Genomic DNA, 57,671 nt, shown 5'->3' with positions numbered 1-57,671 from the left:
GACATCAATCAAAGGAGAGACAATGCCTCAGGTATTTGCTTATGCGTGCGACGATAAGACCTCGGTTTTCCATCGCACCACCATTGAAATCCGCGAACCAGCGGACAACGAAATCTACTTCGACATTCAGTACGCCGGCATCTGCCACAGCGATATTCACACAGCACGCGGCGAGTGGGGTCCTGTGCACTACCCTCTTGTACCTGGTCATGAACTGGTGGGCGTTGTTCAAAAAGTGGGCACTAACGTCACGAAGTTTAAGGGGGGAGACAAGGTAGGCGTTGGATGCATGTTCGCCTCCTGTAAGGAATGCGAATATTGCAAGGCTGGAGAGGAACAGTTCTGCAACAATCCTCACGCATACTTTACCTACGGCACCGATCAGAACGGCAACCCAACAACCGGCGGATATGCTCAGGGCTTTACCGTGCGCGAAGATTTCGCATGCCGTATTCCTGATGCTATTCCATTCGAAACCTCTGCACCTCTTTTGTGCGCAGGCATTACCACCTACTCCCCTCTTAAGTGTTGGCAGGCTGGCCCTGGCAAGAAGGTAGCTGTGCTCGGTATGGGCGGTTTGGGTCATATGGGCGTGCAGATTGCCGCGGCTATGGGTGCAGAAGTGCACGTAATTTCTCATAGCCGTTCGAAAGAAGAGGACGGTAAGCGTTTAGGAGCTTCCTATTATCACGCCACGAGCGAGCCAGGAACTTTAGAAGCTTTGCGCGATACCTTCGATATTATTTTGTGTACGGTGAGCGCCAGCGATTTGGACTACACCGCATACCTCAACACGTTGAAGCCATATGGCGTTTTCGTCGATGTTGGTTTGCCAGAAGAGCCCGCTTCGATTAATTTGAGCGCTTTGGTTCACGGCAACCGCGTTATGGCAGGCAGCATGATTGGCGGCATCGACGAGACTCAGGAGATGCTCGACTTCTGTGCTGAGCACGGTATTCATCCGGTTATTGAGATGATTGGCGGCGAGGATATTACTGAGGCCTACGATAAGGTAACCGCTTCTCAGGTACGTTACCGCTACGTTATCGATACCGCAACGTTTAACGATTAAAAGAAAATGGCGAGGATTTTCATCCTCGCCATTTTCTTATTCAGCTTGATTTTTGACTGCTACAGCAATAGAAGGCGCTGGATCATGCACTGGAATCATCATAGATTGAACAGCGTGATACAAATCTGCTTTACCCGGCCATACAGTATCTACAATCTTGTTTTCGCGGTCAAGCTGATGGAACCATGATCCGTTTTCGCGGTCAATCAAATATTCATCAACATATTGCAAAACTGTTGCGTACCAGTTCTTATATTCTTCTTTTCCTGTTACGCGTGCTAATACTGCAGACGTATTAATAGCTTCTGCCAGCGTCCAATGCATACGGTCATGCACCACTGGCTTACCCTGCCAATCCGTGGTATACACAATGCCTTCTGCACCATCAGCATTCCACGCATCAGCCATAGCACGGGTGAAAAGCTGTTCAGCAGCTTCAATCAGCTTCTGCTTCTCCTGCTCATTCAAACCAGCGCTCAAAACATACTGCGTAATTAATCGTGCCCATTCAATACCATGACCAGGAGTAGCGCCGTATGGCTTAAACTGATCGTCTGGACGGTCGCTGTTATACTCCAAATCAGCCACCCACTGCTCACTAAAATGCTCTGGAATGCGCCATTCGTTAGCCTCAGCCCATTCAATAACGTGAGAAATAATGGAACCTGCACGCTTACGCCAGCTCTCATCTCCCGTCACATCGCTGACGGCGAGGAATGCTTCTACAGAATGCATGTTTGCATTCAAACCGCGGTAAGAGTCTAACTGAGTGAAAGCTGTATTCCAAGTATCTACAGATAATCCTGCTTCATCATCCCAGAAACGCTCTAAAAAGACGTTCTGCGCCTTCTCCAACAGTTCCTTTGCCCCTGGACGTCCGAGCGCAAGTGCTGAGGATGCTGCTAACAGGACGAAAGCATGTGCGTAGCATTGCTTGTCTTCAGCAGGTTCTCCCTGTGCCGACACAGCAGGATACCAGCCATCATTGTCGTCATCATGAAGCTGACCAAGCAGACCTTTCAAACCTGCATCTACTAACTTTTCAGCGCCTTCAAAACCAGTAAAAGCAGCCAGAGCGTAGACGTGAGTCATGCGGCATGTAATCCATGTTGCACGGTCTCGTCCCACCCATGGAGTGCCATCATCACCTAACCAATAGGAAGAGCCTTCCTCAGATGGAAAACGTGTACCAAAGTTAAAGAGCGCGTCGCGTTGCTCTGCTAAGAATTGAGCATTTTCTGCTGTTCCATATGTATAGATTGCCTCAGTCATCCACAAGCCTCCGTTAGCTATCGTGTTGTGTTATTCATTCACCTGCACAAGCTTTGCTAGCACAGATTAAGCACATTCTTCGTAAATCCCCTTAGACCTACCTGACGATTTTTATTTAATCACAGATTTACTTAACCGTTTAAGTGATTGTAAATACTAGGTTAACCCCAAACGCACGATTATGTAAGTAACATGTTCATTGTGTATGTTTTGCACATAATCACCCGATAGCTCATACAATGCCTACAGCGTTCCTTGCGACTGACAGTGCAGAACGTTTATAACGTTCAAAACTGTTTCTACACTCTCTCAAGCGCATGAACTCGATACGCGCATGAAAACAAAACCACATTCACACCGAAACAACGTCTTAACACATGACTGCCAGAGGAATCAACTAGAACCTACTAGACAACATCTTCCCCTAAACCCCGCTAAAAACCGAAGACCGTTTTAGCAGAACTTGGCTCGAATTCATGTTCGCCTGTGATTGAGCTTTATTCCGAGGATTATTGCGCTAGGTAGAGCTTGATACGGTTCGTGAATCGTGCTTAAGCATAGCATTCCATGATTAACGAATATGAGCTTCTACTCCCCTACTATTTTCGGAGCACCCGTAGAACCGCGCTGAACGAGTTTATACGGCGATTCCATAGCATTTTCCACCGTATTTCCCTCAATCAAATCCATCAGCATAGGCACAGCTTTAGCGCCTAAACGAGGAATATCTCTCCACAGAGCCGTAATACCTGGAGTTGTGGCAGTGCACGCGAAGGAATCGTCCCACGACATAATCGAAATATCATCAGGCACACTCAGTCCACGTTCAGCAGCTACATGTAAGGCCTCAATAGCCATAACATCGTTATCGTAAACAATAGCTGTTGGCGAGTCGCTAAAAGCAAAAAGCCTGTTCGTCATATCGCGACCCTGCTCAGGAGAATAATCAGAGTGTAAACAGTCGCAGGTCATACCCAAAGACGCAGACTCTTCCATAAATGCTCGATCACGAATAAATGTGTGCGCATATCGCTCAGGACCTGCTACACGAGCAATATGGGTATGTCCCAGCTCATGCAAATAATTTACTATCATGCGCGCGCCTTCAGCGTCATCACTGGTCATCGATGGCAAACCGTGTGTAACCGAAGGATCAGCAATAGCTAAAACAGGCATTGCTGAGTGTTCTTTGTAGAAGTCAATACGCGGATCTCCCACTTCTACGTTCATCACCAGCATGGCATCTACACTTCCGGTAGCAATCCAATTGCGGTGAATACGCATAGCGTTTGGGGAATCTGAAACAATACGCACCAAAAGTGAGTAATCGTAATCTTCTAGAGCATCGCCCAGACCGGCAATCAACTCCATAAAGTAAGATTCCACAGACAGCACTTCAGAATCGACTTCAATGGCTAATCCTACTGTGCGTGTACTGGCATCCGATAAGGCTTTCGCAGCCATATTCGGCTTCCAACCCATCTGCTCAGCAACTTTAAGCACTTTTTCGCGCGTATCTTCTGATACACCCGGCTTACCATTGAGGGCGTAAGATACAGCACTGTTAGATACGCCCGCAGTGCGAGCAACATCAGAGATGGTTACTTTTGTTTTTCCAGCCATACCGTCCTCGCTCGTTTCCTCTACATCTTGGCAGAAAATAAATACTTACTGAATACTACTGTACCGTTTAAGGCAGAATACTGACAACGTATACAATAAGGAGGCTCTTCATATAGCGATACGAAGAACCTCCTTATGGTGCTTCTACGATTTTACTTTAAATCATTAGCAGTGCGCAGAACAGAGGCAACTTTTCGAACCGAAAGCGTGTGAACGTTCGCAAAGAGGGAGAAATACCGCGTTTTCGCGCTAAAAATCTCTTGATTCGCAACTTAAGCGCTTTAGTTAATTCCTGTACATATTAATTCACCTCGTACTACAATTTTACGCCAAAAGTTTTGGCTTGTTTATGTAGTGTGAGGTGAATTGTTGAATCGCGAATAAAAAATCGCCCACCCGAGCATTCACACTCGGATGGGCGATTGGTTTTACACTACCTTATTTTTGCCAACCAACGTTTTCTGGTAAAACGGTCTGGAATCCAGATGGACCCCAGTTAGCCAATCCCTTGGTTACCGCATAGAAGCTTGGTGGAGTATCCAATGGAACAGTGCCGAACAGCTTAAGAGCTGCCTTCTCAGCCTTGTTTGCAGCTTTCACTGCCTCCAACTGATCCTCGATCGTTCCTGGAACCTTAGCAAGCTTATCTACTTCTTCACTACCCACGAAGGTGTAGTTAGATTCAGACTTAGAACCATACAGCTGGCTAATGTTCAACTGGCCGTATGGAGAAGAAGACTGCCAAGCCATTGGAAGAATCTCGAAATCACCCTTGGCTACGGTATCTGCGAACTTAGCATCATCGCGATTATCAAGCTTAATCTTAATACCAGCAGCCTTCATCATCTGGCTAATAGCCTTAGCCATGTTGGTTACCATAGCAGCATCACCAAAGTAGGTGTAACGAATCTGGAGGGTCTTGCCATCCTTCTCGTAGTAGCCGTCCTTGCCCATCTTGTAGCCAGCCTTCTCCAAGGTTGCCTTGGCACCCTTTACATCCACTTTCTTGGATTCTGCTGGCAAGTTGTTCTCGTAGCCTTCCTGATACACAACACGCGTTCTATTACCGAGCGTTTTACGCGCACACACAGTTTTACGTACGACCAGCAAAATTTCGAGGACTATATGCTCGACCTGTTTACGCACTTGTATGAGCATCGCGAGTTCGGTCGCGTTCTGCTCGACAATCACCTGCTCTACATCGTCGAGGACGTGTTCGACGAGAATTTTCTCAATGCCTCTCCCAGCGACCGCAACTTGTACCAGCAGATGTTTATTGCGGGTGGTTTCTTTAGTGTGTATCGCATGTGACTCAAAAATGGGCGTACCGAAACCCCGCAAGACATTGCGCGCACGTTTAGAGATTTTCGGATCGAGCGCGGGTAGGACGCGGGTAGATTTCGGTAGCTCTAACAACCGGCGCTTTTGATATAATTTTGCGAAGGCTAAAAGTCTAAGTATTGTCTATTGTCCGTTACGACCAACGAGAGGCGTGTATGAAGCGTTCCGCACAGCAGCATCGGTTCTTGTGGGGGCGTTTCTTTACCAGCGCAGCATCGTGGACGCTTGCAGCCGTGGCGAGCGCGTGGATTGCTTTGTGTGTGAGCGTGGGGTCACTGTATCGCGCAAACTCGTCGATTGTGCATTACGACGTGGTGAATACTGTTCTTTTCGCGGCAACCTGGGCTGTGTGCATGGGCATTATATGGTGTTTGGTGCGGTTTAGCGAGCCTCACTCAGGAGTTTTGCATCCGTGGACGCGATGGTGGAAGCGTTTTAAGAACCGTACTGCGCCACGTGTGAGCGCTTTCGTTGCGCGTCATAAAAAACTGAGCAAGCTGTGCGTGACCATGTCGCGTGGTTGGAGCGCTACGAGGCGTCATATTGTTTTCCTTACCGACCGTTGGTGGAAAATCGCGCTGATTCTTTTAACCTGCTGGGGTCTTCAGTTTATTTTTGTGCCCACCGTGTTCGCGGCCGATCTTATGAGTCAGTACGCGGAAATGATCCGCTGGCTCAGCGCGCTCAGCGGCGTGCATGTCTCCTACGCCGACAGTTTTAATGTGGTGGATGTCTATCCGATTGCTCATTATATGTGGCCGGATACGCCCACGTATTTGACGAATCAGCACAATGTTGTCTTAACGCTTTTCTATGGCGGCGTGCTCTACTGGTCGGATTCGTGGACCGGTACGATTGATTTAGGTCTCGTTTTTCTTTCGGCCGCGCAAATGCTTTTCGCGATTTTTGTGGTGAGCGTAACGGTTGACCGTTTCTTTAACTTGGCTCACCCTACCCGCGTGTACGCACGCTCGGTTTTGTGCACAAGTCCGGCACAGCTTATTACGGTGGGTTCGCGCTGGCGAACCGTCGTAATGTCCTTCTTTATTCTTAACCCGCAGGCTTTGTTTTCGGCTACGGCGCTTACGAAGTCGCCACTGTTTGCCTATGCGTTCCTGTGGTGGTTTGGCCAATGGTACGAGGTCTTTAACCGCCGCGACCGCACGCATATTCCTCGCACTCTGGTGGTCGGCATTGCGCTAAGCACCGCGATTATGCTCGTCTCCGCAAAATACGCCACGTATATTATTGCCGTGCAGATTGTGCTTATTTTTATCGTTGACCGCAACCGTTGGCGCTCATACCTGGTTGCCCTTGTTTTACCGTTCCTCGTTTTCCAGACCGCGCTGACTGTTGCGGTAAATACGGGCACGATTATTTCGGGTGATTCTATTGAAAGCCGCGGTGTGCAAGTTCAGCAGATTGCCCGCGTTATGCGCTACGATCCGCTGAGCGTTTCGCCCGACGTACGCAAGAAACTACAGCCGATTTTTAACCTCTACGCTATGGGTTCTAACTACTTCCCTAACGATGCAGACCGTGTTAAATCCTCGGGTGGCGACGGCAAGATCGAAACCTATAAGTGGGAAACGGTGACACAAGAGGATATGGATAAGTTTACGCAAACTTGGCTTGAGCTGGGTAAGCAGCATCCGATTATCTATACTGACGCGTTCTTAGCGAAGGTGTACGGCTATTTTGACGTGAACGATCAGCCGTATGTATCGACCACGTATTACCTCGATAATTCGCGATTAAGCGCGGCCCCGATTTTGAACGATTGGGCACCGCAAGTGCGCAGCTTCGAAAGCTTCCTTGCCTTCGTATGGGGTTCTGTTCCTGTGATTGGTTGGATTACGCACGGTAACTTCTATGTTGTGGGGGCGATTTTGCTCGGCTGTGCGGTGATTATTTTGCGCCGTTGGATGGATCTGTTGCGTTACATTCCGCTTATTTTGCTGATGGGCGTGATGATTATGGCTCCAGCCAACAATTTCGAGCGTCACATGCTGCCGCTGTGCTTCGTTGGCTGGCTGATGCTCATGCATTTCGCGCACCTCGCTCGCCGCGCTTACGCGCAGCATAGGATTGCAAAGGTAATGTAATACTAAGGCTCTCCCCCGCTTAAAACAGGGAGAGCCTTAGTTAGTTATAAAATCAGCTTTTTAGAAGTGCTCATTCAAACGGTAGTACACGTCGTTTACGTGCAGGTTGGTTTCGAACTGAGCTGGAGTGGTATTCTCGTCAATAATGGCAAGTTCAACGCCGGCAATGCGAGCGAAGTCTTCCCATGCCTCACGATCAACCGTGGTAGTCATGCAAGTGTGATGTGCAGCACCAGCAAGCAGCCAGCACTGAGTTGCATCCTTCATATTTGGACGAGGCTGCCACAAAGCGCGGGCAGTTGGTAATGCTGGCAGTTCCTCATCTGGTTCGACAACATCAACAACGTTCATAACCAAACGGAAACGTTCACGCACATCGCTCATAGCCACTACTACTGCATCCTTTGCAGGAGTTGCAGTAAAGACCAAACGCACAGGATCTTCTTTACCGCCAATACCCAGCGGATGAACCTCAAGCTTAGCCTTGCCATCAGTCTTTAACGTTGGCGAAACCTCGAGCATGTGTGCACCCAAAATCTTTTCCTTACCAGGAACAAGGTTATAGGTGTAGTCCTCCATCAAAGAGCAACCGCCTTCAAGACCATAGCCCATCACATTTCCAATGCGAATGAGCATAGCGGTCTTCCAATCGCCTTCTGCAGAGAAGCCGTAACCATCAGCCATCAAACGCTGAGCAGCTACACCTGGCAGCTGACGTAAAGCTCCCAAATCCTCGAAGTTATCTACAGCTACTGTTGCCCCTACTTCTTCAAGCATGTCGCGCATACCCAGCTCTTCCTGAGCAGCAACGTACAAGGATTCGTAACGCTCGCCAAGCAGTTCTGGAGCAACGTCATATTCCTTCTTGTACTCTTCAATAAGAGCTTCTACACGCTCCTTAGACACAGCATTCACATGCTCTACAAGCTCATTAACTGGCCATGTGTTAATGGATGCACCGAATATGCGCTCTGCCTCGGTCTTATCGCCCTCAGTTACAGCTACGTTGCGCATGTTATCGCCCCAACGCATAACCTTCATTGTGTTGGCAGCTTCCCAACCTGCACATGCGCGAGTCCATACGCCAATACGCTCTGCTACGTCTGGATCAGTGTAGTGACCTACAACAATCTTGCGAGGAATGCCCAAACGGGTGACAATGTAGCCGAACTCGCGGTCGCCATGAGCAGCCTGGTTCAGGTTCATGAAGTCCATATCCATGGTCTTCCAAGGAATTTCCTCATGATGCTGTGTGTTCAGCTGCAACAAAGGCTTCTTCAGCTCGTTCAGACCACGAATCCACATCTTTGCTGGGCTGAAGGTGTGCATCCATGCAATCACACCAATGCATTCAGGTGAAGCAGTGGCTGCCTGCATAAATTCCTTAATGGAGTCTGAGTCCTTAAGTGTTGGCTTCAAAACAAGCTTCACAGGAATGGCTGGACTTGCATCGAGAGCATTGACGATGTCGCGAGACTGCTCAGCTACCTGCTTGAGCGTTTCTTCGCCGTAAAGATCCTGAGAGCCAACAGCGAACCAGATTTCCTTACCTTCAAATGGATTCTTCATTGAATTACCTTTCTTTTATGAAAATTTATTGTTTTGTGGGGGTGATTTTTTGGGTGGGTATTTTTGTGGGGCGCGAGGGTGCGGGGGGGGGAGTGTGCAAGGGAAAGATGAGAGCGCGTCGAATCAAGGCACTCTCCCAAAGCAATCCTTCGCAGCTTTAGTGCTGACCGTACACGTTCTGATAACGGTCGTTAAGCTTATCAATATCTGCCTGAGGAATTGGAATAACGCCTCCCAGCATTTGAGCAGCCCATACAGTATGTGCCACTTCCTCAGTCATTGCCGCAGCCTTCACAGCAGATTCAGCATCCTTGCCAATAGTGAAAGGACCATGATTTTGCATAAGAACTGCAGGAGACTTTGGATACTTCTTGAGAGTTTCTACAACGCCTTCGCCAATAGCTTCGGAACCGATAAGACGGAAAGGACCAACCGGCACTTCCCCACCAAATTCGTCGCCCATCATGGTGAGAGCGCAAGGAATATTCTTACCTGTTGCCGCCCATGCTGTGGCATAGGTGGAATGCGTGTGTACAATGCCATATACATCTGGCATATTACGGTAAATATAGCAATGCGATGCAGTATCTGAAGATGGCGATGCTACTCCATCAACCACGTTGCCATCTAAATCGCATACCACCATGCTTGCTGGGGTAAGATATTCGTAGCGCAGACCAGAAGGCTTAATAACCATTAAATCTGCTGTTTTCAACCGCTGAGAAACATTACCTGCAGTCCATACAACCAAATTCCATTTAAGAAGTTGATCGTGCAAGCTTGCAACAATTTCGCGTACTTGCTTGACTTCAGCACGGGTTTCTTCTGAGTAATCTGCCAAAGTTGCCATTGTATATCTCCTTATGTTGTGTGTCTTATAAAGTTTTCTGCTGATTTGGCGCTAGTTTTTGCGCGGGTTTTTGTACTAGTTTTTCGCGGCCTTTTATCGCGTTTATTAGCGCGGTATTTCTACCGTGATTCCAAATCAATACTTTCTACCGCAGCCTGTTCAATCGCTAATCCGGTCCTAAAGCGCTCAAAGAAGTCTTCGAAACCGTCAACGTCTGCAGGCTGCGGTTCTTCTGTAGAATACTGCGCGCCAGCAAAAACCGTGTTATCCAAGTAGTCGTCGAGAGCGGTCTGAGCGTGAGCAGTGTAATCAGCGAGCACTGCCATACCCCACGCGCCGCCTTCAGCAGCCGTGCTCATCACGCGGATAGGCGTGTTAAACGCGGCAGCCAAAATACGCTGAGCTACCACAGGCGTGGTGAAAATGCCACCATGACCAACCAAAGAATCTACTCGCACTCCCTCATCTTTGGTCATCACGTCCATGCCCACTTTTACTGGGGAGAAGGCGGAGAAGAGCTGAGCGCGCATAAAGTTGCCCAGACTCATGCGGGCTTGAGGTCCGCGCGCGAACACAGGGCGACCTTCAGCCAGATTAACGAGGAATTCCCCCGAATAGAAGCAATAGTTGAGCAATCCGCCTGCGTTGGCATCGGTGTTGTCGGCAATAGCCGCATTAAACAGCGTGGAGAACAGCGTAGCGTTGTCTACAGGAGTTCCCGCAGCCGCTGCAAATTCACGGAATAAGCCCACCCATGCGTTCAGGTCGGAGGTGAAGTTATTCGCGTGAGACATGCCCGCTAAATCGCCTGCAGGTGTGGTGACCACGTCCACTTCTGGGTGGAGCGCTTTGAGCTTGTCTTCCAGCACAACCATGGCAAAGATAGAGGTTCCTGCAGACACGTTACCAGTGCGCACTCGTACGGAGTTGGTGGCTACCATGCCCGTTCCTGCATCACCCTCGGGTGGAGCGAGAACAGAACCAGCCTGTAAGCGTCCGCTTGGATCGAGTAGGCGCGCTCCTTCTTCAGTGAGTTCACCCGCATTCTGGCCGGCAACGAGGACGGTTGGCAGAATCTCACGGATATTCCATGGCTGAGATGCCACATTGTTGAGTTGATCGAATTGTGCGAGAAATTCTTCGTCGAAGTTGTGTGTATGTGGGTCGATTGGGAACATGCCCGACGCATCGCCCACTCCGAGTACTTTGCGGCCGGTGAGTTGCCAGTGTACGTAGCCAGACAGGGTGGTGAAGAAATCTACCTCAGGAACATGCTCTTCGTTATTGAGAATGGCTTGGTACAAGTGCGCGATAGACCAGCGTTCTGGGATGTTAAATTGGAAGAGTTCAGACAGCTGTTCGTGAGCTTCATGCGTATTGGTATTGCGCCAGGTGCGGAACGGAACAAGGAGCTCACCGTTCTTATTGAAGGCGAGGTAGCCATGCATCATGGCGGAGAAGCCCATGCGTGCAATACGAGTGAGCTCAACATCGTATGTTTCATGCACGCTGGCAACTAATTGTGCATATGCATCTTGCACGCCAGCCCATACTTCATCCAAACCGTAAGTCCATAATCCATTGTCTAAATGATTTTCCCACACATGGTCACCCTGAGCCAAGGTATTGTATTGCTCATCAATGAGAACAGCTTTAATGCGCGTAGAACCAAACTCCACGCCCAGAGAAATATTACCCGCAGCAATAGCTTCTTGTGCGCGTGCGATGTCCGTCATAGTCTTCACTCCGTCGTGTTAGATAATGCACTTCTTTATTCACACTGTTATGTGAACGTTCACATAACATATTCTACACCATAACGTTGTATTAATCAAATAAACACACGCTCAATCTAAACAATCAACAACCCTCTACGAAAGCGTTGATGCACGCAAAACTAAACGAGGTTCAACAAGATACACGCAATCTGAGCCATCAAGAAGAGTGTATTCTTCTACGGAATTATCCTCATCGTCCTCAGCAGTATATCCCAACAGGTCAAGAACTAAACGCATGGCAATAGACCCAACCTTCTCATAGTTTGGGTTCACTGTTGTCAGCGGAGGCACCAAGCTTTCTGTTCCTGGCATATCGTCATAACCAATCACCTGCACATCACCGGGAACATCTAAACCTGCTTCTAGCAAAGCTCTTCGAGCACCCATAGCAAGTAAATCATTAGCAGCCCATATCGCTGTATTTTTCATAGCAGTCGAAGCACCTGCCTGCAACAAAGCAGTCAGCTTATCGTAACTGTTCATGCTTAACCAGTCACCGGCATCAACAACCTGCACGGTCAAACTGTTATGCTCACACGCACGCACACACGCATGGCAACGGGTATAAGCATCTCGCCACTGTTGCGGACCGCTAATATACAGTACGCACTCTATGCCCGAATCGCGCAGACCATGCACAATCTGCTCACTCACTGCATCTTGGTTCGTGGAAACAAACTTCACGCGCGACGAATCAAAATTGCGCGAACTGAGCTGCTGCATGCCCTCAGGAGCGGTAATAATCACACGAGGAATATTCACATGACTTTCTACGGCCAGCGTAACCATCGCTTCTGTTGGCGCAACAATAACAACAGCTTCTACGCCGAGCTTAACGAAGCTTTCCTCTATCTCGCTAAAATCAGCAGGATTAAGACGTGATTCATCAACCGTTGCCACAGAAACGAAGAGATTACGGCTGCGCGCCATTCTTTCGATAGCCGAGATAGTAAGCAGAGGACCTGAGTATTGCGTTTGTGATGCAATAACGCCGATCATGCGGGTACGCTGCGTTTTGAGAGACTGCGCAGACAGCGATGGATGATAATTCAGCTGACGGATAGCTTCCTGAACCTTGCGACGGGTTGCTTCACGTACAGCAGGCGAATTATTAATAACTCGCGATACAGTTTGATACGAGACTCCAGCTTCCTTGGCTACATCGACAATGGATACTTTGCGTGTGCTCATATTATCCCAACTTCCAACTAATGCGATGATATGGTGTTGGGCCATATTCTTGTATAGCGGCTCTGTGTGCTGCAGATCCGTAGCCTTTATTTTTCTCCCACGCATAGGCAGACCACTGCGGATTTTCTCGGGCTATGCGCATCATTTCATGATCGCGCTGTACTTTCGCATAAACAGATGCTGCTGCCACGCTTGCGCATTTTTGATCAGCTTTAACCTGCGTATATACGCGCGGAATAACGGGTATAGCAGGAGCGTTTAGCATCGATAGCGCGGGTGTTATATAGTCATGCGGGCCGTCCAAGATAACAGCAAGGCGCACGCGATCATAAAAGTCGTCAGGATACTTCTGAGCAAGCATATGCTCAACAGTATGTAAAGCACGCACAGCAGCTAAACCTAAACATGCCGCTATACCCCATTCATCAATTTCTTGATTACTGCACGAGCCTGTGCTTACAGCTGCAGCCCATGATTGCACAGGTTCTATGAGGGCTTCGCGTTTACGCTCGGTCAGTAGTTTCGAATCTTTCAGATCGTGAGGAATAGTATCGCTGCCAATACGAGCGGCTGGAAAAGCTGCAGCGCCAAGCGTTACTGGTCCTGCTAAACAGCCGCGGCCTACTTCATCGAGACCAATAATCCACTGAGCACCTTGAGCTACAATTTCTGATTCATAATCCCACGTTGGAAGAGGGCTAGCCATTACAAGCCTGCACTTTCAAATGCTTGGCGGCCTGCGTTCAAAGTTTTCCAATCGGATGAAGGCCAGAAAACAGCCATCGCTACGCCTGTAACGGAACTAATGCGCACACAGCCTGAATTACCATCGTCTTGATGGAAGCGCGAATCAGCAGAATTTGAACGATTATCTCCCATAACAAAAACGCTATCGGGAGGAACAGTAACAGAAAAAGCTCCATCCGATGGCGCAACACCTGGCTTCAAATACGATGATTCATCAATAGCTTGACCGTTTACTGTTACAGGCGCTCCCCCACCATCACAGGCCACCACATCGCCCGGCAAGCCAATAAGACGTTTCACGAGAAACAGTTTGCCGCTATATATGCCAAAACTATGTGTGGAGCTGGCTGCTTCATTCATGTCTTGTGCGGTCAGCCAGTGCGAATTATCAGCAAAAACAATCACTTGACCGCGCTTTAAAGTTTGAGAAGAAATATTGAGATTATTGGTAATAATACGATCACCAATCATCAACGTGTTTTCCATCGAGGCGGAGGGAATAATAAAAAGACCGAAAACAACAAAACGCAGCACTAAAACTATAGCCATAGGCACAACGAAATAGAATAACCAATCTAGCGCTCCCATAAGGCGGCGTTCGCTTGCTCGATAGTGCCGTTCACCTGTGCTATGTGCAGGAATATAGTTCTCACGACGAGAATGTTTGGCTGTGCTCATATTGGTCTCCACTGTGCTTCGCCTCTTACGAAAATAAAGAAACCCGAGGTAGAGCCCCGGGTTTCTCTCCATCTCGCTTACTTTGCAGAGTTGTCGCGGCGCTCAACAATACGAGCAGCCTTACCGCGCAAGTTGCGCAAGTAGTAGAGCTTTGCGCGACGTACCTTACCCTTACGTACCAATTCAATAGAATCGATAGATGGAGAATGTACTGGGAAGCGACGCTCTACGCCAACACCGAAGGAAACCTTACGAACGATGAAGGTTTCACGCAAGCCAGCACCCTGGCGACCAATAACGACGCCCTGGAATGCCTGAATACGGGAGTTGTTACCTTCCTGAATCTTTACGTTCACCTTAACGGTGTCGCCTGGACGGAATGCAGGAATGGAATCTGCAGCCTTGAGCTGCTTAGCTTCGAATGCTTCAATAGCGTTCATTATAATCCTCGTACGCCGCCACATATCAGCGTTAAGTCTGGGAATAATACGCTTGGTATATTCCTCGTTCTCCTTTGCAAGTTTGCTTGCAAAGAGGCCAGTCTGCTCATAGCTAGAGCGAGCTAGGTTTGTAGCTAGGCTTGAGCCGGCTGAACTAGCTTGAGCTAGACCTAGTGAGTGGCGCATCTATGTGGCAATGCTTCCACTCGGCATATACAAGTTACTAGTATACACTAAAGCACTGAAGAAATCGGTGTTCACGACCTCTTCAGTGCTTGTGTGCTGAGTACATATGGTCTATATGCTGTTATTTTGACTCGTGGTAAGACTTTTCGGTGTTCACGCCCCATACATTGGACTTGTCTTCGCGACCAGTCTTAATGTTCTCCACAGCTTCAATCGATGTTGCCATCGAATGATCCTGGTTATTGTAGTGGTGCTGTCCATTACGTCCTACGCAGTACACATTGCTTAAGGAATCAATCCAACCGGTTAGCTCATCGATACGATCGTAGGTATCGAAGTATGCTGGATATGCCTTAGGAACGAGTTCGCGGTGAGCATCAAGCACATCATCTGCACTTTCAATAATGCGCATGCGAATCATTTCGGCAATAGCAAACTTGCGAGCTTCTTCGTCGCTGAGGTTCCAGAAATCGTCGCCTTCGTCAGTAAAGTATTCCAAACCAATCCATACGGTATTATCTGGATCCTTTAAGAGATATGGGCTCCAGTTATTGAAGATTTGAATACGTCCTACCTTGTATCCGGGATCTTGCACATAAATCCAGTTATCTGGAACGATAGGAGGATTACCTAAAGTTGGAACATCTGTGGTGTTCTTTACGCGCAACTTCTTTACGAGCAAACCAATGGTTACGAAGTCGCGGAATGGTAAACCGTGCGCAACTTCTGTTACAGAAGCCGGAACGTCTACGCCACCGTTGTTCATCGCGTCAATCAAGTGATTGAGCGGCATAGAAGAAATAACATGGTCAGCCTTTAAGCTCACAACCTTGCCATCTTCAGTGGTGTAATCTACTGCAGACGCTTTACCGTTTTCGCTGTGAATAGAGGTAACCTTAGCGCCCTTAATAATTGTTGCGCCCTTAGCAGTAGAGTTATCTGCCACAACCTCCCAGAGCTGACCTGGACCAAGCTTTGGATACCAGAACTCTTCAATCAGAGAAGTTTCTACCTTAGAATTATCTGCCTTATGACCTGGCATAAGCTTCTTAAAAGCATTGCCTAAAATATTCCAAATGTTCAGACCCTTAACACGCTGAGCACCCCAGTCAGCAGAAATTTCGCTTGGATGGCGACCCCAGAGCTTCTCAGTGTATCCCTCGAAGAACAGCGAGTAGAGTTTGCGGCCGAAACGGTTAATATAGAAGTTTTCCAGATTATCTTCTGGAAGCTTGTGAACGGTTGACCACAAGTAGCTAAAACCTGCCTGCACAGTCAGGAAGAAGCCCATCGCTTTAATGGTATTAGGGGTCAAGCTAATTGGATAATCAAAGAAATGCTGATTCCAGAAAATGCGGGACAAGCGGTGACGCTTCAGCATAACTACATCAGTTTTTTCTGGATCTGGTCCGCCAGGGTTCAAATCATGATGACGTCCCAATTTTTTGTCATCGTAGGATGGAGCACCTTGCAATGGCATAACATCTTGCCACCACTGCATAATGCGATCGTCTTTGGAGAAGAAGCGATGACCGCCAATATCCATACGATTACCGTTGTACTTTACAGTGCGAGCAATGCCACCAAATTCTTGGCTTGCTTCCAGCACGGTGACATCGTAAGCGTCGGCATTATCTTTAACTAATTCCCACGCTGCGGTAAGACCTGCTGGGCCACCACCGATAATCACAACAGATTGTTTATCTGTCACATTAACTCCTCTAACTTTAGATACTCTTTCTAAGGATAGCGCAAACTACAGTTTTTCTTGACTTTCCTCGATACTGAACACAAATTTTTTGCAGTTCATGCACATATACGCACAAATACTGTGTGTGTTTTATGCGATAGACTACAAATTGCGCGGTACTTCGATATCAGTTTTTTGTACTTCTTCTACATTCACGTCTTTGAAAGTAACGATGCGCACCGTTTTTACGAAACGGTTAGGACGATAGACATCCCACACCCACGCATCGGTTAGCTGGACGTCAAAATACACGTCTTGACCTGCCTGACGAGCGTTAAAATCTACACGATTGGCTAAATAAAAACGACGTTCAGTTTCAATAACGTAGGTAAAAAGTTTAATAACATCACGATACTCTTTATACAGTGCCAGTTCAGCTTCTGTTTCGTAGTTATCGAGATCTTCTGCACTCATAAAGCTCTCCTTATGGTGGGATTGCTATGAACTTAGTCGCGCTTTCGGTTGGCTCCTAGTTTACGCCACCATGGCAACTCTTCGTCTTGGTTTACCATATCGTCGCCGCTAATAGTTTGACGCTGACCAGAGATAGGAGGAAGTTGCACGGCTTGCTCTTTGTGATTTTTCTTTTTGATATTTTGGGTACGTTCATGCTGAGCCAGCGCTTCACGCACGCCAGGATTATCCATGATAGTATGCAAACCGAAAGTAGCCAGCGATTGAATAGGATCAAATTCATCAACGAGCATGTCGAAAACATGCAAATCCATGTAGTGGTCTTCGCTGTCATCCCATAAAGCGTCACGAGATGTACCCGATTCAATAAAACCAAGTGATTTATATACTGCGTGACCGCGCATATTTGATGAGGATGTGCTAATCCAAATGCGGTGCAATCCTAAGCCTGCCGGACGCGGAGCGAAACCGTAGGTCATTACGCGGGGCATAACGTCGCGGGTATATCCTCGACCACGGTAATCTTGACCCAAAATAACTTGAATGCGAGCGGATTGTGCCCATGCATCAATGTCTACGAGGAAAGCCATACCAATAAGTTCATCACCGTCTGCGTCTTGCGAGTCATTCGCGAACAGAGACCATGCCATCACTCCTCGAGCTTCAGCATCTTGCAGACCTTCTTCTTGGGTGCGAACGCCTTTCTGCCAGCGTAATGAACGCTGAATCCATGAACGCACAATAGCGCGCTCAGCTTCCTCAGATTTTCCTACCAGTGTTAAAGAAGAGGAAAAGGCGTGAATGCGATCCATGGTGCTGAAATCTTCCCAGCTTGCCGCGCGAAGTTTAACCATTTCTCCGCGAATTTCTGGCAGTACCACGCTTTCATTGAGAGTGCGATCTTGCATTGATTGCCTTTCCCCTTCTTTATACCTGAGTTATTGTGCGCTATTTAATCTTAGACATAATGATGCCAGTAACAGTCTTAGCATCGGCTTGTCCGCGAGTTGCCTTCATAACAGCACCAATAATAGCGCCCATTGGCTTCATATTGCCGCTCTTGAGCTTTTCTACGATATCGGGGTTTGCGGCAAGAGCCTTATCGACTTCTGCTTCCAAAGCACCAGTATCTTGAACAACCTCGTAGCCGTGCTTAGCCACTACCTCATCTGGAGTGCCTTCGCCAGCAATAACCCCTGAAACTGTCTGCTTAGCCAGCTTGTCGTTGAGCTTACCCTCAGCAATCAAGGCCTCTACGCGCGCCACATCGGCTGGAGTAATGCTTAGCTCTTCCAAAGTTGTGTCGTTCTCGTTAGCAGTACGGGAAATTTCACCCATCCACCACTTGCGAGCACCGGCTGGGCTAGCACCAGCTTTAACAGTTTCTTCTACGAGATCCAAAGCAGAAGCGTTAATAATATCGCGCATATCGTTATCACTCAAACCCCATTCGGTTTGCAAGCGGTTGCGACGTTCGCGTGGCATTTCTGGCATCTGAGCCTTAAGCTCGTCAATATGCTCCTTGGTGGTGTGAACCATAACCAAGTCTGGATCTGGGAAGTAGCGGTAATCGTCGGCATCAGTCTTCACACGACCACCAGCAGTTGTTTGGCTAGCCTCATCCCAGTGGCGAGTTTCCTGAAGAACTTCTCCACCCGCTTCCAACACAGCAGCTTGACGGCGAATTTCATACACAATAGTGCGCTCAATGCCACGGAAGGAGTTCACGTTCTTCGTTTCGGAACGAGTGCCAAATGGTGCATCTGGACTGTTACGCAACGATACGTTCACGTCGGCACGCATATTTCCTTGCTCCATGCGAGCGTTGGAAATGTTGAGAGCACGAACAATATCGCGAATAGTGCGCACATAAGCGCCAGCAACTTCAGCTGCGCGTGCACCTGCACCAGTAATTGGCTTGGTTACGATTTCTACCAATGGCACACCTGCACGGTTGTAGTCCACGAGGGAATGGTCGGCACCTTCAATACGACCATCTGCACCGCCGACGTGTGTGTTCTTACCAGCATCATCTTCTACGTGAGCACGCTCAATTGGAACGCGGAAGATTTCGCCGTCTTCCAGCTCTACATCGAGGTAACCTTCGCCGTTTAGTGGCTTATCATACTGCGAAATCTGGTAATCGCGAGGCATGTCTGGGTAGAAGTAGTTCTTACGAGCGAACTGAGACCATTCAGCAATATCGCAATGCAACGCCAAACCAAGCTTAATAGCGTAGTCAATAGCAGATTTATTCACCACTGGCAAAGAACCTGGCAAACCAAGGGATACAGGGGTGAGCTGAGTATTTGGCTCACCACCAAACGATACTTCTGCAGGGCAGAAAAGCTTGGTCTTAGTGTTCAGCTCCACATGTACTTCGAGACCGATAACAGGATCGTACTTTCCCACAGCCTCGGAAAACTTCATTAATTTTTCAGCCATTTTCTTGTCCTTCGACCTACTCGCCCAACCATGGAGTATTCATCCACTGCCATACTGGACCGTTCCACTGTTCTTCTAATGCAGCTTCCAATGCAGCAGCTGGCTTGTAGAGAACATCGTCACGCTTTTGTGGAGCAATAAACTGGAAGCCAACCGGCATACCGTCATCGCTTACGCCTGCTGGAACGGAAATAGCTGGAACGCCTGCCAAGTTTGCTGGAATGGTTGCAATATCATCCAGATACATGGCTAATGGATCCTTCGTTTTCTCACCGAACTTAAAAGCAGTCGATGGAGATGTTGGGCATGCCAACACATCAACCTTTTCGAAAGCCTTCTTAAAGTCTTCGATAATCAAGGTACGCACCTTCTGTGCACTACCATACCAAGCGTCATAATATCCAGCGGACAAAGCATAAGTTCCCAAAATAATACGGCGCTTTACTTCGTCGCCGAAACCTGCTTCGCGGGTATAAGCCATCATATTAGCTGCTGTTGCTGGAACGCCTTCTGGAGGCATAACGCGCAAACCATAGCGCATACCATCGTAGCGAGCCAAATTGGACGATACTTCCGATGGCATAATAATGTAGTAAGCGCCCAAAGCATACTTGAGGTTTGGCAGAGAAATCTCAACAACCTCAGCGCCCATAGCAGTCAAATGCTCTACAGCCTCGTTGAAGCGCTTCGATACGCCTTCTTGGAAACCTTCACCAGACAGCTCCTTAATAAGACCAACTTTCAAGCCTTTAAGATCGCGCTTCGCGCCTTCGCGAGCTGCTGCCACCATTGCAGGAGCAGAGCCAGGCAAAGAGGTGGAATCGTGAGGATCGTGACCACCAATAGTTTCTTGCAACAAAGCAGAATCCAAAACGGTGCGGCTCACAGGACCAATCTGATCAAGGGAGGATGCCATAGCAATTGCGCCGAAACGAGATACGCCACCGTATGTTGGCTTCACGCCCACTGTTCCTGTAAAGGCACCTGGCTGACGGATAGAACCACCCGTATCTGTTCCCAATGCGAGTGGAGCTTCGAAAGCAGCCACTGCTGCAGCCGAACCGCCACCTGAACCACCTGGAACACGGTCTGTATCCCATGGGTTCTGCGTGTTGCCGTAAGCAGAATGCTCGGTAGAAGAACCCTGAGCGAACTCATCGAGATTCGTCTTACCTAAAATTGGCAGACCAGCTTTCTTCAGGCGAGTAATAACTGTGGCATCGTATGGAGGAACCCAGCCTTCTAAAATCTTCGATGCTGCAGTTGTTTCGATGCCCTTAGTAACAATCATGTCTTTAATTGCAATAGGCACACCCGCTAATGAAGCAAGCTCTTCACCCGCTGCACGCTTTGCATCAATAGCATCTGCTTGTTCGCGAGCCTGATCAAAGCTGAGCTTCAAGAAAGCATTGATTGCTGGCTCAGCAGCTTCAATAACTTCTGCATGTGCGTCAACAAGTTCGCGAGAGCTTACTTCGCCTGCTTTGAATTTTTCTGCCATCTGAGCTGCAGACAGCTTAACTAAATCGTTACGCATGTTCTTATCCATGTTTTACTCCCCCAAGATCTGTGGAGCTACGAACATACCGTCCTCGGATGCTGCAGCGCCCGAAAGTGCTTCATCCTGAGTTAATGGTGTCGCAGGCTCATCTGGACGCATATATGCTTCGAGAGGTACTGGATTTGCAGTTGGTGCAATATTTTCTGAAGCAACTTCTTGCACCTGTGCAATAGCCTCTGCAACTGCGTTAAGTTCACCTTGAAGACGAGTAATTTCTTCATCTGTTAAAGCAATTTGAGCTAATTCACCCAAATGCTCGATTTCTTCACGTGTAAATGTAGGCATAGTGCCCCATATTAGATGTCTAACCAGACACTTAGGTTACGAGTTTGTATCGCTTAGATATCGTAATTTCAGTGCGGCTGGCGAGCTACTCATAAGCAACCCTAGCCAGCAACACTTGAAGCAATACAACACTTTGACTGTTAGAACACTCTAGCCGATTACGCCGTGTTGCATAACCCATGTATGCATGGCAACTGCAGCAGCAGCGCCTGCATTGAGGGAACGAACGGAGCCTGTTTGAGAGATATACACCACATCATCAGCGCGTTCTAGAGCTCGGCTTGTTAAACCAGGGCCTTCTGCTCCGAAAATCATGACGCAATTTTCTGGAAAATCATAGCGTTCTATTGGCTGCGCTCCTGGTACAATATCGAGAGCAATAATACGAGGACGTGGCTTGCCTTCTTGCTCAGCTCGTGCTGTGAGATTATCAATGAACTCGTCAATACTGGCATGATGATGCACATGCTGATACAGCTCAGTCATTAGTGATCCTTTACGGTTCCACTTTTTAGGACCAATAATATGCACGGCATTAGCAGTGAAGGCGTTAGCAGTTCGCACAATGGAACCGATATTGAAATCGTGCGTCCAGTTTTCTACCGCTACTTCAAAACCGTAGCGTCCACGCTCATCGAGATCTTTTTTGATTGCTTCAACGCTCCAGTAACGGTAGCGATCCATCACATTGCGACGGTCTCCTTCGTTAAGGAGCTCTTCATCATACTGCTCACCTATTGGGCGTGGCTCATCTGGATGCTCTTCTTCCCATGAGCCGACACCGATTTCTCGCAATCCAGGATTGCCTGCCGCCATTACTCGCCGTGTAAACTCACTTGGTGGAATCATGCTTCGTGCACATCCTCACCTTGTACGTCTTTGTCTAAGAACACAGGAATGAATGGTACAGATGTAACATAGTCGCTAACAGGGTTCACAAGCTGAATCTCGAGCTCTTGTGACGCATGATCATGACCGCAACCGCCACCGCAGCAACTATCTGAGTTGTCACAACCGCCATTACCGCATTGGCACACGTGGTCTTCGCCATGCATACTCTCGCCATGCCCTCCCACGCTTCCTACTAAGGAAGTTATAGCGCAAATCTGAGCACCTTCATTTTCAAGCACAGCAAAATCTACATTCAACTCATTGCCGTGAGTAAGCGTAACAACGGAAGAAGTTTGCACAAAGGACTTTTCCGACAGCCATGCATCCACAAGAATAACACGCTTTCCTGCTATTGACGGCCCTTTAATACCAGGGAACACAAAATCCATTAGGAAACCATCAAGAATTTGACCGCGAGACGCCGCCGCATGAATCATTGCAGTAACTAACGGAATGCCTGCGGTGGTCATAGCTCCCACAGCGTCAAAATCGTCGAGCATAAAACCATGAGTTTCTAAAGCATCAAGGAGAGCGTGACCAGCAAGCGTTGCACCATCATGATGATAGGTTACAGAGGTGAGTTCGCTAAACTGTTTATTCACTACTTCAGCACGCACCAACTTTTCTAAGCGTTGCGTTGGCTCAAGCATTTCTTCCGGTAAATCAGCAATCTGCTGAAGTAAATCGGCGCTTCCTGTTGCTTTGAAATCTGTCATGATTGATAGTCTATCTTTCCGTCTCGTCGTCCCATGTGGTAATAAGTTCCGGCGCGGTTATTTCGCGAATATCGCTCTTCTTCTCGTCTTCAATGGGCTGTGGCAGCTCAAACAAATTCCCACCGTCTAATTTCGAGAGTTTGCGTGCCGTTGGCACCACCTTCGATTGTAAGGAACCAACGAATTTATTGTAGTCGAGCACAGCTGTTCCCAGCGTACGACCGAGCTTTGTGGCATGAGCACTCATCGTTCCTAAACGATCGAAAAGATCTCGAGATAGGTCGAAAAGCTGCTGCGCTTCGTCACTTAATGTTTGCTGCTGCCAAGCGAAAGCGACGGACTTCAACACCGACCATAAGGTAACAGGTGAAGTAAGTGCCACCTGCTTATTAAACGCATAATCCAAAATTGTTGGGTCAACATCCAAAGCTGCCTGCAGAAGCGATTCGTTTGGAATAAAGGCGATAACGAAATCTGGCGCCACACGATCATCGCCATTTTTCCAATACTCGCGCTTGCCCAACTCATCAATATGCGCACGTAAGGCTTTAGCATGTTCATGCAGATATTCATCGCGCAATTGCAATTCTTGCTCAGGAGCAGCATCGCTTATTTCACATGCCTTCTGATAAGCAGAATATGGCACTTTCGCATCGATTGGAATGAACTTTCCATCTGGCAAATTCACCACCATATCAGGACGCTGCCGTTGCCCATCATTACCGTGCACCACATACTGTGTTTCAAAATCAACATGTTCACGCAAACCAGCAGATTCCACAATATTCTTCAGCTGTGCTTCGCCCCATGCACCGCGAATCTTGTTATTGCGCAAAGCCATAGCCAAACTCGTTGTTTCTTTATCGAGCTTTTCTTGCGCTTTACCCAAACCGAGCAGCTGCTCTCCCAGCTTACCCATTTCACTCTTGCGGCTTTCTTCCATCAGAGCCACTTTTTGCTGCAGAATATCTAAGTTCTTCTGCACTGGAGTCAGTGCCTTCAGCACGCGAGACTGTTCTGTGAGTTCTTGCTCTTGCTTAGCGCGCAGTTCTTCTTCGCGCTTAAGCTCTTTCTCTCGTTCACGCTCTACACGCTCTTCTTCTGCCTTACGCGCTAACTGCACGTCTTTACGGGCAGCGTCGAGTTGCTCCTGAAGCAGCACAAGTTTCTCACGCTCTCCCTGCACTGTTCCCTCGAGCTTAGCAGTTGCCTCACGTTCAGCAGCTAAATCGCCGCGCAGTTGTTCCACATGCTCAGTCAAACTATCACGAGCACTCGTTAGTTCCTGCACTTGCTGTGTAAGATGCTCAGCAGAGTCTTGATTTTCACCCTTCTCCCCCGCACGCGAACTCATGCGCGCGTACATAAAACCCAGCGCGCCACCGAGAAGAGCACCAATAACAAGAGCAATAATAAATTCGAACATATGTTCGACAATAGCAGAAGGTATCGCCACGAGCTGAACCTCGCGTTGCGTTGAAATATACAGCCCTTCAAGCTCATTAAGATAGGTAGAGACAACGAAGGGATAATCATGATTTTTGTATACTGCGCAGTTGCAATAGTCCTCAGCATAGCTTTAGTCTGGTTCTTTTTTGCTCCACGCAAAGGCGAGCACACCGTTATCAATGGCGCAAAGCAAGAGATTACCATAAGCATTAACGGCTCATATTCTCCTGCTCTTATCTACGCACAGGCAGGAACACCTCTGACCATATATTTTGACCGCAAAGATAGTGGCGAATGCACCTCACATGTGGTTTTTTCCGATTTGGGACGAGACACTTTTCTTCCTGCAGGGCGCACAACCGCTATACATTTACCTGCTTTATCTGCTGGTGATTATCCTTTTGCCTGCGGTATGAATATGGTGCACGGCATGTTACGCGTCACCGGCGAAGGCGGCACGAATATTGATAGCGATACTGATTCCGATACTGATGCCACCATCAGAGAAACAAACAACACCACCGAAATTACCGATTCCCATTCAAACGACCGCACTGCCGAACTCAACACCCTGAAGAAACGCTTCCTCGTCGGCGTTATTTTTAGTATTCCCGTGTTTATTCTGGGCATGGGCTCCATGTTTTGGGGACACAACTCCTCGCTTCCAATCCTCCACACACTCAACAACCCTTGGATTCAGACTGTTCTCGCCACGCCTGTTATGCTCTATACTGGCTGGGATATTCACCGCATTGGCTGGAGCGCACTTATCCACCGCAATCCAGAAATGAATGCGCTTGTTACAGTGGGAACGAGCGCCGCCTATGTCTTTAGCATGCTGGTATGCATTGCTCCTGAGATTCTTCCAGCAACCGCTCGCCACGTCTATTTCGACACAGTTGTTGTTGTACTCACTCTTGTTGTTATGGGTTCGCTTATTGAATCGCGAGCGCGAGCCGGCACGAATAGTGCCATTGCAGCGCTCATGGCTCTGCGCCCTGATACTGCACGCGTTCTCAGCGATTCCGAGCTCAAAACCGAAGCGTGGCGCTTGCCGCAGGCTGGCGCTCAAACGCCAATGAGCCAGATTAAAACTGGCGATATTGTGCAAGTCCCTGGCGGGCACAGCGTTCCTGCTGATGGTGTGATTGTGCGCGGTTCAGCCCGTTTCGATGAGTCTATGATGACCGGCGAGTCGGCTGCGATTGAGCGCGTAATAGGAGATGCTATTACGGGTGGCACTTTGAATCTTAATGCTCCTGTTGCGCTGCGCATTACGGCAACCGGTCAGGATACGGTTTTGTCGCAGATTATTCAGCTCGTTGCTTCTGCTCAGGCAAGTAAAGCTCCTGTTCAGGCAGTTGTCGATAAAATTGCCCGCGTTTTTGTTCCTGCTGTTTTTCTTATAGCTTTGTGGACCTTCACACTGTGGATGATTTTTGCCCAGCAGTCCGCTTTTAGTTTTGCATTAACTACTGCTGTTACTGTGCTTATTATTGCTTGTCCATGCGCTTTAGGATTAGCTACCCCTCTATCTATTACCGCAGGTATTGGGCGCGGCGCTCAGTATGGTATTTTGATTTCCTCTGCTGATGCGCTCGATAAGGCGCGTTTTATTCGCACGATATTTTTTGATAAAACAGGAACAATTACGCAGGGTGTAGCACAGGTGCAGGATGCGAGTTCTGCCCGTATTTCTTATACGCACGACCACATTAAACCAACGTCTGCAGCAGCTTTGGCAGAGCTCGCCGACATGGGAATCCGCACGATTATGTTGTCTGGAGATAAGGTCGAGGTTGCCGAGCAGGTTGCTCGTGAGGCAGGAATATCTACTGCGATTGCACAGGTGAAACCAGACGGCAAAGCATTTTGGATTTCTCACGCTCAACAAAAGCGCGGCATCGAGAGAAACCATATGATTGCTATGGTGGGTGATGGCATTAACGACGCGCCTGCTTTAGCTCAGGCTGATTTAGGTTTTGCTATGGGAACTGGCACAGATATTGCCATGCGGTCCGCTGATGTAACGCTGATGAACGGAGATATTACATCGGTTGCACGCATGATCCGTTTGAGCCACGCTACGATGCGCAATATTTACCAGAACCTCGGTTTTGCTTTTGCTTACAATCTTGTGGGCATTGTTATTGCCACTGGCATTCTCTACCCTTTCACTGGTTGGCTACTCAACCCAATGATTGCAGGACTTGCCATGGCTTTTAGTTCAGTTAGTTTGGTACTCAATTCCTCCCGCGTTCGCACTGCTCGCATAGACAGCTCGCGCGAAGCGAAAACACTGAACTCTGCTCATCCCCAGATTATTATTGACGATAGTACTCATTCCAGCCAAGGAGAACTCATGTTTGATTTTTTGAAGAAAAAGCCAACCGCAGCTACAAGTGGTCTTGAGGATGTGCTGATTGACCCTATCTGTGGAATGACCGTTAATGCCGACCAGCGTCCTTTTGCTTACGGAAACAAGGTATACCACTTCTGCTCAGACCATTGTTTAGAAGCTTTTAAGGCAGACCCTGAGAAGTATATGGAAGAATAGTAAGCAGAATGACTCTTAAAAATTATGTCGTAACAACTTTTTCAGGGTACACTGTTTAACAAACCGATACAATAAGCAATCCGAGAAACGTGTGGTAGCGTATGCGAAAATCAACAGTGTATGATGTCGCCAAAAAGGCAGGAGTGTCAACTGCCACGGTTTCTTTTGCATTTAGACATCCAGATAAGGTTAAAGATAAAACTCGAAAAAAAGTACTTGATGCCGCAGCCATTCTAGATTATGTACCTTCTGCTAGTGCCCGAGGTCTCGCTCGCGGTAAAACAGGTGCATTGGGACTATATTCCTTTGACATGTTACTGGAACGTCCACAAGGTAGCGAGCTAGAGGATCTTAACGCACTCAACGAGCAAAATGATTCTTCTTTTACTCGCCCAAATATGTTCGTTTACCCACTCTACGTTGACGAAATACAGCGTGGATTCGAACTTGAATGTTGGCATCGAGGTAAAACTGTTTTACTCGGCACCGCAAACTCTCCAAAAGAAAATAATTCCATTACTGACATTGCAGGTAGCGTGGACGGATTAGCTGTTTTCCCTAATCGCGGTACAGACGACTTGCCACTACCTCAACTATGCAGAACAGTTCCATTAGTACGCATCGGCGATCTTGATAACACTTTATCCTGCGCCAGCATATACTGCGACAATACTGCTGGAATTATTTCTCTAATCGACCATTTAATCGATATTCACCACATAACAGACATGTCTTTTATTGGAGAGATTACAACTTTTGATATGCGTAGCAGATTCAATGCTTTCCAACAACATGTCACTCAACGAGGTATCCAAGTAACAACAGCTTTACTAGATAGTTCAGAAGCCACATCACAAGAGTGGATGGTTAAGCTCTGCGAAGCAATCGACACTAATCAACTTCCTCAAGCAATCGTATGTGCAAATGACCAGACAGCACTCAATGTTATGGAGATCTTAACCGATTCCGGCATTCGTATTCCAGAAGATATTCTTATAACCGGTTTTGATGGAATTATGGCAGCAGAATTCTCTCGTCCACCTATCACAACTGTTCGCCAGCCAATGGAACACATGGGACGCCTAGCTGCAAAACTTCTTGACGAACGCGCAGGCATACCATGGGATTCACCTCAATCATATAAACTTCCAGTGCGTATGATTATTGGTGAAAGTTGCGGATGTAAAACACAATAAAACATCATCCCCCACGCAACAGGGGATTTACTACTTCTTTTTTATGCTTTCTAAATCAGCATGCAATTAAGCGCCACTACAAAAATCGCCACCTATTATCTGCCTGTCATACAGGTAATTACAATAAATCACACCTCAAATCAAATTTTTCTATCATATGACATGCCTCGACATTCATCTATTCTCTACTTGACAAAATAAAATCTAAGCGCTTAAATATTAATGTAATCTAACCGCTTAGATTACAGGAGTTCGAGGAGGAACGACCATGTTCAAATGGAAGAAAAGTATTACTTTAGCTGCATGCGTAGCACTGATTTGCGGAATGGGCGCTTGCGGACGTTCACAAAACAGTAATACAAACAGCGCAGCAGAAACACAAATAGATTCAAAACCAGCTTCAGGCGAGTTAACAGTTTGGGCAATGGGTAACGAGGGTGATCTTCTTGGCGATTTCATCAAAGGATTTGAAAAGGATAACCCTGATGCCAAGGTAAAGGTAACAGCTATTCCATGGGCATCAGCACACGATAAGATTCAAACCGCAATAGCTGCAGGTACAGTGCCTGATGTTATTCAAATGGGAACTACATGGATGGCTGATTTCTCAACAGCATTCGATGCAGTACCAGAAAACTTCGATTTATCAGATTTTACGGAAGGACCTCTTAAAGCAGGTCAAGTAGATGAGACTCAATTAGGTGTTCCATGGTATGTAGATAGTCATGTACTCTACTATCGCACTGACATTGCCGCGAAAGCCGGTTGGGACCACGCACCAGAAACGTTGGATGAACTCAAACAAATGGCATCTGATGTGAAGAAAGTTGATGGCGTCAAAAACGGCATATTAATCTCTCCAAGTGGCGCGGATTCATGGCAGGGCACACTCTGGGCATTCTTCTCCAACGGCGTTCAGCTAATGGATAGTTCAGAGAAATGGACATTAAACACTCCTGAGATGAAGAAAGCTACTACATATCTCGACAACTTCTTTAAAGAGGGCATAACCAACACTAATCTCGACACAACTCCTGGCGTAAGTATTACACAATTCGTTCAAGGAGAATCACCAATCATGACAGGCGGACCAACCACTATCAGCCAAATTGCAGACCAAGGGGGCGATTCATCGTCATATGCCACAGCTGTAATCCCACGCGGTGAAAGTTCCACTTCCTTCGTAGGAGGAGCTGACTTGGTTGTTATGAAAGAGTCAAAGAACAAGCAATCTGCATGGAAATTTATCCAATGGATGACCAATCCAACCACTCAAGTCGAATGGTACAAAGTTGCTACAGTCCTGCCATCTTCTCAGAAAGCCTGGGAAGACAGCACACTCGCAAATGATGACAAGTTGAAAGCATATGGAGAACAGCTAAAGAGCACTATGGCTCCACCGGCTGTTCCAGGATGGCCACAAGTGTCAGCAGCAGGAGACCGAATTATGGAGCAAATCTATAAAGGTTCCCTCTCGATTGATGAAGGTCTTAAACAACTCCAAGCAGAAGCAGACAAGATCGGGACAGGTAAATAATGAAGCAGCAAGCCGATAATAATAGAGGAACGCCACCAAACATTCTACATCGTAGACAAAATGCAGTGGCTTGGGGCTTTATCGCTCCGTTCATTGTAATCTTCAGCGTATTTATGTTCATTCCTCTAATTACGTCGATTGGAATGTCTCTTACCGATATGACATCACGTGATTTACGCACACCTTTAAACGTAGATTTTAAAGGACTGGAAAATTACATTGCGCTACTTACAGACCCACGGTTCCACAAAGCCCTACTTACAACAGCTATCTTCGTTGTTATCGGCTTGCCCCTAACTATCTGTATCGCGATGGCGTGCGCAACTGCCCTTAATAAAGGATCTCGTCATCTCAATTCTATATTTAGAGCAATGCTCTACACTCCAGTCGTTGCAAGTGTTGTCGCTGTATCCGTTGTATGGCGCTACATTTTGCAAGAAGACGGATTGCTAAACTCCATACTAGCTCTCATAGGAATTCATGGTCCTGATTGGTTGCACGATGCACATTTCGCTTTACCAGCTCTCATGGTTATGACTATCTGGCGCAACATGGGAACACTCATGATTATTTTCCTCGCTGGCTTGCAAACAATCCCAACGGAATTAAAAGAAGCAGCAGCGGTTGATGGAGCGGGAAAATGGCGTATATTTACGCACATCACCCTGCCATTAATGAAACCTACAATTCTGCTCGGGGCGGTGTTGATTTCTGTTGCATATCTGCAATTCTTTGAGGAATCCTTTGTCATGACACAAGGAGGACCTCTCGATTCAACACTTTCAGCTGCATATTATGTTTACCAGCAATTTGGTTTCGGCCGCTATGGTATTGCCTCAGCAGCTAGCTGGGTATTGTTCATCATTATTGCACTTGTCAGCATATTGCAGTTCCGTCTACTGCAATCAGAAGATTAGAGGTACGTACAATGCAATCAACTAGCAAGCATATTCGTACAGCAACACGCAGGATTCCAATTTATATTATCCTGTCGGTTATCAGTCTCATATGGGTCTTCCCATTTCTGTGGATGGCTTTAAGCTCACTCAAAACACAACGTGAAATATTAGCTAAGCCACCACGTTTACTGCCAGATCACGCAACCCTTGCGAATTTTACGAAATGGTTTGAACAGCTAAATTTCAGTACATATTTCACTAATAGCATTATTGTTGCTGTCATTACTGTTTTGGGAAATATCATTTTCTGCTCAATGGTCGGATATGCCTTAGCTAAAATGCAATTTCGTGGCAAAAATATTGTGTTTGGCGCAGTTATGGTAACGCTTATGGTGCCAAGCGTTGCAACATTTGTGCCGCTCTTTGTGATTATTGCAAATCTGGGACTTTCTAACACATATGCCGCATTAATCTTACCTTTCCTCACACAACCTGTGGGAGTATTCTTCATGCGACAATTTATGACCGGGATTCCTGATGCCATTATTGAAGCAGCTCGAATCGATGGAGCCGGGGAGCTAAGGATTTTCTTCCAGATAGTACTGCCACAATGTGGCCCCGCTATTGCAACGCTATCTATTTTAACTTTCCTATCTAGTTGGAATAATTTCCTCTGGCCATTAGTAGCTGCTCAATCCGACTCAATGTACACATTGCCGGTAGCGCTCTCCCTCTACTCTACTGGTCAAAATGCAACCAATTACAGCGTTCTACTTGCTGGAGCAGTACTTATTATTACACCGATTCTTTTACTGTTCATATTCCTACAACGTTACTTCATTGAAGGCGTAGCAATGACAGGTATTAAGTAAGACTTTAAGAAAGGAAAAGCTATGACTGCCCAGTCATATAAATTCCCACAAGATTTCATTTGGGGAGCATCCACCGCTGCACACCAAATTGAAGGCAACAATACAAATAGCGACTGGTGGGCTCGCGAATACGCACCACAGACTGATTTGAAGGAACCTTCAGGCGATGCCTGTGATAGTTACAATCGATATGAAGAAGATATACGCTTACTGGCACAGTCTGGTCTAACTATGTATCGCTTCAGCATTGAATGGGCGCGAATCGAACCTATAGAAGGTGTGTATTCTCGGGCACAACTTTTACATTATCGTGCAGTTATTGATACATGCCATAAGTACAACATCGAACCTATGGTAACGCTACATCACATGACTTTACCTCTCTGGTTTGCTTCTCAAGGTGGCTGGTTGCGTGATGATGCCGCAGATATTTTTGCTCGCTATATTGAATACGTTAAGCCGATTCTTCATGATGTGACGTGGGTATGCACTATCAATGAGCCAAATATGGTTGCGCTCACTCAGGGAGGTACAGAAGGGTCTGATTTTGTGGCTTCTTCCTTACCATCACCAGATTCAATTATCTCTCAACATCTTATTGAAGCACATAAACGAGCACGCGATGTTCTTTCTTCTATAGAAGGAGTCAAAACAGGTTGGACAATTGCATGCCAAGTATTTCATGCGGTACCAGGATGTGAAGCTGAAATGGAGGCATACCAATATCCGCGTGAGGATTATTTTACCGAAGCTGCAGCAGGCGATGACTTCATCGGAGTTCAAGCATATCTGCGAACATTTATCGGTAAAAATGGTCCCGTCCCAATTCCTGCTGATGCCGAGCGAACTTTAACAGGATGGGAATATTTCCCGCCTGCACTTGGCATAGCGGTACGTCACACTTGGGAAGTAGGACGACATACACCGATTTTTGTAACAGAAAATGGAATTGCCACGTCTGACGATAGTCGTCGTATCGACTATACCTACGATGCTCTTGCTGGATTACACGGTGCTATGAACGATGGTATTACAGTACATGGTTATTTGCATTGGTCATTACTTGATAATTATGAGTGGGGATCATACAAACCAACATTCGGATTGATTGGCTGGGATAAAGAAACTTTCGAACGCCAGCCACGCTCTTCACTAGACTGGCTAGGTGAGATTGGACAAACCAGTATAGTTCAACATCCGACACGTTAAGAATAATCACATGTGGGCAGTTCATGTTTTAACGGAACTGCCCACACTTATAATTTAATCGCTCATTTCACCATCACCTTAGATGCTTCCAAATTTATTCCAAGCTTAACCAATACCGCTCCACTCCCCCGCGCACATCTTCGAGAACGCCACCTTGCGAGAGAATAGTTGCACGGCTAGCAGGATTCGTATTATGGCAGGTGATAAGAACAGGATTAATATCAGCTTCATAAGCCTTCTGCAAACCTAAACGCAACTGCTCTTTCGCATAGCCCCGTCCGCGTTGGGTAGGGCGAATGGAATATCCAATATGCCCACCTTGTTCACGCAGATAATCATTGAGTTCTAAACGCAGGTTAAGAAATCCAAGTGCTGTACCAGTCTCATCAAAAGAAACAAACTGTTGAGCGCAAACGAATCCTTCTTTTACTGGCTCAGTTTGTGCTCGGCAACACTCATATAACCAAACATCGAAATCAAAAGAACCTTTCTCCCAGAAAGCTCCATCATAAGCAGAGTTATGACTTTCAAAATCGCTAACCATATCCTCGATAGCTGCGCGATCCAGCTCAACTGGCGAACGTAATATCATTTCTTCTCCCGAATAAACTCATGCAAAACCAATGACATGCGCTGATCTATGGAATCAGCGCCTTCAAGCACTGCACGAGCCTGAGCGCGGTCTACCCAACGCACAGTAATATCCTCACTATCTTCTAAGTGCTGATGTACATCTGTCTGCGCGTCATCTACCGTCATATACACAAACGCAACAGTTTCGTTCGTCATCCCTGGTGAGGTATACGTGGCACGCAATACGTCGTCAACACGCACAACATCGTAACCAGTTTCTTCTTTAAGCTCACGCGCGGCGGCCTGTTCAAAGCTCGAATCGTCAGCATCAATAAGCCCAGCAGGGAAAGCCCACACATAGCCGTTAACTGGTGGACGATACTCTTTAATAATGAGCATACGCTCACCATCAGCAGAGCGGGCAATAATAGAGACCGCATCGCCTTCGTCACGGTTAAGATCTTCTAAATTTTCAGCCGGATGGCGCGTAACCACGTCATAGCGGTTCGTTTCACCGTTATCGAGCTGAACCATCACTTTATAACCATGAATAAAACGGCTCGGATCAACTAAATCATTGCTTTCAATACTGATGTTCTTCATGATGTAACTGTACAGCGAGCACAAGAAAGCCCTCTACAGACAGCTGCAGAGGGCTAAGCTTGTCATTTAAGCTGTTACTGTTTTGCGTTTAATCGTTCAGTTGCACGTCTTCAGTAGCCCAACTGCTCAGCTCCAAATGCTCGCCACCGGTCTGATCGACCAGCACGGTATCGCCGTCGTGCACAGCTCCCGATAAAAGCATGCGCGCCAACTGATCTCCTACTTCACTTTGCACCAAGCGACGCAAAGGACGCGCACCGAAAGCTGGATCATAGCCCATATCGGCAAGCCATTCGCGAGCAGACTTCGTTACGTTCAAAGTGATACGACGCTCTGTTAAACGGTCAGCCACAGCCTTCACCTGAATATCAACAATATGAGCAAGCTCATCGCGAGTTAGAGGATCGAAAACAATCAAATCATCCAAACGGTTAATGAATTCTGGCTTAAAGTGCGCATGAACAGCGTTCATTACCGCCTGCTTGCGCGCCTCACCTTCAAGCTCTGACGAGACAAGGAACTGCGAACCCAAGTTCGAGGTCATAATCAAAATCGTGTTCTTAAAGTCCACTGTTCGACCCTGACCATCAGTTAAACGACCGTCATCAAGAACCTGCAACAAAATGTCAAAAACTTCTGGATGCGCTTTCTCCACCTCATCAAAGAGCACAACAGAGTACGGACGACGACGCACAGCTTCGGTGAGCTGACCGCCTTCTTCGTAGCCGATATAGCCAGGAGCCGCACCAATTAAGCGCGAAACGGAGGACTTCTCCATATACTCGCTCATATCAATGCGCACAACCGCTCGTTCATCATCAAAGAGGAAATCTGCCAAAGCTTTAGCCAGCTCCGTTTTACCCACACCTGTTGGCCCTAGGAACATAAAGCTAGCCGTTGGGCGGTTTGGATCAGAAATACCTGCACGAGAACGGCGCACAGCATCCGAAACGGCACGCACAGCTTCTTTCTGACCAATAACACGCTTGCCCAGCTCATCTTCCATATGCAAAAGCTTTTCATTCTCACCCTGCATCAAACGACCAACAGGAATGCCCGTCCAATCCGACACAATTTGAGCAATAGAATCAGCATCTACATGATCTGGAACCATTGGCTCAGTTTCGCTCTGCTCAGCTTTGCTGTCATCCGCGTTCTTTTCAGCCGCAGCCAACTCCTTTTGAATAGACGGAATATCGCCATACAAAATACGCGATGCCTTCTCTAAATCACCCTCACGAGTTGCTTTATCCGCTTCCACGCGCAAAGCATCGAGCTGAGCACGCAAATCGCCCACCTTGTTATGCCCACTCTTTTCAGACTCCCAGCGAGCATTCAAACCTGCCAACTGTTCGCGCGTATCTGCAAGCTCCGATTGCAACTTTTCCAAACGCTCCTGAGACGCAATGTCTTCGGACTTTTTCAGCTGCATTTCTTCCATCTCTAAGCGCGTAACGCGACGGCTCAGCTCATCAATCTCTTCTGGAGAAGAATCGAGTTCCATACGCAAATGAGCGGCTGCTTCATCGACCAAATCAATAGCTTTATCCGGCAGCTGACGACCCGAAATATAACGGTTAGACAGTGTTGCTGCAGCCACTAAAGCGTCATCACCAATCGTCACTTTATGATGTGCTTCGTAGCGCTCCTTCAAACCACGTAAAATCGCAACCGTATCTTCTACGCTTGGCTCGCCCACGAATACTTGCTGGAAACGACGCTCAAGAGCTGGATCTTTCTCAATATTTTCGCGATACTCATCCAGCGTCGTTGCACCAATTAAGCGTAGCTCACCGCGAGCCAGCATAGGCTTGAGCATATTGCCCGCATCCATTGAACCTTCTGTAGCTCCAGCACCCACGATGGTATGGATTTCGTCGATGAAGGTAATAATATTGCCCTCTGCGCGCTGAATTTCCTCCAGCACAGCCTTCAAACGCTCTTCAAACTCACCACGATATTTTGACCCAGCCACCATTGATGACATATCGAGCGTAATTACGCGTTTATTTTGCAGCGTTGTTGGCACATCTCCCGCTACCACGCGCTGAGCCAGACCTTCGACAACAGCAGTTTTACCCACACCTGGCTCGCCGATGAGTACTGGATTGTTTTTCGTGCGGCGGCTCAGAATTTGGATAACGCGGCGAATTTCCTTATCGCGACCGATAACAGGATCCAACTTTCCCTCGCGAGCGCGAGCAGTTAAATCTGTTGAGTACTTTTCGAGCGCCTTGTACGAGCCTTCTGCGTCTGGGCTGGTTACTTTCGCCCCTCCACGCACGCTTGGAACTGCTTGCGTGAGGGCTTGAGCCGTTGCGCCAAACTTCTTGAGAATGCCTGCTGCTTGAGATTGACCCTGAGCCACAGCAATGAGCAGATGCTCGGTTGAGATATATTCATCACCCATTTTTGACATGATTTTTTGAGCGTCTACCAGGGCTACTTCAACTGAGCGTGCTGCTGATGCTTGGGTAGTAGTATTTCCGCTGACCTGCGGCAAAGCTACGAGAGCATTACGGATTGCCGCGCCAATTGACTGCACGTCTGCACCGGTAGCCTCCAACAAACCGCGTACCACGCCTTGCTCTTGATTCAGGAGAGCATCAACTAAGTGAAGCGTTTCTACTTGAGGATTTCCTGCAGCAGAGGCGCTTTGAACTGCTGATGAAATGGCTTCCTGCGCCATTGTTGTAAATTTCTGTTCCATATCAGACCTCTTTTATTCTTACTTGCATGCTTCTGTTTATGCAAGTTTCCTTGTTTCTGATATGTATAACAGTTTGTATTTCTACTTATTCCCAAAACTTGAGCGAGTAGGACTCAAGTTTTGAGAGCGGGGTTGGAATTGATGGCTGTTTTCGCCAGTTTCGTAGTTGTTTGAGGGCTGAAGAAGGGCAATGTTGCGTCTTCTGTCGTAGCGCACATACCGCACATGTCACACATGCCGGCTTAACCGATTAATACACCTGCTATGCTACTTTTGATGCACAAAAATGGCTTCAAAAGTGGCATATCGGTTGCGCATATCGACTTCACGCGATGGAGAGGGGAAAGAATAGCGGATCAAAGCCTCATAGATAGCCCATATAACCGTACAAAAAGCCAGCCTACTCCATCACCGCATTCATCCGCTCACATGCAGACAAAACACGCGCATACCATTCAGGCACAAATCGTTCAGCATCAACGCCTAATGCCATGCGCACATGTTCAGCCGGAGAGTTAATCAACGTAGGATCTCCTACCGTGCGCCCACGCTGCGGTCCTTCTAAATCAACCATGAGGTTAATCGGGAAACATGTAATCAGCGTTGGGTCTAAAGCAGCTGCCACAGCTAAAGGATCATGCAGCGGAGAGCCAGCCATAAACACAGGATCTGCCTGCTCATTTGCATTAATATAATAGGCTAAAGCATCCGCCAAGAAGCGTCCAGCAGTTCCACCCTGCTGCGCAAAACCGTTCATATGAGCGCGAGTCATTAAAGTGCGATGCGTCACATCAATTCCCACAACGGTAATATCTGCTCCACTGTGGAAAACACGATTGGCAGCTTCCGGGTCGTTAACCATATTGGTTTCACTAATAAGGTTATAGCAATTACCAGGCTGCGTGAGTGCTCCACCCATAATCACCAGATGCAAACGCTCAGCAAGATGAGGGTAGTGTGTGAGCATGGCGTCAATATTGGTCAAAGGACCGGTAGCAATAACAGTAACCTTCGAACCCAATTCTTCCACAATCCGCGCTTCGAATTCCACTCCGCCCTCGAGAATATCTCCTCGCTCAACATGTGCGGGAAGCTCTAACTGAGCTCCTCCCCAACCGTTTCGCCCATGGAATCTCTCACAGCCTTCATCAACCTCGTACTCACTCAGCGTTTTCTCGAAGGACGGCACTGGCTCACCATGATAAACCGGCATACGAGCTAATCCTGCAGCATCAAGCAAAGCACGGTTATTGCGCGTTGCCTGATCTTCAGTCACGTTACCGAAAGTGCCCACAACGCCCAGTATCTCTACCCCCAAAGAGCCGAAAAGATACATGAGGGCAACGGTATCGTCAATACCAGTGTCGCAATCGAGAATAATACGCTGAGTCATTTATTGAATAGCTTTCACAATATCGTTTCCAGACACGAGGAAACTCTTATCAATCTGTTGAGTTGCTTGAGGAGCAGTGGTTACTGTCTGATTATTTGCATCCGTATACGCGCCAGCATCTGCTACGAAGTCAAAGTACTTCTGCGCATCATCAGGATCCATAGTACCGATGGTAAAAGCACCTGACTTCACACCATCGTGCTTACCCCAGTAATTTCCGTCAACAATAACCTGCATAGAACGCTTCACGAACTTCGGGTCGAGCTTTGCACCCTTAGCTCCATCTACAAGAATCTGGGCAGCCTCATCTGGGTGCAGATATGCCCATGTGTAACCCTTTTGAATAGCGCGGGTAAAGCCTTCTACGGTCTTCATGTCGCTAGAAATCATCTTCTCAGAAGTAATAACACCAATTTCATCCGCATTACCCGGAACACCATAATCTGGTTCAGTCCAGCAATTGAGTTGAGGGCCATACATCTCAGCTTGCACGCCTTCCCAAGTGCTATAGAAACCACCAAAATCAGCCTTGCCCGAGCTTAAGGTTTGGAAAGTTGACGTGCCCACAGTAACTTTATCGAACTTACCTTCGCCGCCATCGGTCTGAATCATACGGCGAATAACGGCATCAGATTCGTTCGCGCCAAAAGTAGCAAAAGTTTTACCATCGAAATCGCGCGGACGAGTAATATCTTTATTCGATTTCAAAGAACACCAAATAGCAGAAGTGCGCTGCTGGATCTGAGCAATAACCTTCAGACCTGCTTTTTTAATATTGGCAACTCCCACGTTAAAGGTATTAGATAACGCGAAATTTGCGGCTCCCGTTGATACCGACTGTTCAGCGCCTGCCTGAGAGGTAGCAACAATATCGACGTTTAATCCTTCTTGCTTAAAATAGCCGCGCTGAGCAGCAACGTAAGCGCCAATATGATTGGTATCAGGAGCCCAGCTGAGCATGAAAGATACCGTTTTGAGATTATTCTGTGATTTTTCTTGAGAAGATGCTGAGCAACTTGCTAAAGAAGCGGCTAGAGCTACAGCAGTTACAGAGCTAATGCATACAGATACAATACGATGAATAGACGTTCGTGGCATCATGAACCTTTTCTCTCCACAATTTCTTGCCAGTTCTTGCTTGAATAGCACGGCACTCAAGCCCGTACAATTCACCAGAAATTGTGAAAGGTATAAACTGTACGGCATTAAATTTTCCTGAATTAGTATACAAAGCCGGTAGATTTGAGTCAATTATTCGCGCTTCTTAGGAGGCACGTAGCTGTTCCTCATGTTGACTTATTGAACGCGCAGTAGTCACAACAAAGCGGTCAGCTCTCTCCTACCATATTGAGCACAGGAAAGCTGACCGCTTGAATCAGAATTTACTCACTCACATCCAAAGACAGTAAATCGTCTACAGTTTCGCGACGCATCATAATATGCGAGCCTTCTTCGTTCACAGCTACCACTGCTGGGCGCAAAATCTGATTATAGTTACTTGCCATGGTACGACCATAAGCGCCGGTTACTGGCACAGCAAGCAAATCACCGCGTTGCACATCTGCTGGAAGCTTCACATCATACACCACAATATCGCCTGATTCGCAGTGCGAACCCACAATACGAGCTTGAATCGTATCCGTTGTTGCAGGTGCGCGGTTAGTAATAGTTGCGGTATATTGTGAACCATATAATGCTGGACGAATATTGTCGCCCATACCGCCATCAACGCTCACATATACACGAGAAGCTCCGCCTTCTAATTGCACAGTCTTTACCGTGCCCACACGGTAAATGGTGTAGCCAGCAGGAGCCACAATCCAACGTCCCGGCTCAAAGCTCACCGTTGGTAATGGCAGTCCTGCTCGCGATGAATCATCTTGCAAAGCAGCGGCAATACGCTTCATCGTTACGTCAACATCCATAGACGCATCGCCATCAACATAGGCAACAGAATAACCGCCACCCAAATCAATTTCAGGAGCAACATAGCCATCTGTAGCGTAAAATGCGCGACGCAATACCATCACACGCTCAGCTGCGGCAATAAAAGCATCAGCATCGTGAATTTGAGACCCAATATGTGAATGAATACCCACAAGTTCCAAATCATCCTGCATATCTAAAACATCGTGCATTGCAGCTACAGCTGGACCATGAGCAACCTGATCAAAGAATTCCACCGACTGCACATCGCTCACGTCGCTATGGTCAGCAGGAAGCAAAGCAATACCGAATTTCTGATCTTCATGAGCAGTCGAAATATATTCATGACCTCCAGCATGCACACCTACGGTCACACGCACCATAACGCGAGCGCGCTTGCCTACTTCACGGGCAATACGGGCGATGCGTTGCGCTTCATGCGGCTCATCAATCACAATCTTGTCGAAATCGTTCTCAATAGCTAAACGAATTTCGTCATCGCTTTTATTGTTACCGTGCAAAACTAAACGACGACCTGGCACACCCGCAGCCAGAGCAATCTTCATTTCACCCCATGTACAGGTATCTACATACATGCCTTCATCGGTAACAATGCGAGCAATTTCTTTGCTCAGAAAAGCTTTACCAGCAAAGCTCACATGAGAGGTGGTATTAGCAAAAGCCTCACGCACAGTATTAACAAAATAGCGAGCACGATCGGCAACATCAGTAGTATCCATCACATACAGTGGCGTGCCATAAGTGGTAGCGAGCTGTTCAAAACTTTCGCCGCGGTCTTCCCATGCACCCGTGTGTTCATTGATGTGTACACCACTTGGCCAAATTCGGGTAATGTCTGGTGTTGTCATGCGCGCATCTTTCTCTTGCTTGTCGTCTTGCTTATTGTTCTAGTACATATAGTAAAGGCGCTGGCTGACTGCCAACGCCCTACTTTTCACAGCTTACGTGAAAAACCACGCGAAAACTTAAGCTAAACCATGCGAGCTCTACATTTTCTCCGGAGCCGAAACACCAAGCAAACCTAAAGCATTCGCCAAAATCTGACCAGCAGCGTCGTTGAGCTTCAAACGAGCTGCTGCGCGAGCTGGCTCAGGATTCTTCGCAATGCGTATGGCTTCAGCGTTGTCGCGTGCTGCTTCTGCACCGGTTAGTTCCATAGGAACAACACGCTCAGCGGCATACCACTTGTGATACTTTCCAGCCAATTCCTCAGCATAGTGTGCCAAACGGTGGGGTTCACGCAAATCACCAGCAGTTGCTACCACAGATGGATACAAAGCAAGTTCAGCTAATAATTCAGAATCTACTTCGGTATCGAGCAAGCTCAAGTCCGCGCCATCATATGAAATTCCTGCTGCAGCCGCATTGCGATCCACGTTCTTAGAACGCGCGAAAGCATATTGCACGTAATACACAGGATTATCGTTGGTATGAGAAGCCAACAAACCTAAATCAATGTCGAGGTTCTGGTTGTATGAGGTGCGTGCCAACGAGTAACGGGCAGCATCCACTCCCACAGCATCAACAAGATCATCGATAGTAATAACGTTTCCAGCGCGCTTACTCATCTTAACTGCTTCGCCGTCTTTCATAACGTTAACGAGCTGACCAATCAAGATTTGCATATTCTTATGTGGCGTATCGCCAAAAGCAGCACATACAGCCATCATGCGACCAATATAACCGTGATGGTCTGCACCCAGCATGTAAATAGCCACATCTGCAGGATCTTGAGCACGGTGACGCTTGTTCATATAGTAAGCAATATCGCCAGCAATATAGGCGGCATTACCGTCAGACTTAATGATAACGCGGTCTTTATCGTCACCATACTTAGTAGATTCAAACCAAGTTGCGCCATCTTTTTCGAAAATATCTCCCTGAGCGCGCAGCTGAGCAATCGCGCGGTCTACTTCACCAGATTCATACACAGCATTCTCGTGGAAGTACACGTCGAAGTTCACGCGGAAGTCCTTCATGGACTGCTTAATCTCGTCGAACATCATTGGCACTGCACGCTTGCGGAATTCTTCGCGCTGCTCGGAATCACCTTCAGCACCATCTTCACCATTGACGCGAGGCAGAGCAAGAACATCCACTCCCTCAGCTTTACCCTGCTTCACAACGCGAGCGGCAATATCGTCAATATAAGCGCCTTTATAGCCATCTTCTGGTGTTTCTTCGCCATGCGCTGCAGCCACGAGAGACTTAGCAAAACGATCAATCTGTGTTCCATGATCGTTGAAGTAATATTCGCGCACAATTTTGGAACCATTAGCTTCCAATACGCGCGCCATGGAATCGCCCACAGCAGCCCAACGGGTACCACCAATATGAATAGGACCAGTTGGATTAGCCGATACAAACTCCAAATTCAATGTTTGTCCGCTTAAATGCGTATTTGTTCCGAAAGCGCTTTTCTCTTCCAAAACAGTGTCAACGATAGCCGCAGCGGAGGCTGAATCAAGAACAATATTAATAAAACCAGGGCCTGCAATATCAACGCTTTTAATACCGTCAGCCTTCTCAAGCTCGGCAGCAAAAAGCGCAGCGAAGTCGCGCGGTGCCATACCTGCTTTCTTAGCCAACTGCATGGCAATATTGGTAGACCAGTCACCGTGAGCGCGATCCTTTGGACGCATAACGGCGAGCTTTTCTACGGCAGGAATCTGTTCAATCTGTAAATCGCCTGCTTTACCCGTATCTACAAGAGCGGTGGCGATGTCATAAATTAACTGTGCAAGTGCTTCTGGACTCATGAGCGCTAGTTTAATAGTTGCGCCCTACACACGAGCCGTTGCACGGGATGGCGCGCGGCTTACCGCTCACCTTGAGGTAGGGCGTTCAGTTCTGTTAGCACTGCATTAACACTTACTTACTCTTGCACAGCAATAGCATCAATCTCCACAACAGCGCCTGGCTTAGGAATAACATTGGAGCCAAAAGCTACGCGAGCAGGTTTCACTGCACCCTCCACATACTTGGCATATACGTCGTTGATTTGCGCGAAATCTGCAGCGTTTTGCATATAAATTGTTGCGCGCACGATTTTATCGAGACCGCTTCCTGCTTCTTTGAGGATAGCTTCGATATTTTTCATCGCTTGATGCGTTTGAATAGCAGGGGTTGAACCTGCCAGTTCGCCAGTTTCTGGATCGATGCCGAGCTGACCGGATACGAAGACGAATCCGTTTGCTTTTACTGCTTGACTGTACGCTCCCAAAGCTTGAGGAGCGTTGCTGGTTGCCACTTCTTCAATAGCCATTGCGTTATCCTTTACTTTTTATGTAGACCTCTTGATTAGCATACAACAAAGGCGGCGGAGATATATGATATCGTCCACCGCCATTATTGCGTTTTAGATTTTAAGAGCGCAACATAATTTCCTTGACTGCCGACTCAATAGCAGATGGAATGCGCAAGCCCACGCTATGTTCTTGACTATTGCCGTGCAGACCGTATTCATAATCGAAACGCTTAGCTCCAATAGCAGCCAGCTCTGCAATATCGCCACTCAAAGCCACCTGATACACAGCATCCTTCATATTGTAGGCAATCTGAGTGTCCAGAAGCATCTTACGTGTGTCTTCTGCCACAGGATTTTCAGCAGGTTTTACGCCAGCAATCTCAACATGCACGTCTGTGTCAGTTGCAACAGCTTCGAGCACATAGCTAGCGCTCATATCTTCTGCATCGTAGTTGTAGGCGACCACGCGAGCACCACTCAAAGCAGCTTCACCCAAATCGTCTACACCGCGCACAGTAAGAGTCCATGTGCGCTGTGCTGGCACAGCTTCAGCATCTCCTTCTACCGCGCTAATGGTAAGAGCAGAGCCGTTCCACGTGAAACGTGTGCGTGCGTTCTTGCCCTGGCGAGCATCGTTAAACTGGCCATTATCTTCGACCAGAGTGAACTCATTGGTAGCACCATCGGTTGCCGGGAAGAGCACCACCTCCAAAGCTTGCGGGTTAGCCACCGAGTTTATAGCCTCACCCTCACCCAACTGCGCCAGTGGCACGATTGCACCAGAACGGGCAAATACTGGCTGACGATCCAGCTTTCTCCATGCTTCTAATGAACGTCCATTGCTCCCTGCAACGTAGCGGCGTCCTGAGAAGAAGTCGAACCATTCGCCAGCTGGAAGCCACACATCTGCTTTCGCACGCGCAACGTTCTTATCTGATGGTGTGGTAATTGGGGCCATAACCAGCTGGGTACCAAACCAGAATTCCTGTGGCACTCTATATGCCGCTTCGTTTTCTGGGTCACTCCAATACATTGGCTGCACCAGTGGTTCACCCTCGTTATGAGCACGATAATTCATCGTGTAGAGGTATGGAATGAAGCGGTGACGCAACTGGAGGGCTTCCACCATAGCCGAACGTACTTCTGGTCGGAAGTTCCATGGCTCTTTGCTTGTAAATGGCGAGTTACTCGAATGCAAGCGGTTAATTGGACTGAATGCTCCATACTGATACCAGCGCACTTCGAGCTCATCATCGCGGTAGCCCATCATATGGCCGCCAATATCGTGGCTCCACCAGCCAAAACCAATATTCGATGCGCGAGCAGTAAACTCAGGCTGGAATTGCAAGGATTCCCAAGACACAATAGAATCGCCCGAGAATCCCACTGGGTAACGATGCGAGCCAGGCCCTGCGTAACGCGAGAAGGTCAAAGGCCACTTGCCATTGCGTGCGGAGTCAATATAATGCACGTGGTTCAGTAGCCACAAAGGGTCCAAACCAGGCTGACGAGTTACGCCACCCTGCTGCCAATCCAGCCACCAGAAGTCAACGCCTTCATCTTCCAACTCGTGATGCATATCGAAATACCCATCCACAAATGCAGGATTCGTTGGATCAAACTCCACAGCTTCATCAGTTGCCGGATCAATTCCCACCTTCTGAGCAAGCTCTTTATATGGCTTCTCGTAACCGCGCACACCGTCACGAGGATGTACGTTCAGCGTGGTCTTCAAACCGCGGTCTGCTAAATCAGAAAGCAGCTGCACATGATCTGGGAACAGCTCAGTATTCCATGTGTACCCAGTCCAACCGTAACCGTACTTTTCCTCAATATCGGTAATATGCCAATCCATATCAATAACGGCTGTGGTAAAAGGAATACCTTCCTTCTTAAAGCGGTCATGCAGTTGCAAGTATTCATCCTGCTTGTAAGCAAAATAACGGCTCCACCAGTTACCCAAAGACCATCGTGGCAGCAAAGGCTGAGGACCGGTTAGCTTAAAGAAGTCACGCATAGCCTGCTTGTAGTTATGCGCATAACCAAGGAAGTAAAAATCTGTTTCTTCATGATCTCGCGAGGAAATACGCCATCCGCCGGCATTAATATTGTCTTCACCGAAAGCCGCTTTTGGAGAAGCTCCCTCATAGGACACAACATTCGAGCGAGAATCATCTAGGATTGCCCAACCATCAATAGATAAAATACCTTCTTCAAGCTCGGTACGACCATTAATCGTATCCAAAGTTCGTGTAGTTCCGCGCAAATTTCCTGGAGTGTCATCACCATAATGCCATGTGTTGAACTGTGAGGTTGTCAAGTGCTTTACCACAACACTTAAGCCCTCTTTGCTGAAAGGCTGCTTATTGTAGGTTACATATAACTCGCCTGTGTCAATAATAAGCAAGCCGTCGCGCTCGGTTACGTTAATGGTTACATCATCGTCAATATTACGATTGACCACAACCTGCGTTGGCTTATCTTCAAAAACACCAGATTCCGACCACTCAAAACGTAGCATAGAATTTGTTATAACACCGATGCGCCACTTATCGCCAGCAATAACGCGCTGACTATCCATTACAGGATTGCACATCTTTTCAAATTCAGCAAAAGCACCATTTCCTTGGGCTGTCATATTAGCTCCTTCGCTTCGTATGCGTGAAAACTGCGCCTCTTCTCTTACTATTGGTTGAGATATACAGAGAAAGATGATAACGTTTTCATTTTTACTTAGTTATATTATATCTTATATTGTAACTCTTATATAGAGATAACTTGAAAATTTTGACCGTATACTTCTGATATTTTCTGGCAACGTTTGCATTTCATGACGATATGCCGAACATGATAAGGGCCGCTAGATTATCTTGGAACTATCTAACGGCCCGCACATGCTTAGAAAGATTTACTTAGAACTTCCCGTAGCAATGCCAGCGATAAACTGCTTTTGGAAGACCATATAAACAATAATGACTGGAACGATTGCCAAGGATGTTGCTGCAAATAATCCGCCGTAATCCGTACCATACTGACCGTTAAAAGCTTTCAAACCTACAGCCAATAACTGCTTGCTTTCATCTGTAATCATCAGGAATGGCCATAGATAATCTTCCCAGTTCCATAAGAAAGTAAAAATAGCAAGAGCAGCAATAGTATTATGGCTTAACGGCAATATTAAGCTATGGAAAATACGTGTATCACTGGCCCCATCTAAGCGTGCAGCTTCGATCAGTTCATCTGAAATACCTGAAATAGACTGACGGAATAAGAAAATACCAAACCCGGATACTAAACCAGGAATAATCAGCGCTTTATATGAGTCTAACCAGCCAAAACTTACCATCATTTCATACTGAGGAATAATGGTCACAGCCCACGGAATCATCATGGTACTCATCACAATAGCAAAGAGGAAATCTCTGCCGAAGAAGCGCATCTTTGCAAAAACAAAACCAAGCAAAGCAGATGTATAAATAATAATGACAGTTTTTACCGTTGCCACAAAAACCGAATTACCAAACAAGCGCAAGAAGTTAAAGTTCTCTTGAATGCTCACATAGTTATCGAGAGTAGAAGGCGTTGGGAATAAGCCACCGTTAATTTTCACAATTTCGCTATTGGGAGCGAATGAGGAAATAAACATCCACAAGAATGGAACAATAGTAATCAATGCCACAACGAACAGGAGAACGGTAAGAATAACCGAACCAATAGTACGTGCTGTTTTTGGATTTTTCATCATGACAACACCTCCGTATCGCCCGAGACCTTAAACATGATGTATGTAAGAATTCCCGTAAAGAGGAATAAAACAACAGCCTGAGCAGATGCAATACCAAAATTATTCTTATTAAATGCCTGATCAAAAATTAAATAGCTAATAGTATATGTAGAAGTTCCTGGACCGCCTTCTGTCATAACCAAGAACTGCACATAGGCTTGTAAATAGCTAATCATAGAAGTAATAACAATGAATAACGTGGTGGATTTAAGCAAAGGCAAGGTGATGCGGAAGAAAGTCTGCACGCTATTAGCACCATCAATCGAGGCTGCCTCATACACATCGCGAGGAAGATTCATAATACCTGCTAAATACAGCACGGTAGCATAACCAAAATCTTTCCAGATTGTCATAATAATCACAGCAGGCATAGCCCACTTAGAATCGTGCAACCAGTTAATATGCAGACCAGTTACTTTATCGATCATGCCGAACTGCGGATCAAACATCCATAACCATACGAAACTCACCGCTACAAGTGGCGTAATAGTTGGCATGTAGAACAATCCACGCAATGTATCTTTCGCGCGCACAAGACGTGAGCTCAGTAACAATGCCAAACCTAAACCAAGAACTACTCGAAATACTGTGGACCATCCCAAGAATACTCCCGTATTCGCCATGGATGTCCAAAACAGCTTATCGGTAAGAATATCTGTATAGTTTTCAAATCCAACCCACTCATATGTATCGTTGAGAGGATTCCAATTATGCAGACTTCCCGCAAACGCCTTAAAAATTGGATACGCTAAAAAGATAGCAAAATACACAACGAGGAAAGTAACCGCCATATTCCTCAAGGTAAAAATTCGCGATAAAACTGAGCGTCCAGCACTCGCGAATAAACCTTTCTTATTCATCTTCTCTTCCTAACCGCTTAACACGTCTGTCATTATTGTGCGGGGAAGCTCGTATTTTCCCATGCTCCCCCGCACTGCACCTACGGTTTTACTTATGCTCGTCGTAGAACTCGTACTTACTTTCTGCCGACATGAAGTTCGACCCCTTCATATCCTTGTCCATTGTTGATTGACCTTCTTTCACAGCCTCATCAATAGACATGCCATTATGCATAACATTTTCGAAAGCAACTTTGCCAGAAGTTTCTACTGTTGCAGGAGCTGGACCAGGCCAAATTAAGCGCGATACACGCGGCTGAATAGCCTGCATAACAGGGCTCTTCAAAATTTCTGGGTCATTTTGAAGATTTGCTTTAGCTGGGAAGGAGTTCAATCCCTCAACAGATTTACGCACGTAATCATCGTTTGCCAACAAGTACTTCACAAAGTCCTGAGCAACCGCTTGCTGTTCCTTAGACTGATTCTTATTAATACCTGGAGTTGATTCACCGTTATAGCGATCATAAGCAAAAGGAGTATCTTTACTGAAGGTTGGGGTAGCAAATACACCGTAATCAATATCTGGATACTTGTCTTTCATAGTTCCTTCAAGCCAACCCCATGCATAAACCATTGCAGTCTGACCTTGACCAAAGGAATCCGAATACTCATTACCAAAATCAGCAGAGCCCACTTTATCTTTCTCATACAAATCCTTGAGGAACTGCATATTTTCTTTCGTAGCTTTGTTGTTATAGTTTGCCTTCTTACCAGTGGAGTCGAAGAGAAGTTCGCCCTTCTGATAATTCAAGCCCTGGTAAATAGCTGCATATGCGCCACCATTAATATTGAAGCCCGCCTGAGTCATCTTAGAACCATCGAACTTCGTGAGCTTCTTTGCCACTTCAATGAATTCATCCCATGTTGTTGGAATATCTGCATCGGTTAAACCAGCAGCTTTCCACATGGTCTTGTTGTAGTAAATATTACCTGTATTAATAACGGAATCGATATACTTTACTTTGCCATTTTCATCTTCATGCGCTGCAGCTGTTGGATAATCTGCATCAAGAGCAGTCTTATCAATATCGTAATCAGCAGCATATGGGCGAATCACAGAATCGTAAGAATTGTGCACATTAAAGACTGCAGGACCATTCTTGCCCTTGAGCTGCAAAGGCAACTTCGTCCAATAATCTTCCCACGTCTGCTTCTTAATCTTAATAGTAACGTTCGGATAGATCTTGGAGTAATCCTTAGACAGCCAATACACAGGATCAACACCACCATCGGACCAAGTCCAATACTCGAGCGTAATTGGCTTTCCATTATTTACCAAGTGATTTGGATCGTACTTAATATTCGTTCCAATAACATCCAGACCCTTATCTTTCTTGGTATCTGTTACACCCTTTGCAGCACTCGAGCATGCACCTAGCATAGAAATAATGCTAACGGTTGCAATAGCGCCTGCCATTATCTTTTTAAATTGCATTTCCTCTCCTTACCTCAATGTAAGTGCAATTTCTTGCACCTCTAACTATACACAGTGTTTGCAAGTTTGGAAGCATTTTTTGCAAAAATCTTTACATTTCTACTGTTATTTTGTAATCGGTTACATTATTTAAGGCTTTTGTGATAGTATTTCTGTAGCACACGGCGTGTCGAGCCATGAAAATACGAGAGGACTAGAGAGGGCATAATGAAAGCAAGTATCAGTGATGTTGCACAAGCTGCAGGCGTTTCCACTGCTACCGTCTCTCGAGTATTTTCTCACCCAGATCGAGTTTCTAACAAAACACGCACCAAAGTCCTCGCAGTGGCAGAATCTCTTGACTTCTATATTTCTCGCTCGGCGGGTGTCTTAAAATCCGGACAAGCTAAACGTATTGCTTTTCTTGTGGGATCAAGCAAGATTGACTGGTTCACAGGACGTATTATTGAGGGCTTAAACAACGTCTTCCGCACAGCTCATTATGATTTAATTATCTTCCCTATTACTACTTTGGAAGAGAGAAAAGAGTTCTTTGACACGCTTCCTCTACGCGGCAATGTAGATGCTGTTGTAGTGTCTTCTTTCGGTATTAGTTCCGATGAAGTCACACGTTTACAAGATGCCCATCTGCCTATTGTCGGCATTAATGTTGCCGATACGCTTGGCTATACAGCTTCGGTAAGTATTGATGATTATGAAGGCACCTCTATTGGCGTGCGTTACTTAAAACAATTAGGGCACACTCATTTAACGTACTGCTTCGAAGAATTTGAGCGAGAACTCCATTTTAGCTCATGGTCGCGTGTTGATGGTTTCAAAGAAGCTTGTAAGCGCGAGAATCTGAGTTTTTCGTTGGTTACTATTCCTAACGGAGATGATGTTTTTGATGCTGTATATTCTCAAATCATGACTACGGATGCTGGTCGTTCTACAGCTTTGTTCTTCCACCAAGACTCTTTAGCCATTCCTTTTATTTTTAAGTATCGCGAACTGGGAATGAGCATTCCATCAGATATTTCGGTATTAGGCTACGATAATTCCACCTTCTCAGGAGAGGTGGGATTGAGCACAATTAAGCAAAAGCCACTTGATTTGGCCACGGAAGCAGCGCACAAAGCATTACGTTTAATTGAGGGAGACAACTCAGCTGCCACACACGATATTGTGCCGGTTCAGTTGCTTGTGCGCAATACAACAGCTTCACCAACTGTGCAGTGATTTCTCTGTTTAATGGTTCATCTGACTTAGCGGGTTTTGTAGGTTTGTGGGTTGCAGGTGCGCCAAAGTTGTGAGCACGGAGCGCTCACAACTTTGGCGTCGATTTTTCATGTGATATCAGCTCTCATACGTTCCTGAAAGCTGCTAGCGTTGCACGCGCACAATACTCACGTCCACTTTTACAATGATTGAAGTCCTCGTTCGTGTGCGAATCATGAAGTGCTAGAGCAAGTCATGTTCTATGAACCGCTCAAGCTCCCATCTGCCGCAAGAATAAGCAAATACAACGAGCCGAACTAGGCTATGCTAAAATCCCAAGAGCCTATCTAATACAGTTGGGAATATTCCTGAGAAACCTGAGTAAAAGGCACATTAAAGTCCTCATCAGAGCCAAGAACATCTTCACTCGGCGCTGACGTCAGTTCTCTCGTAAAGCTCGCCGAGGCTCCCCGTGGCAAAAATCGACCTCGAGCAGGACGCACACCATGTGCTCCCACACGTTCCACACCATCTTCACCCGCAGCATGCACGCCAAGACCACGCGCCTGAGCCATCGCCTGCGCCCGCTCGCGGTTCGAACGCAGAATTTCCACCACTTCACCATCCATACCTGCAGTAAAGACACTCGCTCCTTCTGGCTGCTTTAGACGACGTACCTGTCTGCGCAGTTGGCGATTTTCTTCCATTAACTGCAAAATGCGCGAAACACCTGCTAAATTAATCGACTCATCTTGAACTAAATGTTGGGTGATCATAAGTCGATCAATATCACGTAATGCATAACGGCGAGAGCCGCCTTCTGTGCGTTGCGGAACAACTAATCCTAAACGGTCGTATTGGCGCAATGTTTGCGGATGAATAATAACAAGTTGAGCTGCTTGAGAGACAGAAAACACGGGTTGATCAACGCTGAACCCAGAAGCATCAGCAGCATCAAGGTCTATGCGCCCCTCGGTTATTGCCTGAGCGCAAGCAACGTACGCTTGTTTGGTTTGCCTATCAAGCCGTGCCATTCTGTCTCATCCTTATCCATCAGTTTTCTTCTCTTACGATCATAGCGCTCTGCTGCTTGTCTTTTCGAGAAGATTCTCTCTGAGCATCGCTATGCAAGCAGATCCTAGCTTAAGCGTTGCTGTGCAATCTCTTCAGAAAAATCAGCAGTAGCCTCGTCAAAAGCCTTAACTGCTTTCTTATAGTCCGAGCCAAGCTTCGTAGGTATCTGCACGTCCAAGCGCACAATCAAATCGCCAGTTGCTTTCTTTGTTTTTACTCCGTGCTTTTTCACGCGCACTTGCGTACCTGTTGTTGAACCAGACGGTACTTTTACTTCAACCTGCTCTCCGGCAAAATCACGCACAGAAATCTTCGCACCTAAAGCTGCTTCAGCCACAGTAACCGGCACGGAACGCACTAAATCAATGCCTTCCATATGGAAAACTGGGTCGTCTTTAACTTTCACAGTTAAATACAGATCTCCGTGTGCTCCGCCATTAGTTCCCGGCTTACCTTTGCCAGCAACACGAATTTTTTGGCCATCATGAATACCTGCTGGAACTTTAGTTTTGAAACTTTCCCCTTTAATATTGAGCGATACTGTCGCGCCTCGCACAGCTTTTTCAAAGCTTAAGCTCACGCTTGCCTTACGATCTTCACCTTTAACAGGTTCAGGTTGCGGTTCATACGGATTATATGAAGAAAAACCGGAACGACGCGGCTGACCGTACGGATTACCACCAAAGCCACCTTGAGCTTGCGCCATTAAATCTTCGAGATTAATGCTGCCGAAGTTCATGGACGAGTATCCGCCATGACCTGACCCCATGCCGCCGAACATTGAACCGAAAATATCTTCGTATCCGCCAGCCCCCGATCCGCCTGCAAAGCGAGCGCCTCCAGCACCGAAAGAGCGGATTGCATCGTATTTTTGACGTTCTGTTTTATTGCTCAGCACTTCGTATGCTTCGGAAATTTCCTTAAATTTTTCCTCGGCAGCGACATCTCCTGGATGAGAATCCGGATGATATTTTCGCGCTAATTTACGGAAAGCTTTTGATATTTCTTTATCATCAGCATCTTTAGAGACTCCCAGAACTGCGTAGAAGTCTTTTCCTAGCCAATCTTGTTCAGCCATGACTCCTCCTTACTGGTTATACACAGCTGTTTTTGTTATATACACGTTTAAGAACACTTTTAGAATAATGGCGGCTGACCGTAGCCAACCGCCATACTTTCTTTACTCGTTATCTTGAGGAACTGCTACAACAACGCGAGCTGCTCGAATAACTCGGTCGCCTATCTTGTAGCCAGCTTCCACCACAGTATCAACCGTTTCGTGTGAAGCATCGGCATCTGGCTTGCGCAAAATGCCCTCGTGATGCGTTGGATCGAAGTCCTCGCCCGCCTCACCGAATTTTTCTACGCCAAACTTTCCGAAAGTCTTATCTATCTTGGCAGCTACTGCCTTGAAAGAGTCATCCATCTGCGAGTTCGCGCGAATACGATCAATATCGTCAAGAGCTGGAAGTAATGCTGTGAGCACATCAACCACGCCATGTTCGCGGTAACGATCCTGCTCTTTGGATACTCGGTTACGGAAGTTCACAAAAGCAGCGCGTTCACGCTGAAGAGCTTCGAGATACTCAGCTGCTTCTGCTTTCGCTTTACCGAGCGGGGTAAGACTGTCTTCGCTCGCGTCTTGAGACTGAGCGTCTTGAGACTGTTCTTGGGAGTTCTCTCGTGATGGTTCAGAAGCTTTCTCAGTTTCCTCTACCTGCTCGGCAGGAGACGTGTGATCAGTCTGTTCAACCTTTTCTTGATTGGCAAGCTTATCCACATCATCCATACCGTTCACATAGTCCTCTGCATTGAATTCAGACATATTATTCCTTGTCGTCGTCCACTACTTCAGCATCTACTACATCATCATCGCCGCCATTGTTTGCAGCACCGTTTCCTGCTGCACCAGCGCCGGCAGCACCTGCTGCGCCTTCTGCCTGCTGCTGGGAGTACAAAGACTCACCAATCTTCTGTGCAGCAGTCATCAGCTCAGACTGTGCAGTCTTAATAGCTTCGATATCCTCGCCCTTCAAGGCTTCCTTCAAAGCATTGGTCTTAGCGGTTACATCGGAAGCAAGTTCTTCGGAAATCTTATCCTTGTTCTCAGAAACAAGCTTTTCAGTCTGATATGCAAATGCTTCAGCCTGATTGCGGGTATCCACTTCTTCACGACGCTTCTTATCTTCTGCTTCGTGAGACTGAGCTTCCTTCACCATGCGATCGATTTCGTCCTTATCGAGGCCAGAACCGCCGGAAATGGTTACAGACTGTTCCTTACCTGTGCCCTTATCCTTTGCAGATACGTGCACAATACCGTTTGCATCAATATCGAAGGTTACTTCAATCTGTGGCACACCATGAGGTGCTGGAGCGATACCGCCCAATTCGAAGGTTCCCAGTGGCTTGTTATCGCGAGCGAATTCACGCTCACCCTGGTAAACCTGAATCAAAACGCTTGGCTGATTATCTTCTGCGGTAGAGAAGACTTCGCTGCGCTTGGTTGGAATAGCAGTGTTGCGTTCAATCAGCTTAGTCATAATGCCGCCCTTGGTTTCAATACCAAGGCTCAATGGGGTAACGTCAATAAGCAAAACGTCCTTACGGTCGCCCTTAATAACACCGGACTGAACTGCTGCACCAACAGCCACTACCTCATCTGGGTTTACGGACTTGTTAGCTTCGCGACCGCCAGTAAGCTCCTTTACGAGTTCCTGCACGGCTGGCATACGAGTAGAACCACCTACGAGCACCACATGGTCAATCTGAGATACAGAAATACCAGAGTCTGCAAGTACTGCATTGAATGGCTTGCGGGTGCGTTCCAAGAGATGAGAAGTCATTTCTTCGAACTTTGCACGAGTCAAAGTCTCATCCAAATGTACTGGAGTTCCGTCAGGAGCCATAGCCAAGTACTGCTGAGAAATTGTGGTGGATGTTGAGGAGCTCAGCTCCTTTTTTGCCTGCTCAGCTGCTTCCTTCAAGCGGCGAGTTGCAATCTTATCTTTAGAAACATCTACACCGTACTTGTTCTTAACTTCGGTTACGATCCAGTCGATAATAGCCTGATCCCAATCGTCACCGCCGAGCTTGTTATCACCATTGGTTGCCTGAACTTGGATGGTCGCAAAGCCATCCTCATCATCCTTACCAATTTCAAGCAGGGACACATCGAAGGTACCACCACCCAAATCGAAGACGAGAATACGTTCGTCTTCCTTGCCCTTTTCGAGGCCGTAAGCCAAAGCTGCTGCGGTTGGCTCGTTAATAATACGAAGCACGTTCAAGCCAGCGATGGTACCAGCATCCTTAGTTGCCTGACGCTGAGCATCGTTGAAGTATGCAGGGCAGGTAATAACTGCATCGGTTACTGGCTCGCCGAGGTATGCCTCGGCATCGCGCTTGAGCTTCATAAGAATCTGAGCGGAAATCTCCTGTGGAGTCCATTCTTTATCGTCAATCTTCACGGTCCAGTCAGTACCCATATGACGCTTCACAGAAGAAATCGTGCGATCTACGTTGGTTACTGCCTGACGCTTTGCTACCTCACCAACAATAATTTCGCCGGACTTGCTAAAAGCAACAACCGATGGGGTGGTGCGGGAGCCTTCTGCGTTTACGATAACGGTTGGCTGACCACCTTCCAATGTTGCAATGCAGGAGTTTGTTGTACCTAAATCAATACCTACTGCGCGACCCATAATGTGCATCCTTTCTTATAAGTCTTTGCGTTTTACGTTTCTCGTTCATCGAAGCTTCAAAGTTGATTTGTTTATACTCAACTTTTTTGCTTTCCTAAACTTGAGTCTACATCACTCAACTTTTATTTGGCAAATTTATTCCCGGAGATTCTTGGAGATTTTGATTGGCCCACATAACAATTCACCTCGTACTACAGAAACAAGCCAAAACTTTTGGCTTAAACGTGTAGTACGAGGTGAATCGTCAAAATCTCGTCAAAAAAGAAGAGAAACCTCTACAAATTCCAGTACGCCACAACCCTATCCTCATGATGCCAATCCAGCACACAGAAATGAGCCGTATCCAAACGGAAGTTGCGCGCATGCTCTGGCAATAAATCAAGCCATTGCGTCGTCAAGATACGCAAAATATGAGCGTGGGCTACACACAGAACATCCTCACCAGCCATCAGCTTCGGCATAACCTTATCGATCAGCTCAGAAACGCGTACCGCAGCCTCATGCGCTGACTCGCCAACTCCCGCAACGACCTCGATGTCGCCAAAGTTATCGATCTTCTCTACGCGCGTCCCTTGCAGCTCTTCTGGCAGGTTCAGCGGTCCAATATCCCAAATATTCCATGTGTCCGCGCCCAAAGCAGCTGCTATCTGAGCGCGCGTGCGACCTTCTGCTGGACCGTAATCAAACTCAGCCAGATTATTATCGATCACAAAAGAAGAGAAACCGGCAAGCTCAGCCGTTTTCTGCGCGCGACGCAGCGGCGATACATACACGTTCTCGCTCTTTATGCGAGCGCCAAACGCCCGCAAACGCTGACCTGCAGCCACAGCCTGCTGCTCTCCCCCTGCAGTTAGCGGGATATTCGTTCGACCGGTATATTGTCCTGTTTCGCTCCACATGGTTTGACCATGGCGCAATAAAAATAAACGTCCTCGTTGATTCACCCTTTTATACTAACAAAGAATGAGCAGAGTGCAACGAAGTATGCTTGCTATGCGATAATAAGAGACATGAGCAAGCACACATCAGATACTTCGCAAGGCACTTCCCAACCGCAGGCCGTCGAGCAGCTGCGCAAGGTCGATACGAAGGTTAATACCCTGCGCACGCAGATTAAAAGCAATCCAGACGATGCTTTCGATAAACTGCTCAAGTTTGGCATCCCAGCTGTCGTAGGTATTATTGCAGACAAGCTGTCTGAAACCTTATGGAAGCGCGGTAAGCGCAAGGTTTTGGGTGCGAAGGCTGTGAATGACGATGGCAACGATTTAGCCGACGGCATTATTGCCTCTATGATTTTTGCTGCTCTTTCGGCTGCGCTCGGTTCTCTGCTCACGAATTTGTCGCAGCGAGGTTCAGAGAGTTTCGTAAAGTACCGTCACACGCGCGCCGCACGGAAGAACGGCAAAAAGTAGGCACGCAATTTTCACTCAATGCTTAAAGCTCTTACCCTCAAGGTAAGGGCTTTATTAGTATGCGTATTATGGCTATTGTTCACAACCCTACTGTAGATACTTTGCTCACCCGCCGCACGATTCGCGCTTTCGAGGATACGCCGATTAGCGAGGATGAGCGCGAAACGCTCGAGCGCGCCGCTCAGCAGGCTGCAACCAGTCAGTACTTTAACGCATGGTCCGCGATTCGCATTAGCGATAAGGTTGTGGCACAGCGTTTGGCTGAGATTGGCAATCAGCCGTATATTGCGCAGGCTCCACTCCTCTACATTTTTATTATCGATGACCACCGCAACCTTCGCATTGCACGTGAGGCAGGGGTTGCAGAGGATACGATTACTTTAGACTCTGATTACACTTTTACTCAGGAGCAAAATGATGCTGTTTTAGCTCTGCATGCTATGGAAACAGCTGCTGAATCTCTTGGTTTAGGAACGGTTATTTTAGGTTCTATTTTAAATGATTCTCAAGCAGTAATTGATTTGCTAAACCTGCCAGAGCGCACTTTCCCTGTGCTCGGTTTAGCTATTGGACGTCCTTCTCAGGATCCTCAGATTAAGCCGCGCATGGATCGTTCTTTGCAGTTCTTCGAAAACCGTTATCCTGCTGATAATGAAACAGAAAGCATGACTGCAGCTCTGCATGATTTTGATGAAGAAGTTAAGAAGTATTACGATTTGCGCAATCCTAATCAGCCAGTTATGGCTTTTACTGAGCATATCGCTTCTCAAGCCGCGGATACCGGTCGCTTAACCCGTGCTTTTGGTAAGCCTGCTCGCGAGCAAGGTTTTACGGGACGCAGTTTCTAAAATTTGACTATCTATACCTCGGCAGTGCTTCAGTCAGCACTGCCGAGGGTATTTTTTCTGCACACGCCGATCGGCGTGTGCCAGCCCGTGAACCCGAGAGGTGAATCCTGATCCACCTGTTTGACCACCGGTAGATCCGCCACCACCATCGGCTGCCCATGCGAAGCCACCAAAAAGCGTGGACGCTGCCACACCCACCGCCATAGTCTTGA

48 protein-coding genes are annotated in these 57,671 nt (G+C 47.1%); 12 read left to right on the top strand and 36 right to left on the bottom strand.

Annotated features, from left to right (window positions below; genetic code table 11):
- The first annotated feature begins 22 nt into the window (after positions 1 to 22).
- Positions 23 to 1,072: an NAD(P)-dependent alcohol dehydrogenase gene (locus HMPREF2909_RS08470; RefSeq protein WP_071415925.1), complete on the top strand. Its 1,050-nt coding sequence runs from the start codon at positions 23 to 25 to the stop codon at positions 1,070 to 1,072.
- A gap of 36 nt (positions 1,073 to 1,108) precedes the next feature.
- On the opposite strand, the gene HMPREF2909_RS08465 is transcribed toward HMPREF2909_RS08470, so the two are convergent.
- The 3 genes from HMPREF2909_RS08465 to HMPREF2909_RS08455 form a co-directional block, all read right to left on the bottom strand.
- Positions 1,109 to 2,344, bottom strand: coding sequence for an AGE family epimerase/isomerase (locus HMPREF2909_RS08465; protein WP_071415924.1), 1,236 nt, complete (start codon positions 2,342 to 2,344; stop codon positions 1,109 to 1,111).
- A 588-nt stretch (positions 2,345 to 2,932) separates the two neighbouring features.
- Entirely contained in the window at positions 2,933 to 3,967 is a 1,035-nt protein-coding gene (locus tag HMPREF2909_RS08460; RefSeq protein WP_071415923.1) for a LacI family DNA-binding transcriptional regulator, read from the bottom strand.
- A 438-nt stretch (positions 3,968 to 4,405) separates the two neighbouring features.
- Entirely contained in the window at positions 4,406 to 5,077 is a 672-nt protein-coding gene (locus HMPREF2909_RS08455; RefSeq protein WP_168165283.1) for an ABC transporter substrate-binding protein, read from the bottom strand.
- A 15-nt stretch (positions 5,078 to 5,092) separates the two neighbouring features.
- Between HMPREF2909_RS08455 and HMPREF2909_RS09090 the strand changes: the two genes are divergently transcribed.
- Both HMPREF2909_RS09090 and HMPREF2909_RS08445 read left to right on the top strand, forming a co-directional pair.
- Complete coding sequence (locus HMPREF2909_RS09090) at positions 5,093 to 5,278, top strand: hypothetical protein (RefSeq protein WP_049216132.1); 186 nt, start codon at positions 5,093 to 5,095, stop codon at positions 5,276 to 5,278.
- Between the two features lie 185 nt (positions 5,279 to 5,463).
- Positions 5,464 to 7,413 carry a DUF6020 family protein gene (locus HMPREF2909_RS08445; protein WP_071415921.1) on the top strand — a complete coding sequence of 650 codons (1,950 nt, stop codon included), beginning with the start codon at positions 5,464 to 5,466 and terminating at the stop codon, positions 7,411 to 7,413.
- A 60-nt stretch (positions 7,414 to 7,473) separates the two neighbouring features.
- On the opposite strand, the gene araA is transcribed toward HMPREF2909_RS08445, so the two are convergent.
- From araA to rmuC, 16 genes are all read right to left on the bottom strand, one after another.
- Positions 7,474 to 8,982 (bottom strand): L-arabinose isomerase, encoded by a 1,509-nt coding sequence (gene araA, locus HMPREF2909_RS08440; RefSeq protein WP_071415920.1) that lies wholly within the window; start codon positions 8,980 to 8,982, stop codon positions 7,474 to 7,476.
- Between the two features lie 157 nt (positions 8,983 to 9,139).
- A complete protein-coding gene (locus HMPREF2909_RS08435) occupies positions 9,140 to 9,832 on the bottom strand; it encodes an L-ribulose-5-phosphate 4-epimerase (protein ID WP_071415919.1) in 693 nt (230 codons plus the stop codon).
- Between the two features lie 119 nt (positions 9,833 to 9,951).
- Complete coding sequence (locus HMPREF2909_RS08430) at positions 9,952 to 11,568, bottom strand: xylulokinase (protein WP_071415918.1); 1,617 nt, start codon at positions 11,566 to 11,568, stop codon at positions 9,952 to 9,954.
- 135 nt (positions 11,569 to 11,703) lie between these two features.
- Complete coding sequence (locus tag HMPREF2909_RS08425) at positions 11,704 to 12,801, bottom strand: LacI family DNA-binding transcriptional regulator (protein WP_071415917.1); 1,098 nt, start codon at positions 12,799 to 12,801, stop codon at positions 11,704 to 11,706.
- A gap of 1 nt (position 12,802) precedes the next feature.
- A complete protein-coding gene (locus tag HMPREF2909_RS08420) occupies positions 12,803 to 13,507 on the bottom strand; it encodes a ribonuclease HII (RefSeq protein WP_022857036.1) in 705 nt (234 codons plus the stop codon).
- Entirely contained in the window at positions 13,507 to 14,226 is a 720-nt protein-coding gene (gene lepB / locus HMPREF2909_RS08415) for a signal peptidase I (protein ID WP_071415916.1), read from the bottom strand. Before lepB ends, HMPREF2909_RS08420 begins: the two co-directional genes overlap by 1 nt.
- A 77-nt stretch (positions 14,227 to 14,303) precedes the next feature.
- A complete protein-coding gene (gene rplS / locus HMPREF2909_RS08410) occupies positions 14,304 to 14,666 on the bottom strand; it encodes a 50S ribosomal protein L19 (RefSeq protein ID WP_022857035.1) in 363 nt (120 codons plus the stop codon).
- A 307-nt stretch (positions 14,667 to 14,973) separates the two neighbouring features.
- Positions 14,974 to 16,563 carry an NAD(P)/FAD-dependent oxidoreductase gene (locus HMPREF2909_RS08405; RefSeq protein ID WP_071415915.1) on the bottom strand — a complete coding sequence of 530 codons (1,590 nt, stop codon included), beginning with the start codon at positions 16,561 to 16,563 and terminating at the stop codon, positions 14,974 to 14,976.
- A gap of 141 nt (positions 16,564 to 16,704) precedes the next feature.
- Positions 16,705 to 17,016, bottom strand: coding sequence for a DUF2469 domain-containing protein (locus HMPREF2909_RS08400; RefSeq protein ID WP_021618762.1), 312 nt, complete (start codon positions 17,014 to 17,016; stop codon positions 16,705 to 16,707).
- 32 nt (positions 17,017 to 17,048) lie between these two features.
- Positions 17,049 to 17,924 (bottom strand): GNAT family N-acetyltransferase, encoded by an 876-nt coding sequence (locus HMPREF2909_RS08395; RefSeq protein WP_071415914.1) that lies wholly within the window; start codon positions 17,922 to 17,924, stop codon positions 17,049 to 17,051.
- 40 nt (positions 17,925 to 17,964) lie between these two features.
- Positions 17,965 to 19,461, bottom strand: a complete 1,497-nt coding sequence (gene gatB, locus HMPREF2909_RS08390) for an Asp-tRNA(Asn)/Glu-tRNA(Gln) amidotransferase subunit GatB (protein WP_071415913.1) — start codon at positions 19,459 to 19,461, stop codon at positions 17,965 to 17,967.
- Between the two features lie 16 nt (positions 19,462 to 19,477).
- Positions 19,478 to 21,010 (bottom strand): Asp-tRNA(Asn)/Glu-tRNA(Gln) amidotransferase subunit GatA, encoded by a 1,533-nt coding sequence (gene gatA / locus HMPREF2909_RS08385; RefSeq protein ID WP_022857032.1) that lies wholly within the window; start codon positions 21,008 to 21,010, stop codon positions 19,478 to 19,480.
- A gap of 3 nt (positions 21,011 to 21,013) precedes the next feature.
- A complete protein-coding gene (gene gatC / locus HMPREF2909_RS08380) occupies positions 21,014 to 21,307 on the bottom strand; it encodes an Asp-tRNA(Asn)/Glu-tRNA(Gln) amidotransferase subunit GatC (protein WP_021618766.1) in 294 nt (97 codons plus the stop codon).
- Between the two features lie 150 nt (positions 21,308 to 21,457).
- Positions 21,458 to 22,156, bottom strand: a complete 699-nt coding sequence (locus HMPREF2909_RS08375) for a TrmH family RNA methyltransferase (RefSeq protein WP_021618767.1) — start codon at positions 22,154 to 22,156, stop codon at positions 21,458 to 21,460.
- A complete protein-coding gene (locus tag HMPREF2909_RS08370; RefSeq protein WP_071415912.1) occupies positions 22,153 to 22,914 on the bottom strand; it encodes a type I phosphoribosyltransferase in 762 nt (253 codons plus the stop codon). The genes HMPREF2909_RS08375 and HMPREF2909_RS08370 overlap by 4 nt, the downstream gene beginning before the upstream one ends.
- A 10-nt stretch (positions 22,915 to 22,924) precedes the next feature.
- The gene (gene rmuC / locus HMPREF2909_RS08365) at positions 22,925 to 24,340 is read right to left on the bottom strand and encodes a DNA recombination protein RmuC (RefSeq protein ID WP_071416045.1); all 1,416 of its coding nucleotides are present in this window, start codon (positions 24,338 to 24,340) and stop codon (positions 22,925 to 22,927) included.
- A gap of 108 nt (positions 24,341 to 24,448) precedes the next feature.
- On the opposite strand from rmuC, the gene HMPREF2909_RS08360 reads away from it, so the two are divergent.
- The 6 genes from HMPREF2909_RS08360 to HMPREF2909_RS08335 all read left to right on the top strand — a co-directional run bounded on the left by HMPREF2909_RS08360 (position 24,449) and on the right by HMPREF2909_RS08335 (position 32,633).
- The gene (locus HMPREF2909_RS08360) at positions 24,449 to 26,920 is read left to right on the top strand and encodes an HAD-IC family P-type ATPase (RefSeq protein WP_071415911.1); all 2,472 of its coding nucleotides are present in this window, start codon (positions 24,449 to 24,451) and stop codon (positions 26,918 to 26,920) included.
- A 101-nt stretch (positions 26,921 to 27,021) separates the two neighbouring features.
- Complete coding sequence (locus HMPREF2909_RS08355; protein WP_071415910.1) at positions 27,022 to 28,116, top strand: LacI family DNA-binding transcriptional regulator; 1,095 nt, start codon at positions 27,022 to 27,024, stop codon at positions 28,114 to 28,116.
- A 268-nt stretch (positions 28,117 to 28,384) separates the two neighbouring features.
- Positions 28,385 to 29,653: an extracellular solute-binding protein gene (locus HMPREF2909_RS08350; RefSeq protein ID WP_071415909.1), complete on the top strand. Its 1,269-nt coding sequence runs from the start codon at positions 28,385 to 28,387 to the stop codon at positions 29,651 to 29,653.
- A complete protein-coding gene (locus HMPREF2909_RS08345; RefSeq protein WP_071415908.1) occupies positions 29,653 to 30,570 on the top strand; it encodes a carbohydrate ABC transporter permease in 918 nt (305 codons plus the stop codon). The genes HMPREF2909_RS08350 and HMPREF2909_RS08345 overlap by 1 nt, the downstream gene beginning before the upstream one ends.
- 11 nt (positions 30,571 to 30,581) lie before the next feature.
- Positions 30,582 to 31,424 carry a carbohydrate ABC transporter permease gene (locus HMPREF2909_RS08340; RefSeq protein WP_071415907.1) on the top strand — a complete coding sequence of 281 codons (843 nt, stop codon included), beginning with the start codon at positions 30,582 to 30,584 and terminating at the stop codon, positions 31,422 to 31,424.
- 21 nt (positions 31,425 to 31,445) lie between these two features.
- Positions 31,446 to 32,633, top strand: a complete 1,188-nt coding sequence (locus HMPREF2909_RS08335; RefSeq protein WP_071415906.1) for a glycoside hydrolase family 1 protein — start codon at positions 31,446 to 31,448, stop codon at positions 32,631 to 32,633.
- Positions 32,634 to 32,727: 94 nt separating this feature from the next.
- Here HMPREF2909_RS08335 and HMPREF2909_RS08330 read toward each other — a convergent pair whose 3' ends face one another.
- The 12 genes from HMPREF2909_RS08330 to HMPREF2909_RS08275 form a co-directional block, all read right to left on the bottom strand.
- The gene (locus HMPREF2909_RS08330) at positions 32,728 to 33,225 is read right to left on the bottom strand and encodes a GNAT family N-acetyltransferase (RefSeq protein WP_071415905.1); all 498 of its coding nucleotides are present in this window, start codon (positions 33,223 to 33,225) and stop codon (positions 32,728 to 32,730) included.
- Complete coding sequence (locus HMPREF2909_RS08325) at positions 33,222 to 33,809, bottom strand: NUDIX domain-containing protein (protein WP_021618777.1); 588 nt, start codon at positions 33,807 to 33,809, stop codon at positions 33,222 to 33,224. Before HMPREF2909_RS08325 ends, HMPREF2909_RS08330 begins: the two co-directional genes overlap by 4 nt.
- Before the next feature lie 88 nt (positions 33,810 to 33,897).
- Positions 33,898 to 36,519, bottom strand: a complete 2,622-nt coding sequence (clpB, locus tag HMPREF2909_RS08320) for an ATP-dependent chaperone ClpB (RefSeq protein WP_071415904.1) — start codon at positions 36,517 to 36,519, stop codon at positions 33,898 to 33,900.
- A gap of 400 nt (positions 36,520 to 36,919) precedes the next feature.
- Complete coding sequence (locus tag HMPREF2909_RS08315) at positions 36,920 to 37,912, bottom strand: nucleoside hydrolase (protein ID WP_071415903.1); 993 nt, start codon at positions 37,910 to 37,912, stop codon at positions 36,920 to 36,922.
- The gene (locus HMPREF2909_RS08310; protein ID WP_071416044.1) at positions 37,913 to 39,010 is read right to left on the bottom strand and encodes an ABC transporter substrate-binding protein; all 1,098 of its coding nucleotides are present in this window, start codon (positions 39,008 to 39,010) and stop codon (positions 37,913 to 37,915) included.
- 284 nt (positions 39,011 to 39,294) lie between these two features.
- A complete protein-coding gene (gene lysA, locus HMPREF2909_RS08305; RefSeq protein ID WP_071415902.1) occupies positions 39,295 to 40,707 on the bottom strand; it encodes a diaminopimelate decarboxylase in 1,413 nt (470 codons plus the stop codon).
- Positions 40,708 to 40,845: 138 nt separating this feature from the next.
- Entirely contained in the window at positions 40,846 to 42,618 is a 1,773-nt protein-coding gene (argS, locus tag HMPREF2909_RS08300) for an arginine--tRNA ligase (protein ID WP_071415901.1), read from the bottom strand.
- Between the two features lie 116 nt (positions 42,619 to 42,734).
- Complete coding sequence (locus HMPREF2909_RS08295) at positions 42,735 to 43,124, bottom strand: Rid family detoxifying hydrolase (protein WP_021618783.1); 390 nt, start codon at positions 43,122 to 43,124, stop codon at positions 42,735 to 42,737.
- 100 nt (positions 43,125 to 43,224) lie between these two features.
- The gene (locus tag HMPREF2909_RS08290) at positions 43,225 to 45,744 is read right to left on the bottom strand and encodes a glycoside hydrolase family 31 protein (RefSeq protein WP_071415900.1); all 2,520 of its coding nucleotides are present in this window, start codon (positions 45,742 to 45,744) and stop codon (positions 43,225 to 43,227) included.
- A 270-nt stretch (positions 45,745 to 46,014) separates the two neighbouring features.
- The gene (locus HMPREF2909_RS08285; RefSeq protein ID WP_049217082.1) at positions 46,015 to 46,848 is read right to left on the bottom strand and encodes a carbohydrate ABC transporter permease; all 834 of its coding nucleotides are present in this window, start codon (positions 46,846 to 46,848) and stop codon (positions 46,015 to 46,017) included.
- A complete protein-coding gene (locus HMPREF2909_RS08280) occupies positions 46,848 to 47,750 on the bottom strand; it encodes a carbohydrate ABC transporter permease (protein WP_071415899.1) in 903 nt (300 codons plus the stop codon). The genes HMPREF2909_RS08285 and HMPREF2909_RS08280 overlap by 1 nt, the downstream gene beginning before the upstream one ends.
- 88 nt (positions 47,751 to 47,838) lie before the next feature.
- Positions 47,839 to 49,224, bottom strand: a complete 1,386-nt coding sequence (locus HMPREF2909_RS08275; RefSeq protein ID WP_071415898.1) for an extracellular solute-binding protein — start codon at positions 49,222 to 49,224, stop codon at positions 47,839 to 47,841.
- 207 nt (positions 49,225 to 49,431) lie between these two features.
- Here HMPREF2909_RS08275 and HMPREF2909_RS08270 point away from each other — a divergent pair, with 207 nt between their 5' ends.
- A complete protein-coding gene (locus tag HMPREF2909_RS08270) occupies positions 49,432 to 50,442 on the top strand; it encodes a LacI family DNA-binding transcriptional regulator (protein WP_071415897.1) in 1,011 nt (336 codons plus the stop codon).
- A 326-nt stretch (positions 50,443 to 50,768) separates the two neighbouring features.
- Here the strand turns inward: HMPREF2909_RS08270 and HMPREF2909_RS08265 are convergent, their stop codons facing one another.
- The 5 genes from HMPREF2909_RS08265 to HMPREF2909_RS08245 all read right to left on the bottom strand — a co-directional run bounded on the left by HMPREF2909_RS08265 (position 50,769) and on the right by HMPREF2909_RS08245 (position 56,140).
- Positions 50,769 to 51,455, bottom strand: a complete 687-nt coding sequence (locus HMPREF2909_RS08265) for a heat shock protein transcriptional repressor HspR (RefSeq protein WP_071415896.1) — start codon at positions 51,453 to 51,455, stop codon at positions 50,769 to 50,771.
- 104 nt (positions 51,456 to 51,559) lie between these two features.
- Positions 51,560 to 52,573 (bottom strand): DnaJ C-terminal domain-containing protein, encoded by a 1,014-nt coding sequence (locus HMPREF2909_RS08260; RefSeq protein ID WP_071415895.1) that lies wholly within the window; start codon positions 52,571 to 52,573, stop codon positions 51,560 to 51,562.
- Between the two features lie 102 nt (positions 52,574 to 52,675).
- Positions 52,676 to 53,320, bottom strand: coding sequence for a nucleotide exchange factor GrpE (gene grpE / locus HMPREF2909_RS08255; protein WP_071415894.1), 645 nt, complete (start codon positions 53,318 to 53,320; stop codon positions 52,676 to 52,678).
- A 1-nt stretch (position 53,321) separates the two neighbouring features.
- Entirely contained in the window at positions 53,322 to 55,196 is a 1,875-nt protein-coding gene (gene dnaK, locus HMPREF2909_RS08250; RefSeq protein WP_071415893.1) for a molecular chaperone DnaK, read from the bottom strand.
- A gap of 275 nt (positions 55,197 to 55,471) precedes the next feature.
- Complete coding sequence (locus HMPREF2909_RS08245; RefSeq protein WP_034298194.1) at positions 55,472 to 56,140, bottom strand: histidine phosphatase family protein; 669 nt, start codon at positions 56,138 to 56,140, stop codon at positions 55,472 to 55,474.
- 66 nt (positions 56,141 to 56,206) lie between these two features.
- Between HMPREF2909_RS08245 and HMPREF2909_RS08240 the strand changes: the two genes are divergently transcribed.
- The gene (locus HMPREF2909_RS08240) at positions 56,207 to 56,611 is read left to right on the top strand and encodes a DUF4235 domain-containing protein (RefSeq protein ID WP_071415892.1); all 405 of its coding nucleotides are present in this window, start codon (positions 56,207 to 56,209) and stop codon (positions 56,609 to 56,611) included.
- Between the two features lie 68 nt (positions 56,612 to 56,679).
- Positions 56,680 to 57,459: a nitroreductase family protein gene (locus HMPREF2909_RS08235; protein ID WP_373604531.1), complete on the top strand. Its 780-nt coding sequence runs from the start codon at positions 56,680 to 56,682 to the stop codon at positions 57,457 to 57,459.
- Positions 57,460 to 57,671: the final 212 nt, after the last annotated feature.

The organism is Alloscardovia sp. HMSC034E08, assembly GCF_001813415.1.
Classification (GTDB): Bacteria; Actinomycetota; Actinomycetes; order Actinomycetales; family Bifidobacteriaceae; genus Alloscardovia; species Alloscardovia omnicolens.
This window is presented reverse-complemented; position numbering and strand designations above follow the sequence as displayed.

Coding starts and splice junctions, on each gene's coding strand:
- HMPREF2909_RS08470 (WP_071415925.1), top strand. CDS start 23: ATGCCTCAGGTATTTGCTTATGCGTGCGACGATAAGACCTCGGTTTTC.
- HMPREF2909_RS08465 (WP_071415924.1), bottom strand. CDS start 2,344: ATGACTGAGGCAATCTATACATATGGAACAGCAGAAAATGCTCAATTC.
- HMPREF2909_RS08460 (WP_071415923.1), bottom strand. CDS start 3,967: ATGGCTGGAAAAACAAAAGTAACCATCTCTGATGTTGCTCGCACTGCG.
- HMPREF2909_RS09090 (WP_049216132.1), top strand. CDS start 5,093: ATGCTCGACCTGTTTACGCACTTGTATGAGCATCGCGAGTTCGGTCGC.
- HMPREF2909_RS08445 (WP_071415921.1), top strand. CDS start 5,464: ATGAAGCGTTCCGCACAGCAGCATCGGTTCTTGTGGGGGCGTTTCTTT.
- araA (WP_071415920.1), bottom strand. CDS start 8,982: ATGAAGAATCCATTTGAAGGTAAGGAAATCTGGTTCGCTGTTGGCTCT.
- HMPREF2909_RS08435 (WP_071415919.1), bottom strand. CDS start 9,832: ATGGCAACTTTGGCAGATTACTCAGAAGAAACCCGTGCTGAAGTCAAG.
- HMPREF2909_RS08430 (WP_071415918.1), bottom strand. CDS start 11,568: ATGACGGACATCGCACGCGCACAAGAAGCTATTGCTGCGGGTAATATT.
- HMPREF2909_RS08425 (WP_071415917.1), bottom strand. CDS start 12,801: ATGAGCACACGCAAAGTATCCATTGTCGATGTAGCCAAGGAAGCTGGA.
- HMPREF2909_RS08420 (WP_022857036.1), bottom strand. CDS start 13,507: ATGGCTAGCCCTCTTCCAACGTGGGATTATGAATCAGAAATTGTAGCT.
- lepB (WP_071415916.1), bottom strand. CDS start 14,226: ATGAGCACAGCCAAACATTCTCGTCGTGAGAACTATATTCCTGCACAT.
- rplS (WP_022857035.1), bottom strand. CDS start 14,666: ATGAACGCTATTGAAGCATTCGAAGCTAAGCAGCTCAAGGCTGCAGAT.
- HMPREF2909_RS08400 (WP_021618762.1), bottom strand. CDS start 17,016: ATGAGTGCAGAAGATCTCGATAACTACGAAACAGAAGCTGAACTGGCA.
- HMPREF2909_RS08395 (WP_071415914.1), bottom strand. CDS start 17,924: ATGCAAGATCGCACTCTCAATGAAAGCGTGGTACTGCCAGAAATTCGC.
- gatB (WP_071415913.1), bottom strand. CDS start 19,461: ATGGCTGAAAAATTAATGAAGTTTTCCGAGGCTGTGGGAAAGTACGAT.
- gatA (WP_022857032.1), bottom strand. CDS start 21,010: ATGGATAAGAACATGCGTAACGATTTAGTTAAGCTGTCTGCAGCTCAG.
- gatC (WP_021618766.1), bottom strand. CDS start 21,307: ATGCCTACATTTACACGTGAAGAAATCGAGCATTTGGGTGAATTAGCT.
- HMPREF2909_RS08375 (WP_021618767.1), bottom strand. CDS start 22,156: ATGATTCCACCAAGTGAGTTTACACGGCGAGTAATGGCGGCAGGCAAT.
- HMPREF2909_RS08370 (WP_071415912.1), bottom strand. CDS start 22,914: ATGACAGATTTCAAAGCAACAGGAAGCGCCGATTTACTTCAGCAGATT.
- rmuC (WP_071416045.1), bottom strand. CDS start 24,340: ATGTTCGAATTTATTATTGCTCTTGTTATTGGTGCTCTTCTCGGTGGC.
- HMPREF2909_RS08360 (WP_071415911.1), top strand. CDS start 24,449: ATGATTTTTGTATACTGCGCAGTTGCAATAGTCCTCAGCATAGCTTTA.
- HMPREF2909_RS08355 (WP_071415910.1), top strand. CDS start 27,022: ATGCGAAAATCAACAGTGTATGATGTCGCCAAAAAGGCAGGAGTGTCA.
- HMPREF2909_RS08350 (WP_071415909.1), top strand. CDS start 28,385: ATGTTCAAATGGAAGAAAAGTATTACTTTAGCTGCATGCGTAGCACTG.
- HMPREF2909_RS08345 (WP_071415908.1), top strand. CDS start 29,653: ATGAAGCAGCAAGCCGATAATAATAGAGGAACGCCACCAAACATTCTA.
- HMPREF2909_RS08340 (WP_071415907.1), top strand. CDS start 30,582: ATGCAATCAACTAGCAAGCATATTCGTACAGCAACACGCAGGATTCCA.
- HMPREF2909_RS08335 (WP_071415906.1), top strand. CDS start 31,446: ATGACTGCCCAGTCATATAAATTCCCACAAGATTTCATTTGGGGAGCA.
- HMPREF2909_RS08330 (WP_071415905.1), bottom strand. CDS start 33,225: ATGATATTACGTTCGCCAGTTGAGCTGGATCGCGCAGCTATCGAGGAT.
- HMPREF2909_RS08325 (WP_021618777.1), bottom strand. CDS start 33,809: ATGAAGAACATCAGTATTGAAAGCAATGATTTAGTTGATCCGAGCCGT.
- clpB (WP_071415904.1), bottom strand. CDS start 36,519: ATGGAACAGAAATTTACAACAATGGCGCAGGAAGCCATTTCATCAGCA.
- HMPREF2909_RS08315 (WP_071415903.1), bottom strand. CDS start 37,912: ATGACTCAGCGTATTATTCTCGATTGCGACACTGGTATTGACGATACC.
- HMPREF2909_RS08310 (WP_071416044.1), bottom strand. CDS start 39,010: ATGCCACGAACGTCTATTCATCGTATTGTATCTGTATGCATTAGCTCT.
- lysA (WP_071415902.1), bottom strand. CDS start 40,707: ATGACAACACCAGACATTACCCGAATTTGGCCAAGTGGTGTACACATC.
- argS (WP_071415901.1), bottom strand. CDS start 42,618: ATGAGTCCAGAAGCACTTGCACAGTTAATTTATGACATCGCCACCGCT.
- HMPREF2909_RS08295 (WP_021618783.1), bottom strand. CDS start 43,124: ATGGCTATTGAAGAAGTGGCAACCAGCAACGCTCCTCAAGCTTTGGGA.
- HMPREF2909_RS08290 (WP_071415900.1), bottom strand. CDS start 45,744: ATGACAGCCCAAGGAAATGGTGCTTTTGCTGAATTTGAAAAGATGTGC.
- HMPREF2909_RS08285 (WP_049217082.1), bottom strand. CDS start 46,848: ATGAAAAATCCAAAAACAGCACGTACTATTGGTTCGGTTATTCTTACC.
- HMPREF2909_RS08280 (WP_071415899.1), bottom strand. CDS start 47,750: ATGAATAAGAAAGGTTTATTCGCGAGTGCTGGACGCTCAGTTTTATCG.
- HMPREF2909_RS08275 (WP_071415898.1), bottom strand. CDS start 49,224: ATGCAATTTAAAAAGATAATGGCAGGCGCTATTGCAACCGTTAGCATT.
- HMPREF2909_RS08270 (WP_071415897.1), top strand. CDS start 49,432: ATGAAAGCAAGTATCAGTGATGTTGCACAAGCTGCAGGCGTTTCCACT.
- HMPREF2909_RS08265 (WP_071415896.1), bottom strand. CDS start 51,455: ATGGCACGGCTTGATAGGCAAACCAAACAAGCGTACGTTGCTTGCGCT.
- HMPREF2909_RS08260 (WP_071415895.1), bottom strand. CDS start 52,573: ATGGCTGAACAAGATTGGCTAGGAAAAGACTTCTACGCAGTTCTGGGA.
- grpE (WP_071415894.1), bottom strand. CDS start 53,320: ATGTCTGAATTCAATGCAGAGGACTATGTGAACGGTATGGATGATGTG.
- dnaK (WP_071415893.1), bottom strand. CDS start 55,196: ATGGGTCGCGCAGTAGGTATTGATTTAGGTACAACAAACTCCTGCATT.
- HMPREF2909_RS08240 (WP_071415892.1), top strand. CDS start 56,207: ATGAGCAAGCACACATCAGATACTTCGCAAGGCACTTCCCAACCGCAG.
- HMPREF2909_RS08235 (WP_373604531.1), top strand. CDS start 56,680: ATGGCTATTGTTCACAACCCTACTGTAGATACTTTGCTCACCCGCCGC.